Source organism: Streptomyces sp. NPDC030798, from assembly GCF_055572275.1.
Genome location: NZ_JBVIDR010000010.1, coordinates 1 through 56,716 on the forward strand (window position 1 = coordinate 1; position 56,716 = coordinate 56,716).

The 56,716-nt window shown below is 72.5% G+C and carries 45 protein-coding genes, 2 tRNA genes and 1 riboswitch (1 of these 48 cut by a window edge); of the genes, 18 read left to right on the forward strand and 29 right to left on the reverse strand.

The genetic code is table 11. The annotated features are described in order from the left end of the window. Window positions 1-395 precede the first annotated feature (395 nt). A complete protein-coding gene (locus tag ACZ404_RS22760) occupies window positions 396-944 on the reverse strand; it encodes a MarR family winged helix-turn-helix transcriptional regulator (protein ID WP_468442666.1) in 549 nt (182 codons plus the stop codon). Window positions 945-1,078: 134 nt separating this feature from the next. Here ACZ404_RS22760 and ACZ404_RS22765 point away from each other — a divergent pair, with 134 nt between their 5' ends. Next, window positions 1,079-2,353, forward strand: a complete 1,275-nt coding sequence (locus ACZ404_RS22765; RefSeq protein WP_468443183.1) for an MFS transporter — start codon at window positions 1,079-1,081, stop codon at window positions 2,351-2,353. 51 nt (window positions 2,354-2,404) lie between these two features. Here the strand turns inward: ACZ404_RS22765 and ACZ404_RS22770 are convergent, their stop codons facing one another. Both ACZ404_RS22770 and ACZ404_RS22775 read right to left on the reverse strand, forming a co-directional pair. After that, window positions 2,405-4,048 (reverse strand): ATP-binding SpoIIE family protein phosphatase, encoded by a 1,644-nt coding sequence (locus ACZ404_RS22770; RefSeq protein WP_468442668.1) that lies wholly within the window; start codon window positions 4,046-4,048, stop codon window positions 2,405-2,407. A gap of 130 nt (window positions 4,049-4,178) precedes the next feature. Continuing rightward, window positions 4,179-5,558: an NAD(P)/FAD-dependent oxidoreductase gene (locus tag ACZ404_RS22775; RefSeq protein ID WP_468442670.1), complete on the reverse strand. Its 1,380-nt coding sequence runs from the start codon at window positions 5,556-5,558 to the stop codon at window positions 4,179-4,181. A 377-nt stretch (window positions 5,559-5,935) separates the two neighbouring features. Here ACZ404_RS22775 and ACZ404_RS22780 point away from each other — a divergent pair, with 377 nt between their 5' ends. Together ACZ404_RS22780 and ACZ404_RS22785 are read left to right on the forward strand one after the other, a co-directional pair. Then, the gene (locus tag ACZ404_RS22780) at window positions 5,936-6,715 is read left to right on the forward strand and encodes a TetR/AcrR family transcriptional regulator (RefSeq protein WP_468442672.1); all 780 of its coding nucleotides are present in this window, start codon (window positions 5,936-5,938) and stop codon (window positions 6,713-6,715) included. Window positions 6,716-7,340: 625 nt separating this feature from the next. Further along, a complete protein-coding gene (locus tag ACZ404_RS22785; protein WP_468442674.1) occupies window positions 7,341-9,206 on the forward strand; it encodes a sigma-70 family RNA polymerase sigma factor in 1,866 nt (621 codons plus the stop codon). Here the strand turns inward: ACZ404_RS22785 and ACZ404_RS22790 are convergent. Both ACZ404_RS22790 and ACZ404_RS22795 read right to left on the reverse strand, forming a co-directional pair. Further along, complete coding sequence (locus ACZ404_RS22790; protein WP_468442676.1) at window positions 9,193-12,516, reverse strand: AfsR/SARP family transcriptional regulator; 3,324 nt, start codon at window positions 12,514-12,516, stop codon at window positions 9,193-9,195. The two genes, ACZ404_RS22785 and ACZ404_RS22790, sit on opposite strands and share 14 nt — an antisense overlap. 97 nt (window positions 12,517-12,613) lie before the next feature. Then, window positions 12,614-14,695 carry an asparagine synthase-related protein gene (locus tag ACZ404_RS22795; RefSeq protein ID WP_468442678.1) on the reverse strand — a complete coding sequence of 694 codons (2,082 nt, stop codon included), beginning with the start codon at window positions 14,693-14,695 and terminating at the stop codon, window positions 12,614-12,616. A 745-nt stretch (window positions 14,696-15,440) separates the two neighbouring features. Between ACZ404_RS22795 and ACZ404_RS22800 the strand changes: the two genes are divergently transcribed. The 4 genes from ACZ404_RS22800 to ACZ404_RS22815 all read left to right on the forward strand — a co-directional run bounded on the left by ACZ404_RS22800 (window position 15,441) and on the right by ACZ404_RS22815 (window position 20,455). Next, window positions 15,441-16,862 carry an MFS transporter gene (locus ACZ404_RS22800; protein ID WP_468442680.1) on the forward strand — a complete coding sequence of 474 codons (1,422 nt, stop codon included), beginning with the start codon at window positions 15,441-15,443 and terminating at the stop codon, window positions 16,860-16,862. A 69-nt stretch (window positions 16,863-16,931) separates the two neighbouring features. Further along, window positions 16,932-18,149: an L-2-hydroxyglutarate oxidase gene (gene lhgO, locus ACZ404_RS22805; protein ID WP_468442682.1), complete on the forward strand. Its 1,218-nt coding sequence runs from the start codon at window positions 16,932-16,934 to the stop codon at window positions 18,147-18,149. A 97-nt stretch (window positions 18,150-18,246) separates the two neighbouring features. After that, the gene (trmB, locus tag ACZ404_RS22810) at window positions 18,247-19,071 is read left to right on the forward strand and encodes a tRNA (guanosine(46)-N7)-methyltransferase TrmB (RefSeq protein WP_468442684.1); all 825 of its coding nucleotides are present in this window, start codon (window positions 18,247-18,249) and stop codon (window positions 19,069-19,071) included. An 82-nt stretch (window positions 19,072-19,153) separates the two neighbouring features. Beyond that, window positions 19,154-20,455, forward strand: a complete 1,302-nt coding sequence (locus ACZ404_RS22815) for a PrsW family intramembrane metalloprotease (RefSeq protein ID WP_468442686.1) — start codon at window positions 19,154-19,156, stop codon at window positions 20,453-20,455. A gap of 57 nt (window positions 20,456-20,512) precedes the next feature. On the opposite strand, the gene ACZ404_RS22820 is transcribed toward ACZ404_RS22815, so the two are convergent. The 4 genes from ACZ404_RS22820 to ACZ404_RS22835 form a co-directional block, all read right to left on the reverse strand. Further along, a complete protein-coding gene (locus ACZ404_RS22820; RefSeq protein ID WP_468442688.1) occupies window positions 20,513-21,460 on the reverse strand; it encodes an aldo/keto reductase in 948 nt (315 codons plus the stop codon). A 143-nt stretch (window positions 21,461-21,603) separates the two neighbouring features. Further along, window positions 21,604-22,638 carry a M23 family metallopeptidase gene (locus ACZ404_RS22825; RefSeq protein WP_468442690.1) on the reverse strand — a complete coding sequence of 345 codons (1,035 nt, stop codon included), beginning with the start codon at window positions 22,636-22,638 and terminating at the stop codon, window positions 21,604-21,606. A gap of 9 nt (window positions 22,639-22,647) precedes the next feature. After that, window positions 22,648-22,814: riboswitch (cyclic di-AMP (ydaO/yuaA leader) on the reverse strand. A 325-nt stretch (window positions 22,815-23,139) separates the two neighbouring features. Then, a tRNA-Met gene (locus ACZ404_RS22830) sits at window positions 23,140-23,213 on the reverse strand. A gap of 66 nt (window positions 23,214-23,279) precedes the next feature. After that, on the reverse strand, window positions 23,280-24,413 hold the full coding sequence (locus tag ACZ404_RS22835) for a dihydrofolate reductase family protein (RefSeq protein WP_468442692.1): 1,134 nt from the start codon (window positions 24,411-24,413) through the stop codon (window positions 23,280-23,282). Window positions 24,414-24,498: 85 nt separating this feature from the next. Between ACZ404_RS22835 and ACZ404_RS22840 the strand changes: the two genes are divergently transcribed. Continuing rightward, window positions 24,499-25,032 (forward strand): MarR family winged helix-turn-helix transcriptional regulator, encoded by a 534-nt coding sequence (locus tag ACZ404_RS22840; protein ID WP_468442694.1) that lies wholly within the window; start codon window positions 24,499-24,501, stop codon window positions 25,030-25,032. Between the two features lie 228 nt (window positions 25,033-25,260). After that, complete coding sequence (locus ACZ404_RS22845; RefSeq protein WP_468442696.1) at window positions 25,261-25,887, forward strand: GTP cyclohydrolase II; 627 nt, start codon at window positions 25,261-25,263, stop codon at window positions 25,885-25,887. 30 nt (window positions 25,888-25,917) lie between these two features. Here ACZ404_RS22845 and ACZ404_RS22850 read toward each other — a convergent pair whose 3' ends face one another. Together ACZ404_RS22850 and glgA are read right to left on the reverse strand one after the other, a co-directional pair. Further along, window positions 25,918-27,273 (reverse strand): cation:proton antiporter, encoded by a 1,356-nt coding sequence (locus tag ACZ404_RS22850; protein WP_468442698.1) that lies wholly within the window; start codon window positions 27,271-27,273, stop codon window positions 25,918-25,920. 408 nt (window positions 27,274-27,681) lie between these two features. Then, window positions 27,682-28,872, reverse strand: coding sequence for a glycogen synthase (gene glgA, locus ACZ404_RS22855; RefSeq protein ID WP_468442700.1), 1,191 nt, complete (start codon window positions 28,870-28,872; stop codon window positions 27,682-27,684). 239 nt (window positions 28,873-29,111) lie between these two features. Between glgA and ACZ404_RS22860 the strand changes: the two genes are divergently transcribed. Both ACZ404_RS22860 and ACZ404_RS22865 read left to right on the forward strand, forming a co-directional pair. Beyond that, window positions 29,112-30,638: an amino acid permease gene (locus ACZ404_RS22860; protein WP_468442702.1), complete on the forward strand. Its 1,527-nt coding sequence runs from the start codon at window positions 29,112-29,114 to the stop codon at window positions 30,636-30,638. Window positions 30,639-30,724: 86 nt separating this feature from the next. Continuing rightward, window positions 30,725-30,797 (forward strand) — tRNA-Lys (locus tag ACZ404_RS22865). 114 nt (window positions 30,798-30,911) lie between these two features. On the opposite strand, the gene arsM is transcribed toward ACZ404_RS22865, so the two are convergent. Then, on the reverse strand, window positions 30,912-31,805 hold the full coding sequence (arsM, locus tag ACZ404_RS22870; protein WP_468442704.1) for an arsenite methyltransferase: 894 nt from the start codon (window positions 31,803-31,805) through the stop codon (window positions 30,912-30,914). Window positions 31,806-31,910: 105 nt separating this feature from the next. Here arsM and ACZ404_RS22875 point away from each other — a divergent pair, with 105 nt between their 5' ends. Together ACZ404_RS22875 and ACZ404_RS22880 are read left to right on the forward strand one after the other, a co-directional pair. Continuing rightward, the gene (locus tag ACZ404_RS22875; protein WP_468442706.1) at window positions 31,911-32,288 is read left to right on the forward strand and encodes an ArsR/SmtB family transcription factor; all 378 of its coding nucleotides are present in this window, start codon (window positions 31,911-31,913) and stop codon (window positions 32,286-32,288) included. Between the two features lie 286 nt (window positions 32,289-32,574). After that, window positions 32,575-33,876 (forward strand): phosphatase PAP2 family protein, encoded by a 1,302-nt coding sequence (locus tag ACZ404_RS22880; RefSeq protein WP_468442708.1) that lies wholly within the window; start codon window positions 32,575-32,577, stop codon window positions 33,874-33,876. Window positions 33,877-33,880: 4 nt separating this feature from the next. Here the strand turns inward: ACZ404_RS22880 and ACZ404_RS22885 are convergent, their stop codons facing one another. The 7 genes from ACZ404_RS22885 to ACZ404_RS22915 form a co-directional block, all read right to left on the reverse strand. Next, window positions 33,881-35,047, reverse strand: a complete 1,167-nt coding sequence (locus ACZ404_RS22885; protein WP_468442710.1) for a low temperature requirement protein A — start codon at window positions 35,045-35,047, stop codon at window positions 33,881-33,883. A gap of 65 nt (window positions 35,048-35,112) precedes the next feature. Then, window positions 35,113-35,499: a nuclear transport factor 2 family protein gene (locus ACZ404_RS22890; protein ID WP_468442712.1), complete on the reverse strand. Its 387-nt coding sequence runs from the start codon at window positions 35,497-35,499 to the stop codon at window positions 35,113-35,115. Window positions 35,500-35,538: 39 nt separating this feature from the next. After that, on the reverse strand, window positions 35,539-36,144 hold the full coding sequence (locus tag ACZ404_RS22895; RefSeq protein WP_468442714.1) for a DJ-1/PfpI family protein: 606 nt from the start codon (window positions 36,142-36,144) through the stop codon (window positions 35,539-35,541). A 4-nt stretch (window positions 36,145-36,148) separates the two neighbouring features. Next, window positions 36,149-36,574, reverse strand: a complete 426-nt coding sequence (locus tag ACZ404_RS22900; protein ID WP_468442716.1) for an ester cyclase — start codon at window positions 36,572-36,574, stop codon at window positions 36,149-36,151. Between the two features lie 83 nt (window positions 36,575-36,657). After that, on the reverse strand, window positions 36,658-38,169 hold the full coding sequence (locus ACZ404_RS22905) for a GMC family oxidoreductase (RefSeq protein ID WP_468442718.1): 1,512 nt from the start codon (window positions 38,167-38,169) through the stop codon (window positions 36,658-36,660). Window positions 38,170-38,248: 79 nt separating this feature from the next. Next, on the reverse strand, window positions 38,249-39,028 hold the full coding sequence (locus ACZ404_RS22910) for an antibiotic biosynthesis monooxygenase (RefSeq protein ID WP_468442720.1): 780 nt from the start codon (window positions 39,026-39,028) through the stop codon (window positions 38,249-38,251). Further along, window positions 39,025-39,765, reverse strand: a complete 741-nt coding sequence (locus tag ACZ404_RS22915) for a DJ-1/PfpI family protein (protein WP_468442722.1) — start codon at window positions 39,763-39,765, stop codon at window positions 39,025-39,027. Before ACZ404_RS22915 ends, ACZ404_RS22910 begins: the two co-directional genes overlap by 4 nt. A gap of 230 nt (window positions 39,766-39,995) precedes the next feature. Between ACZ404_RS22915 and ACZ404_RS22920 the strand changes: the two genes are divergently transcribed. The 5 genes from ACZ404_RS22920 to ACZ404_RS22940 all read left to right on the forward strand — a co-directional run bounded on the left by ACZ404_RS22920 (window position 39,996) and on the right by ACZ404_RS22940 (window position 45,909). Continuing rightward, window positions 39,996-41,393: an MFS transporter gene (locus ACZ404_RS22920; protein WP_468442724.1), complete on the forward strand. Its 1,398-nt coding sequence runs from the start codon at window positions 39,996-39,998 to the stop codon at window positions 41,391-41,393. A 26-nt stretch (window positions 41,394-41,419) separates the two neighbouring features. Continuing rightward, window positions 41,420-42,583, forward strand: coding sequence for a ferritin-like domain-containing protein (locus tag ACZ404_RS22925; protein WP_468442726.1), 1,164 nt, complete (start codon window positions 41,420-41,422; stop codon window positions 42,581-42,583). A gap of 22 nt (window positions 42,584-42,605) precedes the next feature. Continuing rightward, entirely contained in the window at window positions 42,606-43,298 is a 693-nt protein-coding gene (locus tag ACZ404_RS22930; RefSeq protein ID WP_468442728.1) for a type 1 glutamine amidotransferase domain-containing protein, read from the forward strand. 86 nt (window positions 43,299-43,384) lie between these two features. Then, the gene (locus tag ACZ404_RS22935; RefSeq protein ID WP_468442730.1) at window positions 43,385-44,941 is read left to right on the forward strand and encodes an MFS transporter; all 1,557 of its coding nucleotides are present in this window, start codon (window positions 43,385-43,387) and stop codon (window positions 44,939-44,941) included. Beyond that, entirely contained in the window at window positions 44,941-45,909 is a 969-nt protein-coding gene (locus tag ACZ404_RS22940) for an aldo/keto reductase (RefSeq protein ID WP_468442732.1), read from the forward strand. The genes ACZ404_RS22935 and ACZ404_RS22940 overlap by 1 nt, the downstream gene beginning before the upstream one ends. 15 nt (window positions 45,910-45,924) lie before the next feature. Here the strand turns inward: ACZ404_RS22940 and ACZ404_RS22945 are convergent, their stop codons facing one another. The 10 genes in view from ACZ404_RS22945 to ACZ404_RS22990 are tightly spaced (at most 50 nt apart) and all read right to left on the reverse strand, a layout consistent with a single transcriptional unit that may run on beyond the window. Next, window positions 45,925-46,842 (reverse strand): NAD(P)/FAD-dependent oxidoreductase, encoded by a 918-nt coding sequence (locus ACZ404_RS22945; RefSeq protein WP_468442734.1) that lies wholly within the window; start codon window positions 46,840-46,842, stop codon window positions 45,925-45,927. A 19-nt stretch (window positions 46,843-46,861) separates the two neighbouring features. Next, the gene (locus ACZ404_RS22950) at window positions 46,862-47,296 is read right to left on the reverse strand and encodes a CoA-binding protein (RefSeq protein ID WP_468442736.1); all 435 of its coding nucleotides are present in this window, start codon (window positions 47,294-47,296) and stop codon (window positions 46,862-46,864) included. 3 nt (window positions 47,297-47,299) lie between these two features. Beyond that, complete coding sequence (glgB, locus tag ACZ404_RS22955) at window positions 47,300-49,606, reverse strand: 1,4-alpha-glucan branching protein GlgB (RefSeq protein WP_468443185.1); 2,307 nt, start codon at window positions 49,604-49,606, stop codon at window positions 47,300-47,302. Then, a complete protein-coding gene (locus ACZ404_RS22960; RefSeq protein WP_468443187.1) occupies window positions 49,525-51,567 on the reverse strand; it encodes an alpha-1,4-glucan--maltose-1-phosphate maltosyltransferase in 2,043 nt (680 codons plus the stop codon). Before ACZ404_RS22960 ends, glgB begins: the two co-directional genes overlap by 82 nt. Before the next feature lie 50 nt (window positions 51,568-51,617). Next, complete coding sequence (locus ACZ404_RS22965; RefSeq protein WP_468442738.1) at window positions 51,618-52,412, reverse strand: MinD/ParA family ATP-binding protein; 795 nt, start codon at window positions 52,410-52,412, stop codon at window positions 51,618-51,620. 20 nt (window positions 52,413-52,432) lie between these two features. Beyond that, the gene (locus tag ACZ404_RS22970; RefSeq protein ID WP_468442740.1) at window positions 52,433-53,668 is read right to left on the reverse strand and encodes a PP2C family protein-serine/threonine phosphatase; all 1,236 of its coding nucleotides are present in this window, start codon (window positions 53,666-53,668) and stop codon (window positions 52,433-52,435) included. A gap of 10 nt (window positions 53,669-53,678) precedes the next feature. Further along, window positions 53,679-54,176, reverse strand: a complete 498-nt coding sequence (locus ACZ404_RS22975; RefSeq protein WP_468442742.1) for an ATP-binding protein — start codon at window positions 54,174-54,176, stop codon at window positions 53,679-53,681. A gap of 12 nt (window positions 54,177-54,188) precedes the next feature. Beyond that, window positions 54,189-54,500 (reverse strand): STAS domain-containing protein, encoded by a 312-nt coding sequence (locus tag ACZ404_RS22980; protein ID WP_468442744.1) that lies wholly within the window; start codon window positions 54,498-54,500, stop codon window positions 54,189-54,191. A gap of 40 nt (window positions 54,501-54,540) precedes the next feature. After that, window positions 54,541-56,685 carry a glycogen debranching protein GlgX gene (glgX, locus tag ACZ404_RS22985; protein ID WP_468442746.1) on the reverse strand — a complete coding sequence of 715 codons (2,145 nt, stop codon included), beginning with the start codon at window positions 56,683-56,685 and terminating at the stop codon, window positions 54,541-54,543. After that, window positions 56,682-56,716, reverse strand: the 3' portion of a protein-coding gene (locus tag ACZ404_RS22990; protein WP_468442748.1) for an STAS domain-containing protein. Its footprint extends 307 nt past the window's final position; only the last 35 of its 342 coding nucleotides appear in the window; the start codon falls outside the window, past its right edge; its stop codon occupies window positions 56,682-56,684. The genes glgX and ACZ404_RS22990 overlap by 4 nt, the downstream gene beginning before the upstream one ends.

A 56,716-nucleotide genomic window follows, 5' to 3' on the forward strand; every position in this document is an offset into this window, starting at 1 on the left:
GCTGTTGAGTTCTCAAGGAACGGACGCTTCCTTCGTACTCACCCTCTCGGGCTTTCCTCCGGGCGCTTCCCTTCGGTGTTTCCGACTCTATCAGACCTTTTCAGTGCCTGACCCCCAGTCAGCGGGGCTTGTCTTCCGGGCCGTTGGGCCCTTCCGACGTCTCAAACCTTAGCGGATCCTTCCGGCGATTCCTAATCGGGCCGCCGAGCCCCTATTCGAATTGAATTCGGGCGCGCCGAAATCAACCCCGTCGGGAGATCATGCTGTGGTTGAGGTGCCGCTCGAGGCGGCGGAGGTGCTGTCGAAGAACCGTTACGGCTCCGCGGCAACCCGAAGAACTTTACGGACCGGGCAGAGGCGTGTCAAGCGCCGCCCGTCAAGATCTTTTCGGCGGCTCAGTCCAGGTCGCTCAGCCGGCCGCCGGCGTCCGGCTGGGCGTGCTCCACGCGGCGCAGCAGCCGGGTCAGCACCTCGCCGAGGACGGTGCGCTCGGCGGGGGTGAGGTCCTGGAGCAGGTCCTCCTCGAAGACGGTGGCGAGGCGCATGGCCTCCAGCCACTTCTCACGGCCCTCGGGCGTCAGCTCGACGATGACCCGGACCCGGTTGGACTCGTCCCGCTCCCGGGTGACGAGCCCCTCGGTGACCATGCGGTCGATCCGGTGCGTCATGGCGGCCGGCGTGAGGCCGAGCCGCTTGGCGAGGTCGCTGGGACCCATGCGGTACGGGGCGCCGGAGAGGACCAGGGCCTTGAGGACCTCCCACTCGGCGTTGCTGATGCCGAGGGCGGAGGTCTGGCGGCCGTAGGCGACGTTCATACGGCGGTTGAGCCGGGACAGCGCCGACACGATCTTCTCGACCTGGGGATCGAGGTCCCGGAACTCGCGCTGGTAGGCGGCGATCTGTTCTTCGAGGGTCGGCTCGGTGACGCCGGACGTGTCGGCCATGGCCGCAGTATCGCACGCGGTCCCTTTGCCTTGAAGTCCTTGGATGTGTACTCTTTAGCTTCGAACTTTAGCTTTGAAGTCTTCACTCCTAACTAGTGAGAGAGGTGAACGTGACCAGGGCGATGGGCGCAGCGATGCGCCGGATCCACGTGGGCAACGCACTCAGCGCTTTCGGGCTCGGCTTCACGGTCCCCTACCTGTACGTCTATGTGGCGCAGGTGCGGGGCCTGGGGGCCATGACGGCGGGTCTCGTGCTCGCCGTCTTTGCCGTGGCCGCGCTGATCGTGCTGCCGTTCGCCGGCCGGGCGATCGTGCGGCGCGGCCCGCTGCCGGTCCTGCTCGCCGCCCTGGTCCTGGCCGCGCTGGGCGCGCTGAGCCTGGGGCTCGCTGCAAGCGCCGGTGCCGTACTGCTGTCGGCCGCGGCGCTCGGGGCCGGGCAGGCCGTCATGCAGCCCGCGCTGGCGACGATGATCGTGGACTGCTCGTCGGCGGAGACGCGGTCGCGGGCGTTCGCCCTGCAGTTCTTCCTGCAGAACCTCGGGCTGGGTGTCGGTGGCCTGATAGGCGGGCACCTCGTCGACACCACGCACGCCTCCTCGTTCACGCTCCTCTTCGCCATCGAAGCGGCGGTGTTCCTGCTGCTGGTCGTGGTGATGGCGACGGTGCGGATGCCCCATGCGCCGCGCATCGCCGACATGGCGGACGCACCGGCCGCTCGTGCCGCGAAGGGCAGCCTGCGGGAGCTGCTCGGAAACCGCGCGATGGTGCAGCTCTGCGTGCTCGGCTTCGTGCTGTTCTTCGCGTGCTACGGACAGTTCGAGTCGGGGCTGAGCGCGTACGGCGTGGAGGCCGCGGGGATATCCACCTCCGCGCTCGGTACGGCGCTGGCGGCGAACACGATGATGATCGTCGTGGCGCAGTTCGCCGTGCTGAAGTTCGTGGAGCGACGGCGCCGGTCCCGGGTGATCGCCGGTGTGGGGCTGATCTGGGCCGTCGCGTGGCTCGCGGCGGCGTACGCGGGGCTGGGGCATGGCAGCCAGGAGATGGCCACCGCGGCCTTCGTGTCGACGTACGCGCTGTTCGGGCTGGGGGAGGCGATGTTGTCGCCGACCGTTGCGCCCTTGGTGGCGGATCTGGCGCCGACGGGCATGGCGGGGCAGTACAACTCCGCGTTCGCGCTGGTCAAGCAGTTGGCTTTGGCGGTGGGGCCCGCGGTGGGCGGGCCGCTGGCGGCGTCGCTGCACGGGGCGTACGTCGTGACGTTCCTGCTCTTCTCGCTGGGGATCACGGGGTTGGCGCTGCGGTTGGGCCAGGGGCTGACCGTCGCGCAGGACCAGCCGTGGGCCGCCGCGCGGAGCCGGGTGGTGGCCCGAGGCGGAGCCACCGAGCCGGCCACCGCCGAGGCGTAGCGGCTGCGCGCGAGTGCCGACAGCGCGGCCCGACGGCCGGACCCCGGCCGGCTAGCCCTTCGGCAGAAGGAACTCGCACCACACGGCCTTCCCCCCGCCCGGGGTTTTCCGGGAACCCCAGTGGGAGGCGATGGTGGCCACGATGGCGATGCCTCTGCCGGACTCGTCGCCCGGTTCCGCTCGGCGCCGGCGTGGCAGGTGGTCGTCGCCGTCGGTCACCTCGATGATCAGGCGGCGGTCGGTGCGGCGGAGCCGCAGCCGCATGGGTGGCGTGCCGTGCTGGAGGGAGTTGGCGACCAGCTCGCTGGTGGCCAGCACCCCCGCGTCGTGCAGATCGGCGGGGAAGCGCCAGCTGGTGAGCACGCCGGAGGCGAACGCGCGGGCGCGGGGCGCCGCCTCGACGCCGCCGAGGAGTTCCAGCGCCGCGTTGCGGAACAGCTCGCCCTCCGGGCCCGTACGAGCCGGGTGCTGGAGGACGAGGACGGCGACGTCGTCGTCGTGGTCGGCGGTGACGCCGGCCGAGCGGACCAGACGGTCGCAGACCACCTGGGGCGTGCCGGTCGCGCCGGACAGTGCGCGCTCCAGGGCGGCGATCCCCTCGTCCAGGTCCTCGTTGCGCCGCTCGACCAGGCCGTCCGTGTAGAGGACCGCCGTGGAGCCGGGGCCGAGCGCGATCGAGCCCGAGGCGTGCATCCAGCCGCCGGTGCCGAGCGGGGGGCCGGTGGGTTCGTCGGCGCGGGAGACCGTGCCGTGCTCGTCGCGGACCAGGATGGGCAGGTGACCGGCCGAGGCGTACACCAGCCGGCCCTCGTTGGGGTCGTGGACGGCGTAGACGCAGGTGGCGATCTGGTTGGCGTCGATCTCGATGGCGAGACCGTCGAGGAGCTGCAGGACCTCGTGCGGGGGGAGGTCCAGACGGGCGTAGGCGCGGACGGCGGTGCGCAGCTGGCCCATCACGGCGGCCGCGCGCACGCCCCGGCCCATGACGTCGCCGATCACGAGCGCGGTGCGGCCGCCGCCGAGGGTGATCACGTCGTACCAGTCGCCGCCGACCGCCGCCTCCGTGCCGCCGGGCTGGTAGGTGGCGGCGATGCGCAGGTCGTCCGGTTGTTCGAGTTCCTGGGGGAGCAGGGAGCGCTGCAGGGTGACGGCGGTCTCGCGCTGGCGGCGCTCGCTGGCGCGCAGCCGCTCGGCGGCCTCGGCGTGATCGGTGACGTCGGTGGCGAAGACCAGGACCGCGCCGTCGCCGCCGGTCTCGGCGACCGGGGTGCAGGTGAACGTGTAGGAGCGGCCGTCGAGCGCCTTGCGGGACTTCAGGGTGCGGGGCTTGCCGCTGCGCAGCACCTGGTCGAGGAGGGGCAGCAGGCCCAGCTCGGTCAGCTCCGGGAGGACGTCGCGGGCCGGCTCGCCGAGGAGCCGTACGCCGAAGGCCGCCGTGTAGGCGTCGTTGACGTAGGCGACGCGGTGGTCGGGACCGTGGACGAGGGCGACGAGGGCCGGGACGCGGTCGAGGACGTCCCGCGCGGGCAGTTCGTCGACGGCGGGCAGGGGTGCTGTTCCGTCGGCCGGCGGTTCGGCGCGGGCCGCGGGTACGGAGCCTTCCCCCCGGCGGTCCAGGGGGACCGCGGTCTCGGTCCGCGCGGCGGCGCGGCGCTGCGTTCCGGGGAGCCGGGCGCTCCAACGCGTGAAGTTCACAGTGGGGAAAGCCTCGTGGGTGCTGAGGGCGGGCAGGAGCCCGTCCAAGGACGTGGGGCAGTCTGGCAGGTGGCCGTCCGCGGCGATATTCGTCAGACGCCCGGGCGGGCCGTGGAGTTCCTGGGTCCGGTCAGGACGACCCCTTCGGGTCGTCGGAGGGGCTGTGAGGAGGCTTTCCACCGGCCGCGAGTTCGAACTCCGCACGGGGATGTTCGAGTGAACCGAGCGAGACGATCTCCCGTTTGAAGAGTCCGGCGAGGGTCCACTCCGCGAGGACCCGGGCCTTGCGGTTGAAGGTGGGCACCCTGCTGAGGTGGTAGACGCGGTGCATGAACCAGGCAGGGTAGCCCTTCAGCTTGCGCCCGTAGACCTGGGCGACGCCCTTGTGCAGGCCGAGGGAGGCGACGGAGCCGACGTACTTGTGCGCGTACGTCTCCAGGGGTTCGCCGCGCAGGGAGTGGACGATGTTGTCGCCGAGGACCTTGGCCTGACGCACCGCGTGCTGGGCGTTGGGGGCGGTCTCGGTGCCGGGTTCGGCGGCCGTGACGTCCGGGACGGCCGCCGCGTCGCCGGCGGCCCAGGCGTGCTCGGCGCCGTCGACGGTCAGCTCGGCGGTGCACTTCAGGCGGCCGCGCGCGGTCAGGGGCAGATCGGTGGCGGCGAGCAGGGGGTGCGGCTTGACGCCGGCGGTCCACACGACCGTGCGGGTCGGGAAGCGCTGGCCGTCGCTGAGGACGGCGACGCGGTCGGCGCAGGAGTCCAGGCGGGTGCCGAGCAGGACCTGGATGTTGCGGCGGCGCAGCTGAGTGACCGTGTAGCGGCCCATCTCCTCGCCGACCTCCGGGAGGATGCGGTCGGAGGCCTCGACGAGGATCCACTTCATGTCCTCGGGGCGGACGTTGTGGTAGTAGCGCGCGGTGTAGCGGGCCATGTCCTCCAGCTCGGCGAGCGCCTCGACCCCGGCGTAGCCGCCGCCGACGAAGACGAAGGTGAGGGCGGCGTCACGGATCGCGGGGTCGCGGGTGGAGGAGGCGATGTCCATCTGTTCGATGACGTGGTTGCGCAGGCCGATGGCCTCTTCGACGGTCTTGAAGCCGATGGCGTACTCGGCGAGGCCGGGGATGGGCAGGGTGCGGGAGACGGAGCCGGGGGCGAGGACGAGTTCGTCGTAGCCGATGAGTTCGGCGGCCCTGCCCTCCTCTGCGGTGGCGAGCGTGGTGACGGCGGCGGTGCGTACGGCGTGGTCGATGGAGGTGACCTCGCCGACGACGACGTGGCACTGGTCCAGGACGCGGCGCAGCGGTACGACGACATGGCGGGGGGAGATGGAACCCGCGGCCGCTTCCGGAAGAAACGGCTGATACGTCATATAGGGGTCGGGAGTGACGACAGTGATGTCGACGTCACCCTGCCTGAGCTCCCGTTTCAACTTACGCTGCAGGCGCAGGGCCGTGTACATCCCGACGTAGCCGCCGCCGACAACCAGAATGCGCGCGCGTTCCTTCACCATCCCATGACGCACCCGGCGCTGTTGTTTGTCCACAGCCCCGGCAATTTGTGTGACTGGCGATCCGGTGTGCGCGGGGTTCGGCGCACCGTCGGGGTGGGGAGAAAGCGGGCAGGTCAGCGGGGGCGGGAGGGAGGGGGCGAAGGGGTGGAATCGGGGCGTACCTGCCCCGTACTCCGATCGAGGGGCGCTTTGTACGGAACGTGCCCCTTCTGAATTGACTCCCTCTCAACTATGTTCGTGTGTCGACGGAGTGTAGGGAATGTGGTCGAACGGGTCCGCGAAGGCGGGCCCGCTCATGGACCGAGGCCGGTTCCGCGCACTCCGGATTCAGTGGCGGGGAGTCTCCGGGGGGAGACGTCATTTTCCGGGGGAACAACATGCATGTTCAGGACACGCATTGGTCGTCGGCAAGCGCTCTCGCGTCGGGCGCCGGGACGGTGAGCGCGGCGGCGGGCAACGGGCGGCCGGACGCGGGGCGTACAGCGCCGTTGCGGGTGGATGCTCAGCGCAATCTGGAGCACGTGCTGCGGGCTGCGCGTGAGGTGTTCGGCGAGCTGGGGTACGGCGCGCCGATGGAGGACGTGGCGCGGCGGGCGCGGGTCGGGGTCGGGACGGTGTACCGGCGGTTCCCGAGCAAGGACGTGCTGGTGCGGCGGATAGCCGAGGAGGAGACGGCGCGGCTGACCGAGCAGGCTCGGGCGGCGCTCGGGCAGGAGGAGGAGCCGTGGTCGGCGCTGTCGCGCTTCCTGCGGACGTCCGTGGCGTCGGGGGCGGGGCGGTTGCTGCCGCCGCAGGTGCTGCGGGTCGGCTCCGCCGGTTCCGCCGACTCCGGCGGTCCGGTTGGCTCGGCCGGGTCCGGGGACGAGGCGCGGGTGCCTCAGCAGCGGTCGCAGTCGGACGGTGCGGGGCTGCGGCTGGTGCCGGACGGTGCCGGGATCGGGGATGACACCGGGGCCGGGGCCTTGCTCGAGGTGGTCGGGCAGTTGGTGGAGCGGGCTCGGGCGGCGGGTGAGCTGCGGACGGATGTGTCGGTGGCCGATGTGCTGCTGGTGATTGCCACCGCTGCGCCGTCGCTGCCGGATGCGGCGCAGCAGGCCGCGGCTTCTGCGCGGTTGCTGGACATTCTGCTGGAGGGGCTCCGGTCTCGGCCTGCGTAGACCGAGCCCCGCCGCCTCGGCTCCGCCTTCGTCCACCTTCGCCCTCCCACCCGCAGCACCCGTGCGGCTGTCACGACCGGGTACGGGTGGCCCCCTCCCGGGCCGAACACCGTCGGCGAGTGCCGGACCGTGCGCGACGAGCGGGTGCGGTGGCGCCCTCACGCGGCTGAACGCCGACGGCGCAGGCGGGGCGGGCGGCTATCGCGGTCGGGTACCGATGGTTCCCTCGCGGGCCGAACACCGTCGGCGAGTGCGGGACCGTGCGCGGCGGCCGGAACGCCGACGGCGGGCGTGCGGTGGGCAGGGCGCCTGCGCGGCACGGCGTCGTCGGCGGGGGCCGGGCGGGCGGCTGATGTCCTTGGGTGTGGGTGAGCCCTGCTGCGGGCTGAGCGCCGTCGATGAGGACGGGAGCGGTGGGCAGCGGGGGCCGGCGGCCGGTGGAGTCGTCTGCTCGCGTCGCGACTGGCGCCCTTGGTTCCGGTTGCCCGGCTCCGTTGCTCGCCGGATGCCGGGCGGGGTTTCAGAGGGTGAGGTGCGCTCGGATGGGTGATGGGACGTGGGGGAGGCGTGTGGGAGGCTGAGGCCTTGACGGGTTGGGCTCGGCCGGGGGCGGGGGCTTTGCGCGATGGGTGTGGGTGGGCAGGACGAATCGCGTGGGGGCGGAGAGACCGCCTCGCCCCGGGTGCCCGGGCAGGGCGGCGACAGGCCGTTGCTCGACGCGGGCGTCGAGGGGTGTGTGCCTGCTCAGCGGGACGGGCGGGCGGGGGCGCCGGCCGGTGACGGTGAGCTGATCGCGCGGATGCGGGGCGGCGACGACTCCGCCTACGAGGAGCTGTACCGGCGGCATGCGCAGGCGGTGCGGCGCTACGCGCGCAGTTGCTGCCGGGACGCGCACACCGCCGACGATCTGACCGCCGAGGTCTTCGCCCGCATGCTGCAGGCCGTGCGCGGCGGTTCGGGACCCGAGCACGCCGTACGTGCCTATCTGCTGACCTCGGTGCGGCGCGTGGCCGCGCGCTGGGTCGCCTCCGCGCGGCGCGAGCACCTCGTGGACGACTTCGCCGTGTTCGCCCAGCAGGCCTCCCGCTCGGCCGAGGCCGGCGCCGACGCGACCCTGGACCAGGGCGCCGATGTGCGCGCCCTGCACGAGGCCGAGCAGTCCATGGCCCTGCGGGCCTTCCGCTCGCTGCCCGAACGCTGGCAGGCCGTGCTGTGGCACACCGAGGTGGAGGACGAGTCGCCCAGCGAGGTGGCCGTCCTGTTCGGCCTGGACGCCAACGGCACCCGGGTGCTGGCGAGCCGTGCCCGGGAGGGGCTGAAGCAGGCCTATCTGCAGGCCCACGTCAGCGCCTCCCTCGCCGGTGACGAGGAGTGCGCCCGCTACGCCGATCAGCTCGGCACCTACGCCCGCCGCAAGCTGCGCGTCCGCGCCGAGCGGGGTCTGCGCAAGCACCTGGCCGAGTGCGCCGGGTGCCGGCTGGCGGCCACGCAGATCGAGGAGGTCGCGAGCGGCATCCCGGCCGTCGTACCGGTCGCCGTCCTCGGCTGGTTCGGGGCCGCCGGGTATGCGAAGGCGCTCGGCATCGTCGCCGGCGGCGCCGGAGCGGGCGCAGCGGGTGCCGCCGCGGCGGCCGGCGGGTCCTCTTCCGGAGCGGGAGCGGGAGCGGGCGGCGGGGGCGCAGCTGCCGCCGAAGGGGCCGGCGCGCCGGTCAAGGCCGGTATCGCGGCCGGTGTGGTCGCGGTGGCCGCCACCACGGTGGCCCTGGCCCTGCTGAACCAGGGCCACCCGGCCAAGGAGGTCGCCGAGCCGGCGGCGCCGTCCGCGCCCGTCGCCCGGCAGTCGTCGTCCGTACCCGCGCCCCGGCCCAGTAGTGACAAGCCTCCGGTGAAGTCCGTGGCCGCGGCGCCCGGGCCGAGCCGGGCGTCCGCGCCCACGCCGAGCCCCTCCCCGACGCCGGCGGAACCGAGCCGGTCAGCGGCTCCCAGGCCCACGCCCACGCCCACCCCGACGCCCAGTCCCACACCGACCCCGACGCCCACTGCGCCGCCCGCTGCCACCGTCTACCAGTGGAGCGACCTGCGCTACGACGTCGACGGCGACGGCACCCGGCCCGAGATGCGGCTGCGCGCGAGCAGCTGGGTGTGGCAGCGGTACGGCATGTCGATCGGCGGCGAGCAGTACGCGCGCGGTGTCACCGTTCACGGCCTGTCCTCCGTCACCGTCGACCTCAACCGGCCCTGCACCGCCTACGACGCCCTGGTCGGCGTGGACGACCTGACGCTCCGGCTCGGCAAGGTCACCTTCTCCGTCTACGCCGACGGGGTCCGGCTGTGGCGGTCCGGGGTCGTCAAGGAGGGCGAGGCCGCCGTGCCCGTCCATGTGGACCTGACCGGGCGCCGGACCGTACGCCTCGTCGTGGAGCCGCACAGCAACGTCTTCGACCGGGCCGCGCTCGCGGACTGGGCCGAGGCCCGGTTCAGCTGCCGGTAGCGGAGATCGCCGGCCCGTGGGTGGCCACCGCCTCCCGCAGTTGGCGCAGGACGTCATCGGTGGTGAGCGCCGCGCCACGGCCGCGCTCGGTCGCGTAACGGGCCGGGGACAGAGTCGCACGGGCCTCGGCGTCGAGCCGTGCGGCCGTGGTGCGCTCGGGCTCGGGGCGCGGGTGGCCGGCGCGCCAGTGGTCGGCGGCGGCGAACAGCCGTACCGCGCCCGGCAGGTCGCCGAGCCGGGCCAGCAGGTCGGCGGCGAGGTCCACCAGCGCGGCCGTGGTCGTCTCGGCACAGCGCCGCTCCACGGCCACCCGGAGCGCCCGGGCGGCGATCGGCAGCGCGGCCCCGGCACCGGTCTCGTCGGCGGTGACGAGAGCCTCGACCGCGCGCAGCGCTACCTCGAACTGGGGTGGCGCGGTACCTCCCGCAGCTGCCGCGCGGGTCGCCTCGTAGAACTCGCGCGCCCGGGCCACGTCCCCGTCGCGCTGGGCGAGGAGGGCGCGCAACAGCAGGACGAACGCCCGGGACTCGCCCACTCCGTACCGGTCGGCGGCGGCGCCCGCCTCGTCCAGGGCGGCCAGGGCGGCCGCGCGGTCCCCGGAGCGGTAGGCGATCTCGGCGAGCCGGGCCATGAGGAACGGCGACTCGGCGTAGGCACCCACCTCGTAGGCGAGGCGCAGGGCCTCCTCGTACTCCCCGCGGGCCTCCTCGTGTCGGCCGCGGACCATGGCCGCCTCGCCGGCCGCGCTGCACACCTGCGCCCGCATCCACCGGTCGCCGACGCGCCGGCTGAGGTCCCGCAGCTCCGCCAGGTCCTCGTCGACGCCCCGCAGGTTGCCGGGCGAGTCGACGACCACGTGGGCGCGGTACATCAGGGCCACACCGGTCTCCCAGTCACCGCCGTGTTCCCGGCAGTTGGCGACCGCCGCGTTCATGTCGGGGCCCAGGTCGGCCGGGCTGCCCAGGTAGTAGGCGGTCAGCGGCCAGATGAGGCCGGGCAGCCGGGCGGCCTGCGGGCCGCCGCCCTCGTAGGCGGCCCGGACGCGCGCGAGGTACTCCGGAGCCCGCTCGCCGCTCGCGAGGGTCTCGGTGCCGGACTCGGAGGTCAGAAACAGGTCGAGCATCCGCAGGTCCATGCGCAGCTCCCGCAGCGGGTGGCCTTCCTCGCCGTCGGGAGCGGCGAGGAAGGCGCCCACGGGATCGGCCGACGCCACCCGGGCCGCCAGGTCGTCCGCCGCCGCGCCCTCGGGCAGGGTGTCCAGGGCGACGCCGAGGCGAAGCACCAGCCGTACCCACTCCACGGCCTCCTGGCGGTGGTTGCGCAGCCACCAGAACCAGCCGAGCGCCAGGGCGATCGCTCCCGCCTCGGCCTCCTCGCCGGCCCGCACCGCGCGGTCGAGGGCCGCGCGGATGTTGTCGAGTTCGCTCTCCAGGCGGGAGATCCAGGAAAGCTGGGCGGCCGACCGCAGCTGTGGCTCCGCCTGCTCGGCGAGGGCGCGCACCCACGCGCGGTGGCGCCGCTCGGCCGCCGCGCGCAGCTCGGGGGTCTCGGCGGCGCGTTCGGTGGCGTACTCGTGGATGGTCTCGAGCATGCGGTACCGCATGACGGGGGTGCCGTCCGGGCCGTCGTCCGCGCCGTCCGGGGCGGCGACGACGAGGGACTTGTCCACGAGGGCGCCGATCAGGTCCGCCGCAGGGCCGGTGCAGACGGCCTCGGCGGCCGCGAGGTCCCAGCCGCCGGCGAACACCGATATCTCGCACAGCATCGTGCGCTCCCGCTCGTCCAGCAGGTCCCACGACCAGTCGACGACCGCGCGCAGGGTCTGCTGGCGGGGCAGGACCGTGCGGCTTCCGGAGGTGAGCAGGCGGAAGCGGTCGTCCAGCCGGTCGGCGATCTGCCGCGGGGTCAGCAGCCTGAGCCGGGCCGCGGCCAGTTCGATGGCGAGCGGCAGGCCGTCCAGGCGGCGGCAGATCTCCGCCACGGCCTCGGTGTCGCGCAGCACGGCGCCGGCGTCGGGACGGACGGCCCGCGCGCGCTCCGCGAAGAGGCGGCGCGCCTGCTCGGGGGCGAGGGGTTCGACCGGGCGCACCGACTCACCCGGAACGCCCAGGGGTTCACGGCTGGTCGCGAGGATCGTGAGCCCCGGGCAGTGGGTGAGGAGGGTCTCGGCGAGGGTGGCGACCGCGCCGATGACATGCTCGCAGTTGTCAAGGATCAGGAGTCGGCTGCGCGGGGCGCAGTACTCGATCAGCAGGGCGACGGGGTCGGCCTGCGGGGTCGCCAGGTCGTTGGTCAGCAGGACGGTCTCGCGCAGACCGAGGGCGCTGACGACCGCGCCGGGCACCGCCTCCGGCAGGTCGAGCCGGGCGAGCTCGACCAGCCAGGCCTGGGGCAGCCCTGCGGCGGCCTCCTCGGCGAGGCGGGTCTTTCCCGAGCCGCCCGGTCCGGTGAGGGTGACCAGACGGGCTCTGTGCAAGTCGGAACGAATGGCCTCGAGTTCTGGTTCCCGGCCCACGAAGGACGTCAGGCGGGGGCGGAGGTTGCCCGCCCGCTCCGGGGGATGCGGGGGCGCCGGAACGGCCGCGGGCGGGGGCTGCTGCAGCAGCAACGAGGCGTGCAGGGCCTGGAGTTCCGGGCCGGGGTCGGTGCCGAGGGTGTCGGCGAGGGTGCGGCGGACGGACTCGTGGGCGGCGAGGGCGTCGGCGGGGCGGCCGGTGTCGCGCAGGGCGCGGATGAGGAGGGCGTGCAGAGGTTCGTCGTACGGGTGCGCGGTGGCCAGTTCCGTCAGCTCCGGTACGACGTCCCGGGCACGGCCGAGGTCGAGGGCCGCGGCGGCGCGGGCGCGGGTGGCCTCCAGGCGCAGGGTCTCGGGGCGGGTGGCCGCGGTGCGGTCGGGAAGGTCGGCGAGGGCGGGGCCGCGCCAGAGGGCGAGGGCGTCGGTGAGGGCGCGGTGGGCGGTGGCGGGGTCGCCTGCGGCGAGGGCCTGGGTTCCGGTGCGGGTGAGGCGTGTGAAGACGTGCAGGTCGACGTCGTCCTCGGTGGCTTCGAGGCGGTAGCCGCCGGGGGTGGAGGTGACGGTGTGCCGGCCGAGGGTGCGGCGCAGTCGCCCGACGAGGGCCTGCAGGGCGGCGGGGGCGTCCAGGGGCGGGGTGTCGGCCCAGACGTCGTCGATCAGGGTGTCGGGGCTGGTGGTGCGGCCGGGCCGGAGGGCGAGGGCGACGAGGAGCGCACGCAGACGCCGGCCGCCGAGGGGCAGGGCCGTGCCCTGGTCGCCCACGGCCTCGGTCGTGCCAAGGATTCTGTACCGCACGGGGTCATTGTCGCGGGAACGGCACCTGTGCACCCGACGGAGCCGCAACTCCCCGGCGGCGCGGCGAACTGAGCGACCGGCCACCAGCCACCCGCGGTCACCCGGTGCCGGACGCCAGCGCGTCGCGGCGCGGCTGGATCCCGGAGGGCACCGCGCGGGAGCGGGCCGGGGTGCCGGTCCAGCAGGTGCCCCGGCGGGAGAGGAGGCGGCGGAGCCAGAGTTCGAGCGAGACGAGGTCGGCGAGGCCGTCCAGGGGGAGGGGTTCGCCCGCCGCGGTGGTGCGGATGGCCTTGCGGATCACCCGGGCCTCCACCAGCCCCGCCTCCGCGAGCAGCGGCGTGGCGAAGAGGTCGACCAGGGAGTCGGCGGCCAGCCGCAGCCCCGCGCGTGTGGCCGCCGCCGAGGACGCGTGGGAGGGGGCGCCCCAGCCGGGCGGGAGGCCCGCGACGCCGGCGCCCTCCAGGACCGTGCGGAGGATGGCCGCGCGGGCGCCGGGCCGGACGCGCAGCGCCTCGGGCAGGTCGCGGCAGGCGCGGACCACCTGGTTGTCGAGGAAGGGCGCGTGCAGGCGCTGGGAGCGGATCTCGGCGGCCTGTTCCAGCACGCGCAGGTCGGCCGCGTAGCGGGCGAGGGCGGCACGCGCGCGGTGGTCGCCGGGGCGCTGGGCGGGGGCCACCGCGGAGCGGTCCGCCTCCGCCTGGAGCAGAACCGATACTTCAGCCAGGGCCTCTCCGGTCAGCCAGCGTGCCGCCGGCCCGGGTCTGGCCCAGGTCAGCGCGGCGAGGGACGCGCCGACCGCACCCCCCGGCTCCTCGAAGCGGTGCCCCATGAGCCGCTCGGCGAGCAGCAGCAGGCCGGCCCGGTACGGGGTGCGCGCCAGCCGCCGGGCCGCGCTGTACACGCGCGCGGGGACCATCACCGAGCCGTCGGCCTTGGCGAGCGCGGCGACCGGCCGGACCAGGTGCCGCCGCTTGCGGTCCATCAGGAGGTCGGCGAGGCGGGCGGGGTGGGCGTCCAGGACCTGCCGGGCGCCGTGGCCGGTGAAGTGGTCGGCGCTGCCGGCGGCGAACCGCGCGCGGTGACGGGCCGCCAGGACCAGCGAGGGCCCCGGCTCGTCGGTGAGCGGACCGTCGAGGTCGGCGTACGGCAGCGCGTCCTCGCCGCCGGTGACCACCACGTGGTGCAGCCGCGGGTTGGCCGCGAGGGTCCCCGCGCGCTCCAGTTCGGACTCGCGGCCCCCGACGGCCAGGTCGTTGAAGGTGACGGCGAGCAGCCGCTCCCCCGCGCCCGTGCCGTGCCCGAGCAGCGTGCCGGGCCGGCCGGGCAGTCCGGCGGCGAGCAGCGCCAGGGTGCCGGAGGCCGGTCCGCCGGACAGGTCGGCGCCGATGCCGGGGGCGGGCATCCCGCGCGCGGCCCGCCGCTCCGCCGGACCCATGCCGGGCACCGGCCCGGGGTCGAGGTCCGGCACGTGCCGGGGCGCCGACAGCCGCGCGCGTACCGCCTCGATCAGGGCGTCGCGTACGGCGTCCACCGCGCGGTCGGGATCGGCCGGGGGCGCGGCCACGGCGAGGGAGGCGACCGGCTCGTACCCGGCGACCTCGCGCGCCCCCGCGCGAAGGATCAGCGCATGCCCCGGCGGAATGCGCCGTACGCCCTCGTAGGGGGTGGTGTCGCGCAGGGCGGCCGGTACGTCGGGGGCGGCGAGCAGGGCCGCCAGGTGGCCGAAGTCGAGGTTGGCCTCGATGAGGTCGGCGAGCGGGAGCGCGGCCGTGGCATAGGCGGTGCCGCCGGCCCAGGGCGTGTGGAAGACCGGGCGGGCGCCCGCGAGATCACCGCAGACGGTGACCCGGCGGCCCACCTGGACGACGGCCGTGTAGCTGCCGGGCCAGGTGGTCAGATGGCGCAGTGCGCCCCCGCGCGCGGTGAACAGCGCGCGGCGCAGTTCCTCGTCGGTGGCGCCGCAGGTGCCGAGGACGGCGATCCGGTTCTGGGCGTCGGCGCGCACCACCCGCACCTCGTCCGGGCGCCAGTCGCCGACGGCCCACAGCGGATCGGGGTCGCCCCACAGCAGCTGCGAGCCGACCGGGTGCAGGGTCTCGCCGTCGTGTCCGACGGCGCCCGCGGAACCGGTTCCGGCGGCGCCCGCGGCGGTGCTGCTCCAACCCACCAACCACCGCATCGACGCCTCCACAGGCTGTGGACAACCAGTGCACCGCACGAACGGTTCCCCATGCTGCCATGAAGAACACGGCGCGGAGGGGCGGCGGCGCCGCCTTCGGCGGAAGGAAAATCCCGGAGGACGCGGCAGGGCAGGGGGCGGGGCGGCGCGCTCGGACGGGGTGAACAGCCGTACGGGACACGGCGGGTGGGCCACCGGCGAGGCCGGGGTGCGACGTGAATGCGCCCCCTGGATGCGCCCCGGAAACGCCCTTCGCGCCCTCAAGTGCCGTGGTGGGAGCGGTAATCATCCGCTTCGGGCAGGGTCTATTTTCGGCCAAATACTGGAGGCCGCTCAGAAGTTGAGCACGCTCCGTACAGGCCCCGAGGGGGCACGGCGACTCGGGCACGCGCACAGTCCGGGAGGCGGGCATCGCCTCCCGGACCGGTCCGCCACCCGCGGGGATGAAGGTGGCGGTGTCCCCCAGCCCACTGGATCCAGTACAGCGGGCCGACCCACGCAGGTCCCATGGAACCGCTCCCCCGGTGGCCGGAGAAGAGCGCACGGACGGGCGCACGGCCACACGCCCAGGGGCACGCCGCGACGGCGTGTGCACGGTGCGTACAGGCCCGTACTCCCGTACGGACCACAATCCCGCCATCCGGAACAATGCCCCTTAACGCTTGGGATGCGGCGAACTACGCTGGGTTTACGAATGCCGCACGGTTATGCCAGCGCGGCAGCCGTCTGTGTCGAGGGGTGGCGCATGTCCAGGGAGCAACGCGGGCCGAACGAAAAACTCGGCGCCGTTCTCGCCCTCGCGGGAATCAGCAACGCAGGCCTCGCACGACGCGTCAACGACCTTGGTGCGCAGCGCGGCCTGACTCTTCGCTACGACAAGACCTCGGTGGCGCGCTGGGTGTCGAAGGGGATGGTGCCGCAGGGAGCGGCGCCCCACCTCATCGCGGCCGCCATCGGCCAGAAGCTCGGCCGCCCGGTGCCGCTCCACGAGATCGGCCTGGCGGACGCGGATCCCGCACCCGAAGTCGGCCTCGCCTTCCCCCGGGACGTAGGACAGGCGGTGAGATCGGCCACCGAGCTGTACCGGCTCGACCTCGCCGGGCGCCGGGCCGGTTCCGGCGGCATCTGGCAGTCCCTCGCCGGTTCGTTCGCGGTGAGCGCATACGCAACGCCCGCCTCGCGCTGGCTGATAACCCCCGCCGACAGCTCGGTCGCGCGGGAGGCGAACTCCGCGGAGGACTCCGGCGCACCGATCAAAGTCGGCCACAGCGATGTGCAGAAGCTGCGGGAGGCCGCCGAGGACGCCAGGCGCTGGGACTCCAAGTACGGAGGCGGCGACTGGCGTTCGTCCATGGTGCCGGAGTGCTTAAGGGTCGAGGCGGCACCGCTGCTGCTCGGCTCGTACTCCGACGAGGTGGGCCGCGCCCTGTTCGGGGCCACCGCCGAACTCACCCGGCTCGCCGGGTGGATGGCCTTCGACACCGGCCAGCAGGAGGCGGCGCAGCGGTACTACATCCAGGCGCTGCGCCTCGCGCGCGCGGCGGCGGACGTGCCGCTGGGGGGCTACGTCCTGGCTTCCATGTCGCTGCAGGCGACCTACCGGGGCTTCGGCGACGAGGGCGTCGACCTGGCGCAGGCCGCGCTGGAGCGCAACCGGGGGCTGGCGACCGCGCGGACCATGAGTTTCTTCCGGCTGGTCGAGGCGCGGGCCCACGCGCGCGCGAACGACGCGCAGGCGGCCGGCGCGGCGCTCAAGGCGGCCGAGGGATGGCTCGAGCGGGCCCGGGACGGGGACAACGACCCCTCCTGGCTGGGTTTCTACGGATATGACCGGTTCGCCGCCGACGCCGCGGAGTGCTACCGGGACCTGAAGGCGCCGCGCCAGGTGCGCAGGTTCACCGAGCAGGCGCTGTCGAAGCCGACGGAGGAGTTCGTGCGCTCGCACGGACTGCGGCTGGTGGTGTCCGCCGTCGCCGAACTGGAGTCGGGCAACCTGGACGCCGCCTGCGAGCAGGGGGTGCGGGCCGTGGAGGTGGCGGGGCGGATCTCCTCCGCCCGGACCACCGAGTACGTGAAGGATCTCCTGCACCGGCTGGAGCCGTACGGGGACGAGCCACGCGTGGTGGAGCTGCGGGAACGGGCCCGGCCGCTGCTGACTCCGGCGTAGGAACGTGACCTCTGCCCCTCCCGCGTTTGAAGGCGTTGTCAGTGGCGCAGTGCACTATCGAGGTGGGAGGTGGTGCAGGTGCGGGTCGGGGCGTACGACTGTGACGTGCTCGTGATCGGTGGGGGGATCGTCGGGCTGTCGACGGCGTATGCGATCACGCGGAGCGCGCCGGGGACACGGGTGACCGTGCTGGAGAAGGAGCCGGGGCCCGCCCGGCACCAGACGGGGCGCAACAGCGGGGTCATCCACAGCGGGATCTACTACCGGCCGGGCTCGCTCAAGGCGCGGTACGCGGTGCGGGGCGCCGCCGAGATGGTCAAGTTCTGCGCGGAGTACGGCATCGCGCACGCCGTCACCGGCAAGCTGATCGTCGCCACCGAGCGCGAGGAGCTGCCCCGGCTGCACGCCCTGGTGCAGCGCGGCCGGGAGAACGGGATTCCGGTGCGCGAGCTGGGCCCCGCCCAGCTCGGCGAGTACGAGCCCGAGGTGCGGGGTCTGGCCGCCATACACGTCGGGACGACCGGGGTGTGCGACTTCGTGGGCGTGGCCCGGCAGCTGGCGCAGGCCTCGGGTGCGGAGATCAGGTACGGCGCCCGGGTGGTCCGCGTCGACCGCCGTCCGGAGCGGGGCGTGGCCGTGCTGACCGCGGCCGGGGACGTCGTCCGCGGACGCGTGCTGGTCAACTGTGCCGGGCTGTACTGCGACGAGGTGGCCCGGCTGGCCGGCGACGAACCGGGGATGCGGATCGTGCCGTTCCGGGGGGAGTACTACGAGCTGGCACGGCCGGAGCTGGTGCGGGGGCTGGTGTATCCGGTGCCGGATCCCGCCTTCCCGTTCCTCGGCGTGCATCTCACGCGCGGGATCGACGGGGGTGTGCACATCGGGCCCAACGCGGTCCCGGCGCTGGCCCGGGAGGGGTACGGCTGGGGGGTCGTGCGGCCCCGGGAGCTGGCCGGGACGGTGGCCTGGCCGGGGTCCTGGGTGATCGCCCGGCGGCACTGGCGGTACGGCGGCGGGGAGCTGCGGCGCTCGGTGTCCAAGCGGGCGTTCCTGGACGCGGTGCGCCGGCTGCTGCCCGCCGTGGAGGAGGAGGACCTGGTGCGGGCCCCTGCCGGGGTGCGGGCGCAGGCGGTGCTGCGGGACGGGACGCTGGTGGACGACTTCCTGATTCGGGAGGGGGCGCGGGCGGTGCATGTGCTGAACGCGCCGTCTCCGGCGGCCACTGCCTCTCTGCCCATCGGGCGGGAGGTGGGGCGCCGGGTGCTGTCGATGCTCGGGGCGGTGTAGTGCCGCACGTCCGAGGGGGCGCCACCCCCGGCCCCCCCGTTCACCGCTCGCCCGCCCGGCACTGTCGCTCACGAGGCGCCGTAAAATCTGTCCTACTGTGTCTGACTTCCTCAACGCCCCCGAAGCCCCCGCGCCGGTCCCCCATGCCCCCGGTGTGTCCGTCCGGCACACCCGGGCCAAGGGCGAGCCCCGTTTCCCCGACGGGCCCCGGGCCGATCCCGCCGGGTCGCACTTCGAGCGGCGGATCCGCAGCTTCCAGCCGCGCCGCAGCCGGGTGACGGCCGGGCAGGCCGACGCACTGCAGCGGCTGTGGCCCCAGTGGGGACTGGACATCGACGGGCAGCGGGTGATCGACCTCGCCGAGCTGTTCGGCAACGACAACCCGGTCGTGCTCGAGATCGGGTTCGGGATGGGCGAGGCCACCGCGCAGATGGCCGCCGGGGACCCGGGGACCAACATCCTCGCCGTGGACGTGCACACCCCCGGGCAGGGCAATCTGCTGAACCTGGCGGAACGGAACGGGCTGTCCAACGTCCGGGTCGGCAACGGCGACGCGATCATCCTGCTGCGGGAGATGCTCCGCCCCGACTCGCTCGACGGACTGCGGGTGTACTTCCCCGACCCCTGGCCCAAGAAGCGGCACCACAAGCGGCGGCTGATCCAGCCCGAGTTCCTGACGCTGGCCGCGAGCCGGCTGAAGCCCGGCGCGATCGTGCACTGCGCGACCGACTGGGAGCCGTACGCCGAGCAGATGCTCGAGGTGCTCGACGCCCATCCGGACTTCGAGAACACCCGCGCCGACGGCGGTTTCGCGCCGCGTCCCGCGTTCCGGCCGCTGACCCGTTTCGAGGGACAGGGGCTGGACAAGGGACATGTCGTGAACGATCTGCTGTTCCGCCGCGTACCGCACCTGGACCGATAGCCGACGCCGGCCGCGGGCGGGCCGGTACCGGCAGCACCGACACCACCCGTCTCCTCGTCCGGTCACCGATAGGGTCGATGCCGTGGCCACCAGTCCTGCGTACCCGATGTACTCACCCGGCCCCGGAAGCGGAGCGCACCCTCACTGGTGGCAGCGCCGGTGGGTGCGCTACGGGGCGCTGATCACATTGCTCGCGCTGTCCGGGCTGGTCATCCTCGCCCTGGTGCGGCGGCAGACCGGCACGGAGGGCTTCCTGGTCGGGCTGGGGCTCGCGGTCCTGCCCGTGCCCTGGCTCATCGCGGCGTTCCGGTGGCTGGACCGGGTCGAGCCCGGGCCCTGGCGCAACCTCGTCTTCGCGTTCGCGTGGGGCGCGTGCGCGGCGGCGCTGATCGCCATCATCGCCAACAGCTTCGCGACCCGCTGGATAGCCACCTCCACGGCCGACCCGAGCAGTGCCGACACCCTCGGCGCGACCGTCATAGCACCGGTCGTGGAGGAGTCCGCCAAGGCCGCCGCCCTGTTGCTGGTGTTCCTCTTCCGCAGGCGGGACTTCACCGGCATCGTGGACGGGGTCGTGATAGCGGGGATCACCGCGACCGGCTTCGCGTTCACCGAGAACATCCTCTACCTGGGCACGGCCTTCGGCACCGACCAGCTCACCGGTGGCCGCGGCATCGCCTCCGTCACCGCCGCCACCTTCTTCGTGCGCGTCGTGATGTCGCCGTTCGCGCATCCCCTGTTCACCGGGCTCACCGGTATCGGCTTCGGCCTCGCCGCGCTCAGCGCGGAGCGCCAGCACGTCCGGCGCGCCCTCCTCCCGCTCGGCGGGCTGCTGCTCGCGATGAGCATGCACGCCTTCTGGAACGGCTCCTCGGCCTTCGGCGAGTTCGGGTTCTTCGCGGTGTACGCCGCCTTCATGGTGCCCGCGTTCGGGCTGCTGACCTGGCTCGCGATATGGACCCGGCAGCGGGAGCTGCGCACGGTGCGGGAGGAGCTGCCGGTGTACGTGTACGCCGGGTGGCTGGGACCGGGCGAGCCGTTCGCGCTCGGCTCGATGAAGGCCCGGCGGCTGGCCCGGGACCACGCCCGGCAGCACTTCGGGGGGCGCCCGGCGGCACGGGCGGTGGCACAGTACGAGGCCTACGCCACCTCGCTCGCCTTCCTGCGGCACCGGGGGCGGCGGGGGCGCGCGGGGACGGACTTCGTCGCACGGGAGCGGGAGCTGCTCGCCGAGCTGTGGAGGCGCAAGGACGTCGCCCGGCCGGCCCTGGAGTACGCGGCCCGGGCGTCCGCGCCGGCGCCGGTTCGGGTGCCGGCGGCGTACTGGACGCCGTACGGGTACCCGGCGGCGCCGTACCCCGCTTACAACCCGTACCGGTCGTAGAGCCACGGGGCACGGCGGGTTCGGCGCCGCCGGAGTGCGCCGTCGCGAACGGAGGGGTCAGGCCGACGCGTCCGTGAGCTTCTTCAGCTCCTCGTCCGTCAGCCGGAGCTGTGCCACGCCCAGCAGCGCCGGGAGCTGGTCCACCGTGCGGGCCGAGGAGATCGGGGCCGTGACCGTCGGCTGGGCGGCGAGCCAGGCCAGGGCGACCGTGGCGACGGGGGCCTCGTGGGCCCGGGCGATCTCGTCCAGGGCGGTGAGGACCTTCTGGCCGCGCTCGGACTCCAGGTGCTTGGCGGCCCCTGCCGCGCGGGCACTGTCGACCGTCGTACCCGGGCGGTACTTGCCGGTGAGGAACCCGGAGGCCAGGGCGAAGTACGGCACGGCCGAGAGGCCCTCGCGGGCGGCCAGGTCCTGCAGCGGGCCCTCGTAGGTGTCCCGGGAGACCAGGTTGTAGTGGGGCTGGAGCGCGACGTAGCGGGCGAGGCCCTCGCGGTCGGAGAAGTCGAGCGAGGCCTGGAGGCGCTCGGCGCTGATGTTGGAGGCGGCGATGTGCCGGACCTTGCCGGCCTTCACCAGCTCGTCCAGGGCGCCGATGATCTCCTCGACCGGCACCTCGGGCTTGTCGAAGTGGGTGTAGTAGAGGTCGATGTAGTCGGTGCCCAGGCGGTGCAGCGAGGCGTCGGCGGCGGCCTTGATGGTCGCGGCGGACAGGCCCTGGAACTGCGGGTGCTGGCTGACCTTGGTCGCGATGACGACGTCGGAGCGGTTGCCGCGGGCCTTGACCCACTTGCCGATGATCGTCTCCGACTCACCGCCCTGGTTGCCCTCGACCCACGCCGAGTAGGAGTCGGCCGTGTCGAGGAAGTTGCCGCCGGCGGCCGTGTAGGCGTCCAGGACGGCGAAGGAGGTCTCCTCGTCGGCGGTCCAGCCGAAGACGTTGCCGCCGAGGGCCAGCGGGAAGACCTCGAGGTCGGAGGAACCGAGTTTGCGCAGAGAAGCAGTCATGTGTCGGTTCAACGATCACGTGCGCCCCACGGATTCCGGGATGCGTACGAACGGTGTGCAAAACGATGCGCCACAACGACCGGCAGCCCTGACGTCGGGGGGGATGCCGTCAGGGCTGCCGGGACTTTCGGGGCGGGGTGGGCTCAGGGGTTGAGGCCCTTGCCGCGCAGCCAGGCCATGGGGTCGATGCCGGTGGCCTGGCCGCCGGGGTGGACCTCCAGGTGCAGGTGCGGGCCGGTGACGTTGCCGGTGGCGCCGACGCGACCGATGACCTCGCCGGTGGACACCTTCTGGCCGACCTTGACGTTGATCGAGGACTGGTGGCAGAACCACAGCTCGGTGCCGTCGTCGAGGGTGAGGATCGTGCGGTAGCCGTAGGAGCCGGCCCAGCCGGCCTCGGTGATCGTGCCGCTGTGGATGGCCTTGATGAGGGTGCCGGTGGGGGCGGCGAAGTCGAGGCCGGTGTGGTAGCCGGAGGACCACATCGAGCCGGCCTCGCCGAAGGTCGAGGTGATCGTGTACGACGACGTCGGCAGCGTGTACTGCTTGGCCAGCGCGGCCAGGCGCGCGGCCTCGGCCCTCTTCTTGGCGGCGGCCTCGGCCTCGGCCTTGGCGTCGGCCGCCTCGGCGGCGGCCGTCTTCTCCGCCTTGGCGGCCGCGGCGATGACCTGCTTCTGGTCGGCGGCGACGGCGGCCGCGGTGGCCTTGAGGTCGGCCTTGCTCTGCTGCTGCTCGGCCTGCGCCATGATCCGGTTGCGCAGGGCCTCGCCCGCGTCGGAGCCGTTCTGGTCGCTGTCGGTGGCCGTCGTGCCGACGGTGCTGAGGGAGGCCTGCGTGGCCTGCGCGTCGGAGTGGTCGTCGCCGAACAGGGAGCCGACGGAGGGCAGGTCGGGCATGGAGATGGACACCGGAGGCTTGCCGGTGTTGGCGCTGGCCATGCCACCCGCGCCGACCGCCGCTATGACGCCGACGCCGAGGACGGTGGAGCTGCGGGCGAGCCCGCCGCCGCGCTGCCGGGCGACCCGGTGGCGGCCACGGACCGGGCGGAGGGACTCCTCGGTGGGGTTCCACTCCTCCCACGGGCCCTCTTCGGGGCGGTGGTCGCCGTAGCCGAAGGTGTCGAACTCGCGCTGAGCCGGCACGAACGGGGCTTCGGGGGCAGGCCGGTTGGACGCCACGCGGGCGTACTCCTTTCCTTCCTCCGCCTACCGGGTTAGCTGACGGGTTCGGAGCAGGAAGGTCTCCTACGCGCGTATACCTGGCGTGGACTCTGCGAGTTCACGTCGGCATCCGCGTGATTCACCCCAGGGTGGTGGTTCCCCGGTTCCCTTGCGGGATTCGGCGCGTGCGCACGGAGCCGTCTCGGGTGACGGCTGGGACGACCGCGCTGCGTTATCGAACGTTAATAGACCGGCGTATGAGATTCCAAGCTGTTCCGCTTGATCATTAGTGCCGATTCAGCGGGACGTACACGCCATGACCCGCTCAAACCGGACTAGTTGACCGACGTTCAGGAGTCACTGCCGGTTTTGATGGTGACTCAGTCGTGATGCGGAGGGCTTCCGTCCGATCACCCTGAGTAGTAACACTCTGAGGAGTAAAGGGGCATCGTCGGGACACGAGCCGGGAAACGCTCAGGGCCGGGATCCATGTGCTGGATCCCGGCCCTGAGCCTTCAGTAGCGGGGACAGGATTTGAACCTGCGACCTCTGGGTTATGAGCCCAGCGAGCTACCGAGCTGCTCCACCCCGCGTCGTTGTGACTCCAGTGTACGCCATGCGCGGGGTGCCGAGCACACGGCTTGTGCGTGACCTACGGCTCAGGGCAGCAGATGGGCGTTCGGCCGCTTCGCCAGGTCCTCGAACTGCGGCAGCAGGACGACGTCGGCGCCCGCGCCGACCAGCACACCGGTTCCGTCGGCCGCCGTGACGAACGTGTCCGGTTCTCGCCAGGCCGTGACCACCCGCCGTACCCCCGCGTCGACGATCAGACGGGCGCAGGGTGCGGGGCGGGAGGCGCGGCGGGAGCAGGGCTCCAGGCTGCTGTAGACGGTCGCGCCGGCCAGGCGCGGGTCCGCCGGGTCGGTCTTGGCGAGGGCCGCCTCCTCGGCGTGCACCACCGGGTCGCCGCCCTCGCGCGAGTGGCCGCGGGCCAGCTCGGTGCCGTCGGCGGCCACCACCACCGCGCCGACGCTGAAGGCCGTCTCCGACGGCGGGCACAGAGCGGCCAGCTCGCAGGCGGTGCGCAGCCAGTGGCGATCGGCGGCGCTGGGCTCGCGGCCGGTGCCGGGGGCGGTGGGCTCGTAGCGCATCAGGACGACGTCCTCGATCCGGCGGCTCTCGGCGAGGCGGAGCCGGCCGCCCTGGTACGCCCCCGGGCCGAACAGGCGCGGCGCCGCCGGGTCGCCGACGAACAGCGGGGCGAGCACCAGCTGCAGCTCGTCGGCGAGGCCCCGCTGGAGGAGCTGGGTGTGCACGGTGCCGCCGCCCTCGACCATCAGACGGCGGACGCCGCGCACGTCGTGCAGGTGCTCCAGCAGGGCGCGCCAGTCGAGCTCGGGGCCGAGGGAGACGACGTCGGCGGTGCCGCCGAGCGTGCGCGTGGCGGCGTCGGCGCCCTTGTCGGTGGTGTACACGAGCTTCTCGCCGCCGGTGTGCCAGAAGTGGGCGTCCGGGTCGAGGTCGCCGGATGCGGTGACGGTGACCTTCAGGGGGTACTCGGGTCTGCCCTCGGCCCGGCGGGCCGCGCGACGCTCGGGCGCGTTGACCAGGAGGCGGGGGTTGTCGGCGCGGATGGTGCCGGCGCCGATGAGGATGGCGTCGACCGAGGCGCGCACCTCGTCGACCCGGTCGAAGTCGGCCGGGCCGGAGAGCAGGAGCCGGTCGGGGCCGGTGTCGTCCAGGTAGCCGTCGAGGGAGACGGCGGCGGACAGCAGGACGTACGGGTACGGCATCGGCGCGCTCCCTCTGATGGAACCCGGCGGTCCCGGTTTCGACGGCGATCTTGGTTCAACTTTGAAACAAACTTACACTGGCTGCATGACGACCCGCTGGCTCACTCCCGAGGAGCAGCGCGCCTGGCGCGCCTACATCGCCGCCTCCCGGCTTCTGGAGGACGCGATCGACCGGCAGCTCCAGCAGGAGGCCGGCATGCCGCATCTGTTCTACTCCGTGCTCGCCAACCTCTCCGAGGCCCCCGACCGGCGCCTGCGCATGACCGACCTGGCGGAGAAGCTGAAGATCACGCGGAGCCGGCTGACGTACGCGGTCACCCGGCTGGAGCGGGACGGGATGGTGCGCCGGGAGAACTGCCGCTGGGACAAGCGCAGCAGTTTCGCCGTGCTGACGGAGGCGGGGACGGCCGTCCTGGAGCGTACGGCACCCGGGCACGTCGAGACGGTCCGCGCGAGCCTCTTCGACCGGCTCACGCCCGAGCAGGTGGGGCAGCTGGAGGAGATCTGCACGGGGATCGCCGAGGGCCTGCAGGGCGAGGAGACGGGCGGTGCGGCGGAGGACGTGCCGTGGCGCAGGCGCTCGTCACCCTGCTCCGGGCAGCCGCCGACGACGCCGTGACGTCCGAGGCCGCCGGAAAGCGGCCGGACCTCGGCCGGAAGGCTGCGGAAAACCGGAAGGCCGAGGAAAGCCGCCGAAGCTGCCGAGAAGACACCCGGACAGTGGGCCGCGCCACAAACTCACCCGGGCTGGTTGCTTCAAATTTAAAGCACGGGGTAGAGTCCCGGACCGAGTAGCTGCTTCAAATCTGAAGCAGCTACCCCAGGAACCCGGAACCCGGAGGCCCGCATGCCCGACACCCCCGCCGCCACGCCGCGCGCCCGCGTCCGGGTACCGCTGCACTTCCACGACGGCTACCGCGCCGACGCCGAACTGGTCACGTTCCACGGGCTGACCGACGGCCGGGAGCACGTCGCCGTCGTGCTCGGCGAGCCCGGCCCGGTGCCGCTGGTGCGCCTGCACTCCGAGTGCCTCACCGGGGACGTCTTCGGCTCCGCCCGCTGCGACTGCGGACCCCAGCTGCGCGAGGCGGTCGAGCGCATCTCCGAGCGCGGCGGCGTGCTGCTCTACCTGCGCCAGGAGGGGCGCGGCATCGGCCTGTACAACAAGCTCGACGCCTACGCCCTGCAGGACCGGGGACTCGACACCTACGAGGCGAACGCCGCCCTCGGCCTCCCGGAGGACGCCCGCGACTACACGGCCGCCGCCCAGATGCTGCGCGCCCTCGGCATCGGCGAACTGGACCTCCTGTCCAACAACCCCGACAAGGCCGGGCAGTTGCGCTCCCTCGGCATCGGCGTCCGCGACCGCGTCCCGACCGGCGTCTTCGCCACGGCCCACAACGTCCGCTACCTGCGCGCCAAGGTCCTCCAGACCCAGCACACCCTCCCACTGCCGGAACTGACGGCGGGCTGACGCCTCCCGCCCCTGCGCTCCGGGGTTCCTCTACGCCGCCGGACGGACGGGACCGCTCCCGGCCGGCACTGCCGCGCCCGCGTCCTGCGCATCCGCCGGTGCGGCCCCTTCTTCGGGAAGCGGGTGGAGCCGGTCCAGGAGGCGGAGGCCCGGGTCGGTGAGGGCTGTGGTGAACAGGGCCGTCAGGGTGAGCGCGAGGAGGAGGGTGCGGTCGATGAGGCCGGCCTGGTGGCCCACGGACAGGACCACCAGTTCGGTCAGGCCACGGGAGTTCATCAGCACCGCGAGGCGGAGCCACTCCGCCGGGGGGAGGCCGCGCAGGGCACCGGCGGTGGCGCAGCCGATCGTCTTCACCCCGCAGGCGACGATCAGGAGCACGCCGATGAGCGCCACCGTGGAGCCGCTCCAGGCGAACGCGCCCAGGTCGAGCTTCTGGCCGTAGCCGAGGAAGAAGCAGGGGAGCAGTACGGCGCCGGTCACCTTCTCCAGCATCTCCAGCGCAGGTTCGGGCCCCGGTCGCAGCCGGCCGTGGAGAAAGCCGAAGAGCAGGGCGCCGGAGAGCTGATGCAGCCCGAGCGCGGCCGAGACACCGCCCGCCAGCACGCCGCCGGCCGCCAGCAGCGTGAGCCCGGCATGCGGGCGGCGGGCCCGACGGCCCCGGCTCACCCACAGCAGCACCGCCACCGCCACGAGTCCGCACCCCGCCGGCACCAGCCGGTCGGCCCGTACGGCACCGGAGGCGGCGAGCGCAGCGGTCAGTACGCACCAGGCCGCCGCGTCCCCGGCGGCAGCCGCCCCGAGGCTCAGCCGGCCCACCCGGGTCCGGGTCAGGGCCGCCGCCTCCAGCAGCCGGGCGAGTACGGGCAACGCGGTGATGCTCAGCGCGCAGCCGAGAAAGAGGGCGTATCCGGTGCGGCTGCCGTGCGTTCCGGCGAATCCGGCCGCGGGTCCGAGGGCCAGGGCCACCCCGGCCACCATGGGCAGCCCGAACGACACGACCCCGACGAGGGCGACCGTCCCGCCGTCCGCCCCGCCCCGCACGGGCTCGGCCAGCCGGCGTCCGATCCCCACCGCGTAGAGGGCGACCCCGAGTTGGGCGAGGGCGTCCAGGGACGGCAGGGTTGCGGGGCCGAAGAGGAGCCGGTGCAGGCCCGGCGCGAGCGCACCGAGCACCGACGGCCCGGCCAGAGCGCCGACGGCCAGCTCGGCGACGACCGGAGGCTGCCCGAGCGCCCGGGCCAGCCGGCCGGCCCCGTACGTGAGAAAGAGCAGGGCGGACAGCCCGAGCAGAAACCCAGCCGTGGGATCCAGCCGCCCTCCGCCCGCCCCGGCGAGACCGACGACGGGACTCAACGGCCCGACCACCGCCCTCCCGGGGTCAGCCATGGAACTCAACCGACCGCCCCCCACGCTGGAGAGCCCAGCCACAGAACCCGACCGACCACCCGGCACCCCGGCACGGCCCGCCAAGTGGCCCGACTGCCCACCCGCAGACCCGACGAGGCCGGCCATGGAACCCAACCGACCTTCCCCCACCCTGAAAAGCCCAGCCACAGAACCCGACCGACCGCCCGGCACCCCGGCACGGCCCGCCAAGTGGCCCGACTGCCCACCCGCAGACCCGACGAGGCCGGACGTGGGGGTCGACCGACCGGACACCGCCCCGGTGAGACCGGCCGTGCGGGCCCACTGGCCGCCCGCCGCCTCGGCCCAGCCCGCCGGGTGAGCCCCCTGCCGCCCCGACAGGGCTCGTCACGTGCCCCCGCCGCCCACCCACCGTGGCCGACGCCCCGCTCAAGCCAGCACCCCCCGGTAGACCTCCAGCACCCGTTCCGCCGCCGCGTGCCAGGAGAAGTGGTCGTGGGCCCTGGTGCGGCCCGCACTGCCCATCGACCGTGCCCGGTCGGGGTCCGCGAGCAGCCGGTTCACCGCTGCGGCGAAGTCGGCGGCGAAGCGCTTGGGGTCCAAGGGGGTGCCCGTGCCGTCCTGTTGCTGTTCGAGGGGGACCAGGAGGCCTGTCACGCCGTCGGAGACCACCTCCGGTATGCCTCCGGTGGCCGTGGCCACCACGGCCGTGCCGCAGGCCATCGCCTCCAGGTTGACGATGCCCATCGGCTCGTACAGGGAAGGGCAGACGAACACCGCCGCGTGCGTGAGGAGTTGCCGCAGCGAGACCGGGTCGAGCATGCCGTCGATGCGGACGACACCCCTGCGGACGCGGCGCAGCTCCTCCACCAGGGCGGCCGTCTCCGCCGCGATCTCGGGGGTGTCGGGCTGCCCGCAGCACAGCACGAGCTGCGCCGCCGGATCCATCTCGAAGGCGGCGCGCAGCAGGTGGGGCAGGCCCTTCTGCCGGGTCACCCGGCCCACGAAGAGCACGAGCGGGCGGTCCGGGTCGATGCCGTACCGCTCCAGGGCGGCCGTGCCCGGATCGGGCCGGTGCACGTCCGTGTCGATGCCGTTGTGCACGACGTGCACCCGCTCCGGGTCGACGTCGGGATACACGCGCAGCACGTCGTCCCGCATCCCGTGCGAGACGGCGACCACCGCGTCCGCCGCCGTGACGGCCGTACGCTCCACCAGCGAGGACAGCCGGTAGCCGCCGCCCAGCTGCTCCGCCTTCCAGGGCCGCAGGGGTTCCAGGCTGTGCGTGGTCACCACGTGCGGGATGCCGTACAGCGTCCGGGCCAGATGACCCGCGGCGTTGGCGTACCAGGTGTGGCTGTGCACCAGGTCCGCGCCCGCGCACCCGGCGCCCATCTCGACGTTCACGGCGAGGGTGCGCAGCACGGGGTGGGCGTCGTCCGACAGGTGCGGCTCCCGGTACGCCCGCACCCCCGTCTCCGGGCGCGGTTCGCCGAAGCAGCGCACCCGCAGGTCGACGAGGGTGCGCAGCTGCCGGGCCAGTTCGGTGACGTGCACGCCGGCACCGCCGTAGACGGCGGGCGGGTATTCCTTGGTGAGCAGATCCACGCGTGTGTTCATCCGTACTTCCTGACGTCTGCGGCCGTGAGCGGCGGTACTGGCGTGCGGGCCGGGGCCCGGGCCCCGCGGGGCAGGCGGGGTGCGGGGCGGGGAGCGGCAGGTCCTGCCCCGCTGTGACCAGGGAGTCCGCGGCCCCCCGGCGGAGGGGTGGGTGATCGGGAGCCGCGGACCCCACATCCACGCTAGGGCGAAGCCCGTGTGACGCATGTCACGGCTGCTACGAGGGAATCGCTGGGGTCATGACAGATGACGCGACAGCGAGCAGTGCAGCGCAGGGCCTGTCCGACGAGGAACGGCTGGCCCAACTCGGTTACACCCAGGTCCTCGCCCGCCGGATGTCGGCGTTCTCGAACTACGCCGTCTCCTTCACGATCATTTCCGTCCTGTCGGGCTGCCTCACCCTGTACCTCTTCGGCATGATCACCGGCGGCCCCGCGGTGATCACCTGGGGCTGGGTGGCGGTCGGGCTGATGACCCTGTTCGTGGGCCTGTCCATGGCGGAGATCTGCTCCGCCTACCCGACCTCGGCCGGTCTGTACTTCTGGGCCCACCGGCTGGCCCCGCCCCGCTCGGCGGCGGCCTGGGCGTGGTTCACGGGCTGGTTCAACGTGCTGGGCCAGGTGGCGGTGACGGCCGGCATCGACTTCGGCGCGGCGTCCTTCCTCGGAGCCTGGCTGAACCTGCAGTTCGGCTTCGAGGTGACCCCGGGCCGCACGATCCTCCTCTTCGCCGCGATCCTCGTGCTGCACGGCCTGCTGAACACCTTCGGCGTGCGCATCGTCGCGTTCCTCAACAGCGTGAGTGTGTGGTGGCACGTCCTCGGCGTCGCGGTGATCGTCGGCGCCCTCGCCCTCGTCCCCGACCACCACCAGTCGGCGTCCTTCGTCTTCACGAAGTTCGTCAACGGGACGGGCTGGGGCAGCGGCCCCTACGTGGTGCTCCTCGGCCTGCTCATGGCGCAGTACACCTTCACCGGCTACGACGCCTCCGCCCACATGACCGAGGAGACCCACGACGCCTCGACGGCGGGCCCGAAGGGCATAGTCCGCTCGATCTGGACGTCCTGGATCGCCGGCTTCGTCCTCCTGCTGGGCTTCACCTTCGCGATCCAGTCCTACGACAAGGAGCTGACCTCGCCGACCGGCGCGCCGCCCGCCCAGATCCTGCTGGACGCCCTCGGCGCCACGACCGGCAAGCTGCTGCTCCTGGTCGTGATCGGCGCCCAGCTCTTCTGCGGCATGGCCTCGGTGACCGCCAACAGCCGCATGATCTACGCCTTCTCGCGCGACGGCGCGCTGCCCTTCTCCCGCGTCTGGCACACGGTCAGCCCGCGCACCCGGACGCCGGTGGCCGCGGTCTGGCTGGCCGCCCTGTCCGCCCTCGCCCTGGGCCTGCCCTACCTGATCAACTCCACCGCCTACGCGGCCGTGACCTCCATCGCGGTGATCGGCCTCTACATCGCCTACGTCGTCCCGACGTACCTGCGCGTCCGCAAGGGCGCCGCCTTCGAACGCGGGCCCTGGCACCTGGGCCGCTGGTCACTGGTGGTCGGCGCCGTGTCCGTCGCCTGGGTGGTGCTGATCACGATCCTGTTCATGCTGCCCCAGGTCTCCCCGGTCACCTGGAAGACCTTCAACTACGCCCCGGTCGCCGTCCTGGTCGTCCTGGGCTTCGCCGCCGCCTGGTGGCTCGCCTCGGCCCGCCACTGGTTCCTCAACCCGGCCCACACCCCCGCCGCCTCCCCGGAGCCCACGCTCGGGAAGTGACCCCTCCCCACCCGACGTGGCCGTGCCCCGATACCCGATCGGAGACACGGCCACGTCCCGCTATGCTCGGACAGGCAACACCGCCTGGGCCCTTAGCTCAATTGGCAGAGCAGTGGACTTTTAATCCATTGGTTGTGGGTTCGAGTCCCACAGGGCCTACGGACGACGGTCGGGGGATATGGCCCCTGACCTGCGGTGCAGCGCCCGAGCCGGCTTCGGTCGGCTCGGGCGCTGCCGCGTTTGCGGGCGAGCGCGCTGCCGGAGCGGATGCGCTCAGCTCCGGCAGCCGCACCCCGACGCGCTCTTGGCTTCCGTGACGGTCAGGGCGGGGTCGGCCGAGGTCTCGGACGGCGTACAGCACGCGTTGACGCCGCAGCAGGTGTCGTCCGCGTTCCTCCCCCCGGAGGGCGAATCCGCAGGGGCGGGCTTGGTGGCGCGGACGATCGCGGAGTGCATGCCGTCCGCCACGGGGTGCGTCGGGGTGATCTCGATGCCGGTGAAGCCGGCGGCCTCCAGGCCGGCGCGGTACTCGGCGAAGGACAGGGCGCCGGCGATGCAGCCGACGTAGTCACCGCGTTCTGCGCGCTGTTGCGGCGTGAGCGCGTCGTCGGCGACGACGTCCGAGACGCCGATACGGCCGCCGGGCCTCAGGACGCGGAAGGTCTCCGCGAAGACGGCGGGCTTGTCGACGGACAGGTTGATCACGCAGTTGGAGATGACGACGTCGACGGTGTTGGCCGGGAGGGGGACGGCCTCGATGGTCCCCTTCAGGAACTCGACGTTGGTCGCGCCCGCCTTCTCCGCGTTGGCCAGCGCCAGGGCGAGCATCTCCTCGGTCATGTCCAGGCCGTACGCCTTTCCCGTCGGGCCGACGCGGCGAGCGGAGAGCAGGACGTCGATACCGCCGCCGGAGCCGAGGTCGAGGACGCGCTCCCCCTCGCGCAGTTCGGCGACTGCGGTCGGGTTCCCGCAGCCCAGGGAAGCGGCGACGGCCTCGGCGGGCAGGGCGTCGCGCTCGTCGGCCGCGTACAGGGCGGAACCGAAGTTCTCGTCGGCCTCGACCGGCTGCGGCCCACAACAGGTGGTGCCGCCCTCGGTGACCTGCACGGCCGCGGCGGCGTAGCGCCGGCGGACGGCCTCACGCAGATCGGTGAACTGCTCGCTCATGACTCACTCCCCTGTGACGGGGCATGGCGGCGCCCCGGAACGGCTTGTATTGACGTTCATTGATGCAACCTTGCGCCTTGAATCGAAAAACGTCAACATAGAGCCATGTCGAAACAAGGGCGTGACACGATCAACCAGGGCCCGGCCGGCGCCTGCTGCGAAGGACTCGCCACCGCGCCGCTGGAGGAGGAGAGGGCGGCCGAGCTGGCTAAGGCGTTCAAGGCTCTCGGCGACCCGGTCCGGCTGCGCCTGCTGTCGATGATCGCTTCACGGGAGGGCGGCGAGGTGTGCGTGTGCGAGATGACGCCCGCTTTCGACCTGTCCCAGCCGACCATCTCCCACCATCTCAAGCTCCTGCGCCAGGCCGGTTTCATCGACTGCGAGCGGCGCGGCACCTGGGTGTACTACTGGGTGCTGCCGGGTGTCCTGGACCGGCTCGCCGCATTCCTGACGGTGCCTCGGACCGTCGGAGTCACCACGTGACCGCCGAGCGGCATCCTCGCCGAGCCTTGGCGGTCTTGCGCCGGCTGCCGGACAACACGTTCAGGAAACCGGTGGCTGGAAATCAGAGCCGGCCATGGGAACGGAGTACAACTTTTCGGCCAACTCGTCCGCGGACAATTCCGATTTTCACTGGGTGCCCGTTGCACGAAAGGTGACGCAACGGCTTTTCGGGCCGGTGTCGTAACCGATAACATGATCGAACTCATGAACGATCAACCTGAACCCTGACAAATCGGCCGAAAAATTGATATCTAGACCATCACGGATGTTGCTGTGGGCCACGACCGGTGCCGTGACCCTGGGTTTTCTTGTCGCGCTGGAGATCCTCGCGCGCCACTACGGCGTACCGGGGCCGATGACCAATCAGGTTCGGGAGGTGATTTATCCTCCCAAGTCGGGATTTTTGCTGTACGCCAGCATGGCGTTGATGATGGTGGTGCTCACCTGGCGGGAACGGCTCATCGCGGCCGGGGCCGCCGTCGGTATCGACCTCGCCTTCCTGGTGGTGCGGTGGGCCCTCGGCATCAAGGTGACCGAGGGGCATCCCTTCGGCAACGGCGCGCTGTGGGTGGTACTGGGCTGCGCGGTCGTCGCTGTCACACGGCGCACCGGGCAGGAACGGGTGCTGTTGCTCAAGGGCATCGGGCTGGGGCTGCTGCTGGTGGCCGGGCGCAAGACCGGCGACGCCTGGCTGCTCATCACGTCGAAGGCCCATCCGACGGTCCTCGACCCGTACGTGGCCACCGCCGATCACGCGCTCGGCAACCCGTCGTGGCTGGTGGGCCGGCTGGTCCGCGCCAGCGGGCCGATCGGCTTCCATGTGCTCGACGTCGTCTACGGCCAGCTCGCGGTGGCCGCAGTCGTCGTCTCGATGTACCAGCTGCGCAACGTGGCGGCCGAGCGGCGGTTCCCGGGCCACCATCTGGTGCGCACGTTCCTGGTGATCGGGCTCCTCGGGCCGCTCGTCTACATGATCTTCCCGGTGGTCGGACCGGTCTTCGCCTACGGCCCCGGCGCCTCCGGCACCGGCGGCCTGCAGTGGGCGGTGGCCAACCTGTGGCCGGACACCCCGCCGCCCGTCCATGCCCCGCACCCGGTCCCGTACGACGGGATCACCCCGCGCAACTGCATGCCCAGCCTGCACACGGCCTGGGCCACCGCCATCTTCATCCATTCCCGCACGGGCCCGCGCGTCCTGCGCGTCGCCGGCACGTTCTGGCTGATCGCCACGCTCACCGCGACGCTGGGATTCGGCTACCACTACGGCGCGGATCTCGTGGCCGGCGTGGTGTTCACGCTCACGATCGAGGCCGCGCTGCGGGCGCAGCAACGGGACTGGGACCGGTCCGGAATGCAAGTGGCCGCCTATGGCGCGACGGTTTTCGTCGCGCTCCTTCTGGCGTATCGCTATCTGCCGGTCGACATGGCGAGGGCGCCTTGGCTGTTCGGGCCTGTTCTGCTGCTGGCCATGGGCTCCGTGGTGTACGGCTATGTGCGGCTCGTCAGGCAGTGGGAACCGGCCGCCGCGCCGCTGCAGCGGCCGGAGCCCCAGCCCGAACCCGTGTAGGGCCTCACGCGCCCGCGTGCCGTACCTCCGGGGCCCGGGTCTCCACCAGGATCTGGCAGGACAGTCCCGCCACCAGCACCGCCTCCAGCAGCAGGGCGGGCAGGTCGCCGCCGGCCGCGCCGAAGAGGGCGAAGGCGGCGCCGAGGCCCAGCCGGGACCAGGCGCGCAGGTCGCCCTTGAGGCCGACGTTGAGCAGGTGGATGCCGCCGACGCCGAGGAGGAAGACGGACATGCCGAAGCACAGCACCGGGCCGCCCTGCAGGGAGGCGTGGCCGTGGCCGCCCGCGTTGGCCGCCTGGGCGGCGAGCAGACCGCCGACGCCGGTGATCGTGATGCCGCCGTGCACGAAGAGGTGGCCGTAGACGTACGCCTGGCCGGTCAGCCGCCACTGGCGCAGCGGTGAGGCGTCGACGTGGTCGAAGACCAGCCACCACTGGCAGGCGGCGATCAGGAACGAGCCCGCCACCACGGCCAGGGTCTGCGGGCGCAGCCCGCTCGCGGCGATGCCGATCGCGTTGAGCGCGACGACCTCCCCCAGCACGATGATGGTGAACAGCCCGAACCGCTCCGGGATGTGCGAGGCGTTGAACGGCACCCGCGCCACCGCCGAGGCGGACAGGATGGGCGTGAGCAGCTCGGCCAGCAGACCCGCCGCCCACAGGGCGTAGCAGTACGGCGCCGGCAGCAGCGCCGACGCTCCCCAGACGGCCGCGCCCAGCCCGTAGCCCTGGAGGAAGCGGCGGGTCAGGGTGCGGGCCCGGGGCACGTGGTAGTGGGCCCGCAGATACAGGCCGAGCAGGATCAGGCGTACGAGGAAGTAGCCCAGGGCGAAGCGTTTCGCCCCGGCGGTGCCCGTGAACGCCTGCGGGACGGCCACCGACACGGACAGCACCGCCATCATCGCGATGATCATGATGAGCCGGTAGATCCGGTCGTCGTTGTCGAAGCGGTCGGCGTAGAAGGTGTAGCCGACCCAGGTCCACCAGATGGGCACGAACAGCGCCGCGAAGCGCAGCACTCCCGCCCACGCCGGGGCGTGCAGCAGCACCCCGGTCAGCTCCGCGACGGCCACCACGAAGACGAGGTCGAAGAACAGCTCCAGCGGCGAGGCGGCCCGGTGGTGCCCCTCCTCGGGCACCCGCAGCCGCACCCGCCCCCGGTGCAGACGCACCCTGCCGGTGTACGTGCCGCGCGCCGCGCCCGCCTCCGGCGCCCCCAGCACCCCCCGCACGCCGGTCAGCCCCCGGCGACCTGGGTGTGGGCGTCGTCGTGGTAGCCCTTGATCTCGGTGATCAGGCCGTCGTCGCCGACCCGGAAGGTGTCGATGCCGCGGTCCTCGACGATGCCGCCGTCCTTCTTGTGGGCGGTGATGTGGAAGGTGAACGCGGCCTCGTCGCCGGAGACCACCACGTCGGTGACGCGGAACTCCACGCGGTCGATGACCTCGAAGACGCCGTCGAAGAAGGCGGTCACCGCGGCCCGGCCGCGGTTGGCGGGCGCGCCGACCGGCTCGTACTGGACGACGTCCTCGGCGAGCAGGGCGGCGAACCGCTCCCGGTCCTGCTTGGCGAAACTCTCCGCATACCCCTCGACGGCGGCGCGGATCTGCTGCTCCTTGGGCATGGTCTTCTCCGTACGTAGGTGATGGGCGGTGCGCCCGGGTCAGTGCGCCGCCTCGATCTCGCGGACGAACGCGGCCATGAACTCCCCGGTCACCTGCGGGTGCTTGGCCGTGATCAGGTCGCCGTCGATCACCAGGTCGGCGGTGCCGTTGCCGTCGTAGACGATCTCGGCGCCGGCGTTCTCCACGTCGCAGACGATGTTGTGGGCGCAGGTCACCCTGCGGCCCTCGAGCAGGTGGCGGTCGGCGCACAGCAGCCACAGGGAGTGGCAGATGGTGCCGACCTTGACGCCCGGGGCGGCCATGGCCGCGCGCAGGAACTCCACGGCCGGCGCCTTGTTGCGGCTGCCCGGGCCGGGCACCTCGACCTGGTAGCGCAGCCGGTCCATGGCGTAGGCGCCGATCAGGACGACGCCCGCGTAGTCGGCCAGGTCCAGCCGGCTCACCTCGAGGGTGACGGTGACGTGCTCCTCGACGTAGCCGTTGTCGGGGTTGCTGCCGAAGGTGAGCGAGGGCTGGCCCCACAGGTGGGAGACGTAGTCGACGGCATAGCCCTGCTCGGGGAAGTAGGCGTTGAAGTCGCGGAACTCGGACGGGTCGAAGTGCTCCTCGATCAGGACCGCGATCCGGCCCTTGGTCGCCGGCACCGGCTCACGCTCCCAGGCCGAGCGGACCGAGCAGCTGGCCGGGGTCGAAGAAGGCGGTGACCTTCTTGATGAGCCCGTCCTCGATCCGGAAGATGTTCATGCCGCGGACGGTGATGCGCTCGCCGGTCGGGGCGGCGCCCATGAACACGCCGCGGTGGGTGCCGGTGATGGTGAAGGACGCGGCGACCTTGTCGTCCTGCTCCAGCAGGTCGTCGATGGTGAAGACACGGTCGGGGAAGCCGCCGTACCAGCGCAGCGCGAACTCCTTGTACGCCGGCAGGCCGTGGATGCCGTCCGGGGAGATCGGGTTGTCGAAGACCACGTCGGGGGCGAGGATCTCGTCGGCGATGCTGAGGTCGCCCGGGGCGGTCAGGAACTGCTCGTAGTACCTGCGGACGAGCTTGGCGCCCTCGTCGGTGACTGCGGCCATGGGTCAACTCCTTCGGCGTTCAGGGGGGTGCGGGCCCCGGCCGCCGCACCGCGGTGGCGCGGCGGCCGGGACCGGCGGGTGGCTCAGGCGTCCGCGAGGAACCACTCGGCGGCGCGCTCGCCGATGACGTAGCAGGTCAGGTTGGGGTTGGCGCTGACGTGCGTGGGCATCACGGAGGCGTCGACCACGCTCAGGTTCTCGATGCCGTGCACCCGCAGCCGCTGGTCGACCACGGCGGTGGAGTCGCTGCTCGGGCCCATCTTGGTGGTGCCGACCGGGTGCCACAGGGTGGCGGAGTTCTCCCGGATGTAGGTGAGCAGCGCGGCGTCGTCGTCGACCTGGCGCTGGGTCAGCTTGTCCGACAGGCCGCTGGAGAGGTCCCGGATCTGCTTGGAGTTGGCGATCTCCCAGGCGAGGCGGACACCGTCGAGCGCGATCCTCCGGTCGGCGTCGGTGCCGTAGGAGTTGAGGAAGATCTCCGGCTGCACGGTGGGGTCGGCGCTGCTGAGCGAGACCCGGCCGCGGCACTCCGGCTTCTGCAGCACGCTCATCACGCTGATCGGCCGGTGGGTGACCGGCACATAGCGGCTGACGAAGTACATCTGCATGTCGTTGAAGTTGTCGGAGCCCGGGTTGGTGTACCGCGCGATGATCTGCACGTCCGGGTCGTCGGGGTCGGTGACGCCCTCCTTGGGCAGCAGGCCGACGGTGATCTGCTGGTGCTCGATCAGGTTCTCGCCGACGTTCGGCTGGTCGAGGACGACCTCGATGCCGAGGGCGCGCAGCTGCTCCTTGGGACCGACGCCGGAACGCAGCAGGATCGCCGGCGAGTTGAGGGCACCGGCGGAGAGGGTGACGTGGTCCGCGTGGACGGTCTCCAGCCGGCCGCCCACCTCGACCTCGACGCCGACCGCGCGGGTGCCCTCGAAGAGCACCCGGTGCACGGTGGCGCCGGAGCGGATCTCGAGGTTGCGGCGCCGGCGGACCTCTGCGGTGAGGTAGCCGATCGCGGTGGAGACGCGCAGGTCGCCGCGGCGGTTCATGGGGATCGGGCCGACACCGGTGGACGCCGGGTCGTTGTGGTCGGGGACGTAGCCGAAGCCCTTGTCGAGGCAGGCTTCCAGATAGGCCGCCTGGAACGGGACCAGCTCCTCGCGGCCGTGCCGGATCACCGGGGTGGGGCCGCCCTTGCCGTGGAACGGGCCGTCGAAGTCCTGGTCGTCCTCGATCCGGCGGAAGTACGGGAGGAGTTCGCTCCACGACCACCCGTCGTTGCCCAGCCCGGCCCACTCGTCGTAGTCCGCCGGGATGCCGCGCAGCGCGATGGCGCCGTTGACCGCCGAGCAGCCGCCGGCCACCTTGCCGCGGGCGTACGTCAGCGAGCGGCCGGGCACGGCCTCGGCCGAGTAGCCCCAGTCGTGGTCCTCCACGGACACGGTCCGGGCGTTGGTGATGTCGCCGGGGATGTCGGAGACGTCGGCCCAGTCGGGCCCGGCCTCCAGGAGCAGGACGTCGACGTCCGGGTTCTGAGTGAGCCTGCTCGCGAGGACGGCGCCGGAGGAGCCGGCACCGACGACTATGTGGTCGTAACGCATGGAACAGTTCCCTTCCGGGTCCACTGATGAGTTGCGCCCGGGGTCGCGTCCCGGGGCTCAGGCCGTCGGGGCCTGGGGGTTACTCGGACTCCAGGCCGCCGGGGTAGACGCCGGTGCGCACCCACTCGTCGATGGGGCCGCGGTCGCCGGTGTCCACGTACTCGATGCGCGCGCCCATCAGGTCGGGGGCGGTGATCAGCGCGAACGGCGTGGAGTCGGCGTCCTTGCGGAAGGCCGCGTCGATGCCGATGCCCTGCTTCTTCAGCAGCTCGAGCCGGCCGGCCATGTCGTCCTCCCAGACCCCGTAGTACAGGATCTGCCCGGCGTTCTTCGCGGAGACGATGCCGTCGCCGTCGGCCTGGATCAGCTCGTAGTACGGCGCCCCTGTCCTGGAGAACGCGCAGACCAGCTCGAAGGGGTGCGGGTCGGGGTCCTCCAGGCGCGGCACCTTGAAGGTGGCCGGCTCGGTGAACTCGACGCCGAAGACCTCGGAGTAGCGGGCGATCGCCGCCTCCAGGTCGGGCACCACGATGCCGACGTGGAAGAAGGACTCGGGCAGATCCGGGCCCGGGGTGACATCGCGGTAGACGTGCACCTCCGGGAATTCCTCCAGGCATTCCATGAGGTGCGGAATGAAGTCCCGGAGATAGTCGGTGGAGCGGTGGAATTCCAGGGCCGCGTCGTCCCGGTAACGCTCGATCACAAGGCGGGTGTTGCCGCCCTCCTCCGGCCGCACGTAGTCGAAGCCGACGCAGCCCGGCTCGTTCGCGCGGATCTTCGCGGTGAGGCCGGCCATCAGCACCTCGACCTCGGCCTCCTTTCCCGCCTTGACGACCTGGCGGGCGGTGACCGTGATCATGCCTGACCGTCCCGGCCCGGCAGCAGCATCGGCTCGAAGAAGTCCGCGAACTTCTCCTCGAGCTCGGGGTGCTGGTAGAACTCCGGTCCGGACTGCTCGAAGATCTGCTCGCCGATGCCGCCGTAGGTGTCGAACATCATCGAGACGATGGTGCCGACCTCCTTGCCGAAGTAGTGGGAGACCAGCGCGACCGTGGAGCCGTTCACCCCGTACGAACCGGTGGTGGTCCAGATCTTCTTGGCGGCGTCGTGCAGCCACATGCGGCGCGGTGAGGGGACGGTGGTGCCCTCCGCGCGCAGGCCCCGGGCGATGGCGGCGACCAGGGTCACCGGGGTGTCGCCGAGGATGCCGGAGCGGGACAGGATGCCGATGCCGGAGCAGTTGCCGGCGATGATCTTCCCGTTGACGTGGTGGTGGCGGATCGCGTCGAGGATGCGCCCGTCCTGGGTCATCTTGCCGGAGCCGACGCCGCCGGGGACGTAGAGGATGTCGAAGAGCTGTCCGTCCTCCAGGACCGCGTCGGGCACGACCTGGGTGCCCATCTGCATGACGACGTTGCCCTCGTCGAGCGACACGAACTTCACGTCGAGCTCGCGCGGCTCCTCGGCCAGCGGCCACGGCGCGATCTGGTGGGCGAGCACCATCGCGGTGCCCTTGAAGATCTCGAGCGGGGTGATCGTGTCCTGCTCGCTGCAGCTCTCGTAACCGAGAACGGCCACGGATTTGATCTCGGCCATTTCTGAAGCCTCCTGGAATTTCGGCGAGTACCGGGAAGCTAACAGCGGGGAAATCGGCCCCCCGCATCACGTGGTACGACTTTCTGACCTTCACATGACTTTATGAAGTCGCCCCCGAGTCGTCCCCCAAGTCGCCCCGGAACGTTTCGGCATGACGGGAGTGCGCCAAGGTCAGGAAGTCTCGCGTGAATGGTTGGGTACGCGCACGCCCGGGCGGAACGCTGCCGGGTATGACAACCGAGAGCATCGACGTCAGTTCCGCTGCTGGCGCCGGGAACGCGAAGCAAGCGGCGAAGCCGCGCACCGCCGGCCGGTTCCTCGGTATCGCGGTCGGCAACTTCCTCGTCCTGATGGACGCGTCCATCCTGAACGTCGCCCTGCCCGACCTGCAGCACGACCTGCACGCCTCGACCGGCGCACTGGCCTGGACCGTCGACGCCTACACGGTGGTCTTCGCCGGCCTGATGCTCGCCTCCGGCTCGTTCGCGGACCGCTTCGGACCCCGCCGGGTCTACCGCGGGTCGCTGCTCGCGTTCGGCGTCATCTCCCTGCTCTGCGCCCTCGCCGGCTCGGCCGGGCTGCTCATCGCGGGCCGCGCGCTGCTCGGCGTGGCCGCCGCCGGGCTGGTGCCGGCCTCGCTCGCGCTGCTCGCCGGCCTCTACCCCGACCCGGCCAAGCGCTCCCGCGCGGTCGGCGCCTGGGCGGCGGTCAGCTCCCTCGGCCTGGTCTCCGGACCGGTGCTCGGCGGCGGCCTGGTCGCGCTCGGCGGCTGGCAGCTCGTCTTCCTCGTCAACCCGCCCATCGCACTGGCCACCTGGCTGGCCGCGCGCGGCTTCGCCGCCGACGGCGCGCGTCCGCACCGGCCGGTCGACGCGCCCGGCCTGGTGCTGTCCATCGTCGGGCTCGGCGCGCTCACCTTCGGCCTGGTCGAGGGCGGCACCTCCGGCTGGGGCGAGCCCGGCCCGGTGGTCGCCGTGGTCGTCGCCGCCGTCGCGTTCCTCGCGCTCGGCCTCGCCGAACGCCGGGCCGCCTACCCGGCGCTGCCGCCCGCGCTGATGGTCCGGGCCCGGGTGCAGGCCGACATGATCGCCGGCTCGGCCGCCTCCTTCGTCTTCTACGGGCTGCTGTACGCGATGACCCAGTGGATGGTCAACGAGCGCTCCCTGAGCGCGCTGCAGACCGGCCTCGCCTTCCTGCCCATGACGGTGCCGCTGGCCGTGCTGCCGCTGTTCACCGGCCGGCTGGTCGCCCGCATCGGCACCCGCCCGCTGATCGTGTTCGGCCTGACCTGCGGGGTGCTCTCCGGGGTGATCCTCGCCTTCTCCGGCACCCACACGCCCTTCGCGCTGCTCGTCGCCGCTCAGCTCATGCTGGCGCTCGGCTCCACCACCGCGATCCCCGCCTCCACCGCCGACATGGCGACGGCGGCGCCCGCGGAGTACGCCGCCACCGCCCAGGGCGCCCTCAACGCCTCCCGGCAGGCGGGCTCGGCGCTCGGCGTCGCGGTGCTCGGCACCTTGGTGTCCATGCACCGGATCGGCCTCGGCGTGGTGGCGTTCGCGGCCGTGGCCCTGCTCGCGGTCCTCGCCCTGCTCGCCCGCGCCCGCGGCCAGGAGTCCGGCTCCTGACCTTCGCAACCGAAAGGAACACCGCGATGACCACCGCCCAGCAGGAGACCGCCCAGGCTCCGGTCCGGCGCTCCGTCGGCTGGCTCCGTGAGGCCCTCCAGACCGCGATCGCGCTGGAGCACTCCACCCTGCCGGTCTACACCTCCGCCATGCTCTCGCTCGAGGTGCAGAACTACACCAGCTACAACACCATCCGCAGCGTGCTGATGGAGGAGATGGTCCACATGGCCATCGCCGCCAACATGCTCGCCGCGATCGGCGGCCGCCCGCGGATCCGGGACCTCGACCCGCGCTTCCCCTCCCACGGCCTGCCCGGCGGTGTCGAGCCCGACCTGCACATCGGCCTCGCCTCCCTGTCCAAGCCGCAGCTGCGCAACTTCATGCGGCTGGAGTCGCCGCTGTTCCTGCTGCCGGAGGAGTACAGCCACGAGAGCTTCCCGACCATCGGGAAGCTCTACGCGCAGATCAAGGACGCGATCGTGGACAACGCCGAGGAGCTGCGCGCGGCCGTGCGTGGCGGCGGCATCGCCCACCAGGTCGGCGACAACATCGGCTTCAAGACCATCGTGCCCACCCCCGGCGTCGACCCCGTCGACCAGCTGCTGGAGGGCATCACCGAGATCCTGGAGCAGGGCGAGGGCGCGACCGGCGGCACCATCCAGGCCGGCGCCGCCTTCCAGCACGAGGAGTCGCACTACGGCAAGTTCGCCGAGCTCTGGTACGGCCGCGAGTACCGCACGCCCGAGCAGCCGCTGGAACTCAGCCCGGAGACCGAGGCGGTGCACTTCCAGGGCGCCAAGATCGACTGGCCGGCGGTGGTCAACACCCTCGCGGTGCCCGCCGACGGCTACGCCAAGGTCCTCGCCGCCGACCCGGACGGGCCCGACGTCGAGAAGGAACTGCTCCAGTTCGACGAGACGTACACCGGCATGATGGTCCACCTCGACGAGCTGTGGAACGGCCCGCTGACCACCCAGTGGCCGACCTTCGGCGAGGCCGTCCACCACATGGTGAAGTTCCGGGTCTTCTCCTGCTTCACCTTCATGCGCCGGCAGATCCCGCCGTCCGTCATCGACGAGCTGCCGCGCCTGTACCCGGCCGAGTTCGGCTTCCTGAACACCTACACCGACCTGAACCGGCCCGTCTTCTACGGCCCCCGCTTCCGCAACCTCGCCGCCCACCAGGCCTGAACGTCCCCGCAGGAGAACGACCATGTCCCGTACGTCCCGTACGAAGAGGGTCCTCATCGTCCTCACCAGCCACGCGGAGCTGGGCGACACCGGCCGGGCGACCGGGTACTACATGCCCGAAGTCGCCCACCCCTGGCAGGTGTTCACCGAGGCCGGCCACCGGGTGGACCTCGCGTCCGTGCGCGGCGGCCGTCCCCCGGCCTCCGGTGTCGACCTGGACGACCCGGTGCAGAAGGCGTTCCTCGCCGACCCGGAGATGGACGCGAAGCTGGCCGACACCCTCCGCCCCGAGGACGTGGACCCGGCCGACTACGACGCGGTGTTCTTCGCCGGCGGCCACGGCACCATGTGGGACTTCCCCGGCAACGCGGCCCTCGCGGCGCTCGCCCGGGACGTCTACGAGGCCGGCGGGGTCGTCGCCGCGCTCTGCCACGGCCCGGCGGCCCTGGTCGGGGTGCGGCTCTCCGACGGCCGCCCGCTGGTCGAGGGCAAGCGGCTGACCGCGTTCAGCAACAGCGAGGAGTCCGCGGTCGGCCTCACCGACGTCGTCCCGTTCCCCCTCCAGACCACCCTGGAGAAGCTGGGCGCCCACCACGAGTCGGCTGCCGACTTCACGGCCCACGCGGTAACGGACGACCGCCTGGTCACAGGCCAGAACCCGGCCTCGGCAACGGACACAGCCCTGGCAACGGTCCTGGCCCTGGCCTCCACATGACAGACCAAACGGTAGCCGCGGGCACCCGTGCCGCCGGGGCGGCACGGGTGGGTGGTGGGGGTACCCCCGCGCGAGCGAAGCCGAGTGTGGGGGAGGCACCCGCACGAACCCGCTGGCTCGTCCTGTCGGTCGCCCTCACCTGCACCTTCCTCGTAGTCGGCGGAGCCTCCCTCGCCAACCTGGCCATCCCCTCCCTCCAGCAGACCCTCCACGTCGGCTTCGGCGCCGTACAGTTCGTCGTGGCCGGCTACGGCCTCGTCTACGCCGTCTTCCTGATCACCGGCGGCCGCCTGGGCGACGTCCTCGGCCGCCGCCGCGTCCTGCTCGCCGGCCTCGTCCTGTTCACCGCCGCCGTCCTGCTCGGCGGCCTCGCCCCGAACGCCCCGGTGCTGATCGGCGCCCGCCTCGTCCAGGGCTTCGGCGCCGCGCTGATCTACCCGCAGATCCTGTCGGTCATCCAGGACACCTTCGAGGGCGCCGAACGCAACTTCGCCCTCGGCCTGTTCGGCGCCACCATCGGCGTCGCCATCGTCGCCGGCCAGCTCGTCGGCGGCGCCCTGATCCAGCTGGACATCGCCGGCCTGGCCTGGCGCCCCGCGTTCCTGCTGCTGGTACCGCTCGGCACCGCCGCCCTGCTCACCGGCCGCCGGGTCATGGCCCGGGACCAGCCGGCCGGCCACCCGCACATCGACCTCGCCGGCACCGGACTGCTCGCCACCGCCCTGCTGCTGCTCGTGCTGCCGCTGCTGCTCGGCCCGGGAGCGGGCTGGGCCTGGTGGACCTGGGCCATGTTCGCCGCCGCCGTCCCGGCGTTCACCGTCTTCGTCCGCTACGAGCGGCACCTGGACCGCACCGGCCGCGTTCCGCTGCTGCGCCCCTCCCTCTTCCGCCAGCGCGCGTTCACCGTGGGCATCGCGATCGGGGTGCTGTTCTTCATCACGATCGTCGGCCTCGCCGTCTACACCTCGCTGACCTTCCAGGTCGGCCTCGGCCTGGACCCGCTGCAGGCGGGCCTGGCGTTCGCCCCGGTCGGCGTGGCGTTCTTCGTCTCGTCGCTGCTGGTGCCCCGGCTGGTGCCGCGGCTCGGCCGGTCGGTGCTGGTCCTCGGGCACGTCCTGCTGCTCGGCGGGCTGACCGCCGCGTGGGCCGTCGTGCACGGGGCGGCCGGCACCGGCCTGTCGGCGGGCGCGCTGGCGCTGCCGCTGCTCCTGATCGGTACGGCCCAGGGGCTGACGATGTCCCCGCTGATCGGGGTCGTCCTGACCGGAATCCGGCCCTCCGACAAGGGCTCGGCGTCGGGCGCCCTGACCACCGCGTTCCAGATCGGCCAGGCTCTCGGAGTGGCCGGAATCGGTACGGTCTTCGCCGTCCTCGGCGCCCGCCCGGGCGTGGCCGCAGCGTCAAGCCGTTACCAAGTCGCCTTTCAATCCGCCCTGTTGCTGATGGCGGCACTTACGCTGGTCTCGTCCGTCCTGGTCCTGCTGCTGCCGAACCCGCACGACAGCCGGCCCCACCACCACTTCCTGTGGATACGGCACGGCCGCCGCACCGGGCTCGCGCACGCCTTGTACCTGCTGACCGGGGGTCACGCGGTGGGCCGCCGGCTCAGCCACTGGTTCCACCACCACGAAGGGAAACACTGATGCGTCAGGTCGCTCTGGGCAGCCAGGGTCTGCGGGTCTCCGCGCAGGGACTCGGCTGCATGGGCATGAGCCAGTCGTACGGAGTCGGCAACGACGAGGAGTCGATCAGGACCATCCACCGGGCCCTCGATCTGGGCGTGACCCTGATCGACACGGCCAACGTGTACGGGGCGACCGGCCTGTACGGCGTCGGCGCCAACGAGAAGCTGGTCGGCTACGCGCTGCGCGAGCGCCGCGACGAGGTGGTCCTCGCCACCAAGTGCGGCATCGTCGACGTACGGCCCGGCACGGGCATGGTGCTGCGGGCCGACCCGGACTACATCCGCCAGTGCTGCGACGAGTCGCTGCAGCGCCTGGGCATCGACCACATCGACCTGTACTACCTGCACCGCGTCGACCCCAAGACCCCGCTGGAGGACTCCATCGGGGCGCTGGCGGAGCTGGTGCAAGCCGGCAAGGTCCGCTACATCGGGGTGTCCGAGGTGTCCGCCGATCAGCTGGAGCGGGCGCATGCCGTGCACCCGGTCTCGGCCGTGCAGAGCGAGTACTCGCTGTGGACCCGGGACATCGAGGCCGAGGTGCTGCCCACGGCCCGCCGGCTGGGCATCGGCATCGTCCCGTTCTCGCCGCTCGGCCGGGGCTTCCTGACCGGCGCGGTCACCAACCGGGAGTCCTTCGCCGCGAACGACATGCGCCGCAACATGCCCCGGTTCTCGGAGGAGAACATGGACGCCAACCTCAAGGTCGTCGAGGTGATCCGGGACATCGCGGGCGCCCACGGCGTGCTGCCCGGGCAGATCGCGCTGGCCTGGGTGCACGCCCGGGGCACCGACCTGGTGCCCATCCCCGGCACCAAGCGAGTCTCGTACCTGGAGCAGAACGCGGCCGCCGCGGACATCACCCTGACCGACGACGACCTCGCCCGCCTGGCCGAGGCGGCCGCTCAGATCCAGGGCGCCCGCCGCTGACCTGCCCCGACCGCCTCAGTCCGCCTTCAACTCCGGTGGATGGAGGAAGTAGTTGGCGGCCGACGCCGCCTGCGCACCCTCGTGGACGGCCGCCGTCACCTGGTGGGAGTGCAGCGCGGTGAGGTCGCCGGCCGCGTAGACGCCCGGCACGCTGGTCTTCTGCTCGCTGTCCACCTGGACGTACCCGGTGGCGGCGAGCCGGACGCCGAGCTGCCGGGCGAGCGTGGTCTCGGGGGTGGCGCCCTGGATGGAGAAGAGCGCCTCCAGCTCCAGCCGGCGGCCCCCGCGGGTCACCACGGCGGACAGCATGCCGTCACTGCCCTCGACCTCCCCGATCCGGTCGTGCACCACGGGGATGCCGGCCCGTTCCAGCCGGCGCCGGAACTTCGGGCTGATCTCGTCGGCGGCGCTGTTGGTCAGCAGCCGCACCCGGTCGGTGAGGCTGTGCAGCTGCATGGCCTCGCCGGCGGCCGCGTCGGTGTGCCCGACGACCAGGATGCTGCGCCCCCGGTTCTCGTAGCCGTCGCAGGTGATGCACCAGAACATCGACCGGCCGACGTACGACTCCCAGCCCGCGAAGTGCGGGAAGTGGTCGAGGACGCCGGTGGCCAGCACCAGGGTGCGGGCCCGCCAGGAGTGGCCCTGGGAGCGGACGGTGAAGCCCCGCTCGGCGTCGCCCTCGGCGTGGGTGATCAGGTGGTGCAGCACCTGGGCGCGCGGATAGCGGCCGAGCTGCTCGCGGCCGAGCTTGCGCAGGTCGACGGTCGGGACGCCGTCGGGAAAGCCCAGGTAGTTGTGGTTGGTCTGGTGGTGCGTGGAGCGCCCGTGCCCGGTGTCGAAGACCAGCACCTCTCGGTTGTAGCGGGCCAGGTACAGCGCCGCGGACAGCCCGGCCGGGCCGCCTCCCACGACGGCGGTGTCGACAAGCGTCATGGCGTCTGCGTCCCCCTCCTCAGTTGGTGCCGCTCAGGGCCCCGGCCAGCTCCAGTTCGGCGTGGACGGCGCCCAGGCAGCGGTTCATGACCACGCGCAGCCCGCCCGCCTCGGCGATGTCCCGGGCCTCGTCGGAGACGATGCCGAGCTGCAGCCACAGGGCCCGCGCCCCGAGGGCGACGGCCTGCCGGGCCACCTCGGGGGTCTCGGGCGCCGGCCGGAAGACGTCGACGACGTCGACCGGCTCGCCGATCTCCTGCAGCGAGGCGAAGGCCGGCCGGCCCAGCACCTGGCGGTGGTAGGGGTTGACCGGAATCACCCGGAACCCCTTGCGCTGCAGATAGGCCGGGATCTCGTGCGCGGACTTGCCCGGCTCGGCGGAGGCGCCCACCACCGCGATGGTGCGCGCGCCGCCGAGGATGCGCCGGTACTCGTCCCACAGGTACTCGCTCACGGGTTACGTCCCCTCGTCGTGCCGTTCGCCGCCCGCGGCCCGGTGCCGGGGGCGCAGCCAGATGACGCCGAGGGGCGGCAGCGTGACCTCGACGCTCCACTCCTGGCCCTGCCACGGCTCCGGGCGGGCGTCGATCGCGCCGGAGTTGAGCACGTCCGAGCCGCCGTAGCGGGCCGCGTCGGTGTTGAGGACCTCGGTCCACTCGCCGCCCGCGGGCACGCCGATGCGGTAGCCGTGGCGCACGCTCGGCCCGAAGTGGTGCACGCACACCAGGGGTGCGCCGGCGGAGTCGTGGCGGACGAACGAGTACACGTTGTCCTCGGCCGCGTCCGCGTCCAGCCAGCGGAAGCCCTCCGGGTCGGCGTCCAGGTCCCACAGGGCCGGCAGGCTCAGATAGTGCGCGTTGAGGTCGCGCACCAGGTCGCGGACGCCGGCGTGTGCGGCATCGGCCGTGGCCGGCCAGTCGAGCCCCCGGTCGTGCGACCACTCGCTCTCCTGCGCGAACTCCTGGCCCATGAAGAGCAGGTGCTTGCCGGGGAAGCCCCACATGAAGGCCAGGTACGCGCGCACGTTGGCGAACTTGCGCCAGCGGTCGCCGGGCATCCTGCCGAGCAGGGAGCCCTTGCCGTGCACGACCTCGTCGTGGCTGACCGGCAGCAGGTGGTTCTCGGCGTACGCGTAGACCATGGGGAAGGTCAGGGCGTGGTGGTGGTACTGCCGGTGCACCGGGTCCCGGCCCATGTAGGCCAGGGAGTCGTGCATCCAGCCCATGTTCCACTTGAACCCGAACCCGAGCCCGCCGTGGTCGGTGCGCCGGGTCACCCCCTCCCAGGCGGTGGACTCCTCGGCGATCGTGACCACCCCGGGACAGCTGCGGTAGACGGCGGCGTTCATCTCCTGCAGGAACTCCACCGCCTCCAGATGCTCACGGCCGCCGTAGGCGTTGGGCAGCCAGCCGCCCTCGGGACGGGAGTAGTCGAGGTAGAGCATCGAGGCGACGGCGTCCACCCGCAGGCCGTCGATGTGGAACTCGGTGCACCAGTACAGGGCGTTGGCGACCAGGAAGTTGCGCACCTGCGCGCGGCCGTAGTCGAAGACGAGGGTGCCCCAGTCGGGGTGCTCGCCGCGCCGCGGGTCGGGGTGCTCGTAGAGGGGGCCGCCGTCGAAGCGGGCCAGCGCCCAGTCGTCGCGCGGGAAGTGCGCCGGCACCCAGTCGAGGATCACGCCGATGCCCGCCCGGTGCAGCGCGTCGACCAGGTACCGGAAGTCGTCCGGGGTGCCGAGCGCGGCCATCGGGGCGTAGTACGAGGTGACCTGGTAGCCCCAGGAGCCGCGGAAGGGGTGCTCGGCGACGGGCAGGAACTCCACGTGGGTGAAGCCGAGCGCCTTGACGTAGCCGGGCAGTTCGGTGGCGAGCTGCCGGTAGGTGCGGCCCGGCCGCCAGGAGCCCAGGTGCAGTTCGTACACGCTCATCGGGGCGCGCTCGGCGGCCCTGCGGCCGCGCCCGGCCAGCCATTCGGCGTCCGTCCAGCGGTGCCCGGAGGTGTACACGACGGAGGCGGTGCCGGGCGCCGGCTCGGCGGAGCGGGCGAGCGGGTCGGCCTTCTGCCGCCAGGTGCCGTCCTGCCCGAGGATCTCGAACTTGTACCGGCAGCCGTCGCCGACGCCGGGCACGTACAGCTCCCACACCCCCGAGGCGCCCAGCGACCGCAGGGGGTGCCCGGCGCCGTCCCAGTGGTTGAAGTCCCCGACGACCCGGACCGCGCGGGCGTTCGGCGCCCACACCGCGAACGCGGTGCCGGCGGCCCCCTGGTGCTCGCGCACCCGGGCGCCCAGCACGGTCCACAGCCGCTCGTGCCGGCCCTCCGCGATCAGATACAGGTCCAGCTCGCCCGGCACGGGCGCGAAGCGGTACGGGTCGTCCGTCTCGCACGCGCACTCGGCGTAGCGCACCCGCAGCCGGTAGTCGGTGGTGCCCTCGGGCAGCAGCCCGGAGAAGACGCCACCGCCCTCGTGGCGCAGCCCGGCCAGCACCTCCCCGTCCGGGTCGAGCGCCCACACCTGTTCGGCGAGCGGCTTGAGCACGCGCAGCGTCACGCCCCCCGGCCCCGGGTGCGGGCCGAGCAGGGCGTGCGGGTCGCTGATCGCGCCGGTGGTCAGGCGCCTGAGGTCGGTTGCGGCGAGCCGCGCGGGTGCGGAGCGGAGCAGGTGGGGGGAAGCGGGCGGGTTCACGAGAGGCGCGTCCTGTCCGTGATGATGTGGGCGACCTGGTGCTGTGGATCGAGGCGTACGTAGTTCTCGCGGCCCCAGCGGTACGTCTCGCCGGTCAGCGCGTCGTGCGCGTCGAAGGTGTCGGCGCGGTCCAGGCCGAGGGCCGGCAGGTCGAGGTGGACGGTGGCCTCGCGCACGGTGTGCGGGTCGAGGTTGAGCACCACCAGCACCCAGTCGTCTCCGGCCCGCTTGGAGAAGCAGACCACCGCGTCGTTGTCGGCCCGGTGGAAGCGCAGGTTGCGCAGCTGGCGCAGCGCGGGGTGGGCCCGGCGCAGCCGGTTCAGGGTGGTGATCAGCGGGGCGAGGGTGTCGCCTGAGGCGTCGGCCGCCTTCCAGTCCCGGGGCCGGTACTGGTACTTCTCCGAGTCCAGGTACTCCTCGCTGCCCGGCCCGGCGGGCACGTTCTCGTACAGCTCGTAGCCCGCGTAGACACCCCAGGTGGGGGCCGCCGTCGCCGCGAGGACGGCACGCACCGCGAAGGCCGCGCGGCCGCCGTACTGCAGGAAGGCGTTGAGGATGTCCGGGGTGTTCACGAACAGGTTGGGCCGCAGGTAGGCGGCGCTCTCCTCGCCGCCGAGCCCGGCCAGTTCGGCGAGGTAGGACTCCACCTCCTCCTTGGAGTTGCGCCAGGTGAAGTAGGTGTACGACTGGTGGAAGCCGATCCGGGCCAGGGTGTGCATCATCGCCGGGCGGGTGAACGCCTCGGCGAGGAACAGCACGTCGGGGTCGGTGGTGTGCACCTCCTCGATGAGCCGCTCCCAGAACCAGACGGGCTTGGTGTGCGGGTTGTCCACGCGGAAGATCCGCACCCCGTGCGCCATCCAGTGCCGCAGCACCCGCAGGCACTCGGCGTACAGGCCCTCGGGCTCGGTGTCGAAGTCCAGGGGGTAGATGTCCTGGTACTTCTTCGGCGGGTTCTCGGCGTAGGCGATGGAGCCGTCGAGCCGGTGCCGGAACCACTCCGGGTGCTCGGTGACCCAGGGGTGGTCGGGGGAGCACTGCAGGGCGAAGTCCAGCGCCACCTCCAGGCCCAGCTCGCCGGCCCGGGTGACGAAGTGGTCGAAGTCGTCGAGGGTGCCGAGGTCCGGGTGGACGGCGTCGTGCCCGCCGGCCGGGGAGCCGATCGCCCAGGGCGAGCCCGGGTCGTGGGGCCCGGCGGCCAGGGTGTTGCCGCGGCCCTTGCGGTGGGTGGTGCCGATCGGGTGGACGGGCGGCAGATACACCACGTCGAAGCCCATCCCGGCGATCGCCTCGAGCCGTTCGGCCGCCGTGCGGAACGTCCCGGAGCGGGGCGGCTCCAGCACGCCCTCGGCGTTCACGCTCGCCGGTACGGCGCCCTCGGAGCGCGGGAAGAACTCGTACCAGGCGCCGTACAGCGCCCGCTCCCGGTCGACGCGCAGCGGCAGCTCCTCGGAGCGGGTCACCAGTTCGCGCAGCGGACGGGCGGCGAGGACCGCGGTCACCTCGGGCGTGAGGGCGGCGGCGAGCCGGTCGTCGGGGCCGAGGGCGTCGTCCAGGAGCCGGTCGCGGGCGCCGGTGAGCACCTCGCGGGGCCGTGCGGGGCCGTCGGCGGGGTGCTGCTCCAGGGCCCGCTCCAGCAGCAGCGCCCCTTCCGCGAGGACGAGTTCGACGTCGATCCGGGCCGGGACCTTGATCCGGGCGGTGTGCCGCCAGGTGGCCACGGGGTCGGTCCACGCCTCCACCCGGTAGGTCCACTCCCCCTCCCGGTCGGCCGCGACCTGGGCGGCGTACCGGTCGGTGCCGGGCGCGACCAGGCGCATCGGCGTCCAGGGGCCGGGTGCGCCGTCGGGGCCGGTGAGGACGACGTTGGCGGCGACCGCGTCGTGGCCCTCGCGGAAGACGGTGGCGGACACCTCGAACACCTCGCCCGGCACGGCGCGGGCGGGGCGGCGGCCCGCGTCCACCTGGGGGCGCACGTCCCGCACGGGTATCCGGCCGACCGTGGGGGCCGGCCGACGGACGTCGGGCTTGCCTTGCATGCTCATGCCTCCTGGCACCGGGGTACGGCCGGTGCGGTCGTGGTCCTGGGTCATGACAGGGAAGGGGGATGCGGCGCCGGCCGGCGCAGCGCCGTGGTCCCGTTGCTCACGTCGGCGATGATGCGGCGGTAGCCCGCCACCAGCGGATGGTGCGGATAGGCGGTGCTGAACAGCCGCTCCCCGGCGAGCGAGGCCATCTCGGTGGCGTACGGCAGCGCCACCGTGACCGGGGTGCCGAAGGCGTCCTCCACCTTGGCGCGCAGCGGTTCGTGCGCGGTCCCGGCCGGCACCAGGTTCACCGCCACGCAGCGCTGCCCGCAGCCGAGCCGCTCGGCGAGCGACATGGTCTCGGCGGCGCCCGCCATGTCCAGCCGGTCCGCCCGGGTGACCACCACCAGGGCGTCGGAGCTGGCCATCGAGGTGACCGTCTCGTTGTTGAACCCGGCGTGGGTGTCCAGGAGCAACACGTCCAGGGCGAGCGAGTCGATCAGCCGGTCGAAGCCCTCGCGGAGCAGCCCGACGTCGTAGCCGCGCCCCATGATCTCGTTGCCGCCCGCGGTGCGGCTGCGGGCCGGCACCACGAAGAAGCCGTCGTGCCCGGCGTCCGCCTCCGCGGGGTAGGCGGCGTCCTCGATCTCGCAGCGCCCCATCAGATAGTCGCTCAGGGAGCGGCGGACCGTGCCGAGGGCGTCGCCGAACATGACGTCCAGCGCGGGGGTCTGGATGTCGGTGTCCACCAGCGCGACCCGGCGCCCGGCGGAGGCCAGGAGCACCGCCAGGTTGGCGGCCGTGCTGGACTTTCCCGTACCGCCCCGGTACGAGTGCACGGTGATGATCTGCGACATGGTCTCCACCCGGGGAAGCGTCAGGAGTTGCGCCGGTGGACGGCCATCATGGTGATGTCGTCCGACTGCTCGGCGGGGCCGACGAACTCGTTCAGCACCCCGTCCATGTGGTCGAGGAGTTCCTCGCCGCGCACGGCCGCCTCGCTCAGCTGCTTGATCATCAGCTCGTTGCCGAAGAACCGTCCCGACGCCGAGCGCGCCTCGGTCACCCCGTCGGTGTAGATGAACAGGGTGTCGCCGGGGCTGATCTGGGCGTAGCCGAGCGAGAAGGTGACGTCGGGGATGACACCGACGGCCGGCCCCGTGGGCTCCAGCAGCACCGGCTCGGCCCCGTCGGCGCTCACCAGGACCGGCGGGTTGTGACCGCCGTTGATGTAGACGAGGTTGCCGGTGTGCGGGTCCAGGACGCCGAAGAAGAGGGTGGCGAAGTAGCCCTGCCGGATGTGGTTGCGGGTCAGGTAGTTGTTGGTGCCCACCACCGCGTTGAGCAGCGGGGTGGCCCCGACGACCGGGATGGCGCGGGTCTGCTCCTCCCACACGTGGGATTCGCTGAGCACGTCGGCGGCGATGAGGTTCTGCAGCCCGCTCTGCTCGGCGGTGTGCCTGAGGAGACTGCGGATCAGCGCCATGAACAGGGCGGCGCCGACTCCCTTGTCGCAGACGTCGGCCACGACGAGGGCCAGCCTGCGTCGGTTGACCAGCTCGAAGACGTCGTAGAAGTCCCCGGCGACCGTGCGGGCGGGGCGGAAGCGGACGTCGATCTCCCAGTCCTCGGGACTGGGCAGGGTGTCCGGCAGGAAGCCGAGCTGGATCTCCCGGCCGATCTCCAGCTCCCGTTCGTAGCTGAGGAGTTCGGCGTGTGCGGCGACGTCCTCCAGCGTGCGGGTGAACGCGGCCCGTTCGTGGCAGTTGCGCAGCCTCGCGCGGACCAGTTCGGGGTGGAAGGGCGGCACGAGGTAGTCGGAGCCCGCCTGGACGTGCCCGCCGAGCAGATGCAGGTCCCGGTCGGCGTACGCCACGACGGTCGGCTGCCCTCCCTCGTCCTCCAGCCGCCGCAGGACCGCCTTCACGGTGGCCGGGGCGAGCCGGGCGGAGACGAGCAGCACCTCGGTCTCCCCCAGCTCGCCCGGGGCCGGCGCGAGGGCCTCGCCCGGGGTGCGGCGGCGGACCTCGAACCGCAGCTCCCGCAGCGTCGCCAGCAGCTCGGCCGGGGCGCTCCGGTGTTCGTCAAGGAGCAGCACCTTCGTGTGTGACATCTCGTCTCATCTATCCGTGGTGGTCGCGGTGGATCGTCAGCGTGCTGACGTTGCGCCCCGCCACCAGCTCGTAGTCGAAGCAGTCCACCGCCGTCAGCGCCAGGAAGACGCCGAGTCCGCCGACCGCGCGCCGCGACAGCGGCACCTCCAGATCGGGTTGCTTCATGCCGCCGCGCGGGTCGAAGGCCGGCGCGTCGTCGGCGAAGCGCACCCAGACCCGGTCCGGGGCGACCCCGCCGTCGACGCAGATGTCGCCGGGGGCCCCGCAGTAGCCGTGCATGACGATGTTGGTGGCCAGCTCGTCGGCCGCCAGCCGCAGCCGGTAGGTCTCGCTGCTGCTCAGCCGGCCCGACCGCCCGAGCTCGAGGACGAACCGGGCGACCAGGTCCAGGGACTCGAGGTCGGCCGGGATCCGCAGCCCGGCCAGGCTCCCGGCGGCGAGCGGCAGCTCGCACCAGTCCTGCTCCGCGGTGGGTTTGGCCGACGCGGCCCCGGAGTCGATCGCCATCTCCCGCCCCTCTCAGGCGTCGATCAGCTCGATGCTGTGGTCGAAGCCGGCCAGCCGGATGGTCCGGCTCACCGGCTCCGTGGCGCCGATCACGGCGATGCGCACCTCGTCGCCCATCTTCTGCCGGGCGAAGACCAGCGAGCGCAGGCCCGCGCTGGCCATGAAGTCCAGGTGCCGGGCGTCGATCTCCAGGCGCACCGCGCCCTGCTCGGCGGCCTGGTCGACCAGGTCGTGGAAGCGGGGCGCGGTGGACGCGTCCAGCTCACCCTTGATCTCGATGGTCGCGATGCCGTCGGTCACGCTCAGGATTCCGTCGAACGACATGAACAGCTCTCCTTGTGTGAAGGCCCTTCGGTGAAGGGGGTCAGCCGGTGCGCCGGTCCCGGCCGACGAGGATCACCAGCGCGTGCGGGCCGAGGTGGTAGCGGCCCGGGTGGTGCAGCTCCGTCTCGGCGCCGAGCCGGGCGAGCCCGTGCGGGGCGGCGAGGGAGGTGTCGGCGAACAGGTGCCAGGCCTGTCCCTCGGGCAGGGCGGGCAGCTCCAGGTCGTGCGCCTCCCAGTGCGCGTTGACCGCGACGTACACGTGGTCGTCGGCGACGGTGCCGCCCTTGGCGTGCCGACCGCACCGCATCAGGCCGAGCACCCTGCTGTGCGCGGACCAGTCGGGCTGCCAGGCGCCCACGCCGTGCCAGCTGATGTCCGGGTAGCCGCTGCCGACCCGGTCGGTGCCGACGGGGTGCTCGGCGGAGCGCAGCACCGGGTGGGCGTGCCGGAAGGCGATCAGCGCCCGGGTGAACTCCAGCAGTTCGGCGTTGGCCTCGAGAAGTCCCCAGTCGAACCAGGACAGTTCGTTGTCCTGGCAGTAGCCGTTGTTGTTGCCGAGCTGGGTGCGCCCGACCTCGTCGCCGGCCAGCAGCATGGGAACGCCCTGGCTGGTCAGCAGGATGCCGAGCATGTTCTTCATCTGCCGCAGCCTGAGGTCCCGTACGTGCGCGGAGGCGCTGGGTCCCTCCTCGCCGCAGTTCCAGCTGTGGTTGTCGTTCGCGCCGTCGCGGTTGTCCTCGCCGTTGGCCTCGTTGTGCTTGTCGTTGTACGCCACCAGGTCGTGCAGGGTGAATCCGTCGTGCGCGGTGACGAAGTTGACCGACGCCGAGGCGGTGCGGCCGCCGTACAGGTCGGGGGAGCCGGCCATGCGGGTGGCCAGCTCGCCGACCAGACCGGGTTCGCCCTTGACGAACCGGCGCACCGCGTCGCGGTACTGGCCGTTCCACTCCGACCAGCGGCCGTAGTTGGGGAAGGCCCCCACCTGGTACAGCCCGGCCGCGTCCCACGCCTCGGCGATGAGCTTGGTGTGGCGCAGGATCGGGTCGTGCGCGAGCTGTTCCAGCAGCGGCGGGTTGGGCAGCGGGGTGCCGTCCGGCGCCCGGTCGAGGATGGCGGCGAGGTCGAAGCGGAAGCCGTCGATGTGGTACTCGGACACCCAGTAGCGCAGACAGGACAGCACGAAGTCGCGGACCACCGGGTGGTTGCAGTTGACGGTGTTGCCGGTCCCGCTGAAGTTGTAGTACTCCCCGCGGGGCGTGAGCATGTAGTACGTGGCGTTGTCCAGGCCCCGGAACGAGATGGTGGGCCCGTGCTCGTTGCCCTCGGCGGTGTGGTTGAACACCACGTCGAGGACGACCTCGATGCCCGCCCGGTGCAGCTCCTTGACCAGGGTCTTGAACTCGTCCGCCTGCATCCCGAACCGGCCCGTGGCCGCGTAGCCGGCCTTGGGGGCGAAGAACGAGACGGTGTTGTAGCCCCAGTAGTTGTACAGCCGGCCGCCGGTCGCGGGGTCGGTGCGCGGGTTGTCCAGCTCGTCGAACTCGAACACCGGCAGCAGCTCGACGCAGTTGACCCCGAGGGCCTTCAGATACGGGATCTTCTCGCGCAGGCCCGCGTAGGTGCCCGGGGCGCTCACCCCCGAGGAGGGGTGCCGGGTGAAGCCGCGCACATGCGTCTCGTAGACGACGAGGTCCTCGGTGGGGATGCCCAGCGGGGTGTCGTCGCCCCAGTCGAAGTCGTCCTCCAGGACCTTCGCGCGGTAGGGGTAGACGTCGTCCCAGTCGGGCTCGCGGCCCCACACGTCCCGGCCGGAGACCAGCCGGGCGTAGGGGTCGCTGAGCACCCTGGACGCGTCGAACCGGTCGCCGGCCTCCGGGTCGAAGGGGCCCTCGGCGCGGAAGCCGTACTCCAGGTTCTCCGGGTCCAGCCCGAAGACCGTCATGGCGTACACGCTTCCGATCCGGAACTCCGGGGGGAACTCCAGTTCGGCCGTGGGGCGGCGGGCGCCCCGCTCGAAGAGGACCAGCCGCATCGCCGTGGCCCGGTCGGAGTAGACCGAGAAGGTGATCCCCCCGGGCACCGGATGCGCGCCGTACGGGAAGGGCCGTCCGGCCCGCACCCGGTAGCCGCCGATCCGGCGGGTGGGGAACGCGTCCACGCGCTCACGCACGTCCGGGGTCGTCATCGGCCCGTACGTTCCATCGCGGCGTCCAGGT

What these genes read in the sequence shown, in the direction of transcription:
- ACZ404_RS22760 (WP_468442666.1), bottom strand. Translation starts at nt 944, where the DNA reads ATGGCCGACACGTCCGGCGTCACCGAGCCGACCCTCGAAGAACAGATC.
- ACZ404_RS22765 (WP_468443183.1), top strand. Translation starts at nt 1,079, where the DNA reads ATGCGCCGGATCCACGTGGGCAACGCACTCAGCGCTTTCGGGCTCGGC.
- ACZ404_RS22775 (WP_468442670.1), bottom strand. Translation starts at nt 5,558, where the DNA reads ATGGTGAAGGAACGCGCGCGCATTCTGGTTGTCGGCGGCGGCTACGTC.
- ACZ404_RS22780 (WP_468442672.1), top strand. Translation starts at nt 5,936, where the DNA reads ATGCATGTTCAGGACACGCATTGGTCGTCGGCAAGCGCTCTCGCGTCG.
- ACZ404_RS22785 (WP_468442674.1), top strand. Translation starts at nt 7,341, where the DNA reads ATGGGTGTGGGTGGGCAGGACGAATCGCGTGGGGGCGGAGAGACCGCC.
- ACZ404_RS22795 (WP_468442678.1), bottom strand. Translation starts at nt 14,695, where the DNA reads ATGCGGTGGTTGGTGGGTTGGAGCAGCACCGCCGCGGGCGCCGCCGGA.
- ACZ404_RS22800 (WP_468442680.1), top strand. Translation starts at nt 15,441, where the DNA reads ATGTCCAGGGAGCAACGCGGGCCGAACGAAAAACTCGGCGCCGTTCTC.
- ACZ404_RS22820 (WP_468442688.1), bottom strand. Translation starts at nt 21,460, where the DNA reads ATGACTGCTTCTCTGCGCAAACTCGGTTCCTCCGACCTCGAGGTCTTC.
- ACZ404_RS22835 (WP_468442692.1), bottom strand. Translation starts at nt 24,413, where the DNA reads ATGCCGTACCCGTACGTCCTGCTGTCCGCCGCCGTCTCCCTCGACGGC.
- ACZ404_RS22840 (WP_468442694.1), top strand. Translation starts at nt 24,499, where the DNA reads ATGACGACCCGCTGGCTCACTCCCGAGGAGCAGCGCGCCTGGCGCGCC.
- ACZ404_RS22845 (WP_468442696.1), top strand. Translation starts at nt 25,261, where the DNA reads ATGCCCGACACCCCCGCCGCCACGCCGCGCGCCCGCGTCCGGGTACCG.
- ACZ404_RS22850 (WP_468442698.1), bottom strand. Translation starts at nt 27,273, where the DNA reads ATGGCTGACCCCGGGAGGGCGGTGGTCGGGCCGTTGAGTCCCGTCGTC.
- glgA (WP_468442700.1), bottom strand. Translation starts at nt 28,872, where the DNA reads ATGAACACACGCGTGGATCTGCTCACCAAGGAATACCCGCCCGCCGTC.
- ACZ404_RS22860 (WP_468442702.1), top strand. Translation starts at nt 29,112, where the DNA reads ATGACAGATGACGCGACAGCGAGCAGTGCAGCGCAGGGCCTGTCCGAC.
- arsM (WP_468442704.1), bottom strand. Translation starts at nt 31,805, where the DNA reads ATGAGCGAGCAGTTCACCGATCTGCGTGAGGCCGTCCGCCGGCGCTAC.
- ACZ404_RS22875 (WP_468442706.1), top strand. Translation starts at nt 31,911, where the DNA reads ATGTCGAAACAAGGGCGTGACACGATCAACCAGGGCCCGGCCGGCGCC.
- ACZ404_RS22880 (WP_468442708.1), top strand. Translation starts at nt 32,575, where the DNA reads ATGTTGCTGTGGGCCACGACCGGTGCCGTGACCCTGGGTTTTCTTGTC.
- ACZ404_RS22890 (WP_468442712.1), bottom strand. Translation starts at nt 35,499, where the DNA reads ATGCCCAAGGAGCAGCAGATCCGCGCCGCCGTCGAGGGGTATGCGGAG.
- ACZ404_RS22900 (WP_468442716.1), bottom strand. Translation starts at nt 36,574, where the DNA reads ATGGCCGCAGTCACCGACGAGGGCGCCAAGCTCGTCCGCAGGTACTAC.
- ACZ404_RS22905 (WP_468442718.1), bottom strand. Translation starts at nt 38,169, where the DNA reads ATGCGTTACGACCACATAGTCGTCGGTGCCGGCTCCTCCGGCGCCGTC.
- ACZ404_RS22910 (WP_468442720.1), bottom strand. Translation starts at nt 39,028, where the DNA reads ATGATCACGGTCACCGCCCGCCAGGTCGTCAAGGCGGGAAAGGAGGCC.
- ACZ404_RS22915 (WP_468442722.1), bottom strand. Translation starts at nt 39,765, where the DNA reads ATGGCCGAGATCAAATCCGTGGCCGTTCTCGGTTACGAGAGCTGCAGC.
- ACZ404_RS22920 (WP_468442724.1), top strand. Translation starts at nt 39,996, where the DNA reads ATGACAACCGAGAGCATCGACGTCAGTTCCGCTGCTGGCGCCGGGAAC.
- ACZ404_RS22925 (WP_468442726.1), top strand. Translation starts at nt 41,420, where the DNA reads ATGACCACCGCCCAGCAGGAGACCGCCCAGGCTCCGGTCCGGCGCTCC.
- ACZ404_RS22930 (WP_468442728.1), top strand. Translation starts at nt 42,606, where the DNA reads ATGTCCCGTACGTCCCGTACGAAGAGGGTCCTCATCGTCCTCACCAGC.
- ACZ404_RS22940 (WP_468442732.1), top strand. Translation starts at nt 44,941, where the DNA reads ATGCGTCAGGTCGCTCTGGGCAGCCAGGGTCTGCGGGTCTCCGCGCAG.
- ACZ404_RS22945 (WP_468442734.1), bottom strand. Translation starts at nt 46,842, where the DNA reads ATGACGCTTGTCGACACCGCCGTCGTGGGAGGCGGCCCGGCCGGGCTG.
- ACZ404_RS22960 (WP_468443187.1), bottom strand. Translation starts at nt 51,567, where the DNA reads ATGCAAGGCAAGCCCGACGTCCGTCGGCCGGCCCCCACGGTCGGCCGG.
- ACZ404_RS22965 (WP_468442738.1), bottom strand. Translation starts at nt 52,412, where the DNA reads ATGTCGCAGATCATCACCGTGCACTCGTACCGGGGCGGTACGGGAAAG.
- ACZ404_RS22970 (WP_468442740.1), bottom strand. Translation starts at nt 53,668, where the DNA reads ATGTCACACACGAAGGTGCTGCTCCTTGACGAACACCGGAGCGCCCCG.
- ACZ404_RS22975 (WP_468442742.1), bottom strand. Translation starts at nt 54,176, where the DNA reads ATGGCGATCGACTCCGGGGCCGCGTCGGCCAAACCCACCGCGGAGCAG.
- ACZ404_RS22980 (WP_468442744.1), bottom strand. Translation starts at nt 54,500, where the DNA reads ATGTCGTTCGACGGAATCCTGAGCGTGACCGACGGCATCGCGACCATC.
- glgX (WP_468442746.1), bottom strand. Translation starts at nt 56,685, where the DNA reads ATGACGACCCCGGACGTGCGTGAGCGCGTGGACGCGTTCCCCACCCGC.